33 protein-coding genes, 2 tRNA genes, 1 rRNA gene, 1 other RNA gene and 1 pseudogene are annotated in these 44,195 nt (G+C 74.0%); 20 read left to right on the top strand and 18 right to left on the bottom strand.

Annotated elements, in window-relative coordinates:
• Window positions 1–49: 49 nt before the first annotated feature.
• The 3 genes from RM555_RS28410 to RM555_RS28400 form a co-directional block, all read right to left on the bottom strand.
• Window positions 50–1,714 carry an ABC transporter substrate-binding protein gene (locus RM555_RS28410; RefSeq protein ID WP_151453560.1) on the bottom strand — a complete coding sequence of 555 codons (1,665 nt, stop codon included), beginning with the start codon at window positions 1,712–1,714 and terminating at the stop codon, window positions 50–52.
• 320 nt (window positions 1,715–2,034) lie between these two features.
• The gene (gene recR, locus RM555_RS28405; protein ID WP_089003014.1) at window positions 2,035–2,628 is read right to left on the bottom strand and encodes a recombination mediator RecR; all 594 of its coding nucleotides are present in this window, start codon (window positions 2,626–2,628) and stop codon (window positions 2,035–2,037) included.
• A gap of 7 nt (window positions 2,629–2,635) precedes the next feature.
• The gene (locus RM555_RS28400) at window positions 2,636–2,944 is read right to left on the bottom strand and encodes a YbaB/EbfC family nucleoid-associated protein (RefSeq protein WP_311414598.1); all 309 of its coding nucleotides are present in this window, start codon (window positions 2,942–2,944) and stop codon (window positions 2,636–2,638) included.
• 159 nt (window positions 2,945–3,103) lie between these two features.
• On the opposite strand from RM555_RS28400, the gene RM555_RS28395 reads away from it, so the two are divergent.
• On the top strand, window positions 3,104–4,177 hold the full coding sequence (locus RM555_RS28395) for a DUF2332 domain-containing protein (RefSeq protein WP_311414596.1): 1,074 nt from the start codon (window positions 3,104–3,106) through the stop codon (window positions 4,175–4,177).
• A gap of 126 nt (window positions 4,178–4,303) precedes the next feature.
• On the opposite strand, the gene RM555_RS28390 is transcribed toward RM555_RS28395, so the two are convergent.
• Both RM555_RS28390 and ffs read right to left on the bottom strand, forming a co-directional pair.
• A complete protein-coding gene (locus RM555_RS28390; RefSeq protein ID WP_311414595.1) occupies window positions 4,304–7,174 on the bottom strand; it encodes a DNA polymerase III subunit gamma and tau in 2,871 nt (956 codons plus the stop codon).
• A gap of 107 nt (window positions 7,175–7,281) precedes the next feature.
• Window positions 7,282–7,371: signal recognition particle sRNA small type (ffs, locus tag RM555_RS28385), an RNA gene on the bottom strand.
• 82 nt (window positions 7,372–7,453) lie between these two features.
• Between ffs and RM555_RS28380 the strand changes: the two genes are divergently transcribed.
• The 7 genes from RM555_RS28380 to RM555_RS28350 all read left to right on the top strand — a co-directional run bounded on the left by RM555_RS28380 (window position 7,454) and on the right by RM555_RS28350 (window position 11,481).
• Window positions 7,454–7,538: transfer RNA gene (locus tag RM555_RS28380), tRNA-Ser, on the top strand.
• Between the two features lie 180 nt (window positions 7,539–7,718).
• A complete protein-coding gene (locus RM555_RS28375; protein WP_311414594.1) occupies window positions 7,719–7,919 on the top strand; it encodes a hypothetical protein in 201 nt (66 codons plus the stop codon).
• On the top strand, window positions 7,916–8,347 hold the full coding sequence (locus RM555_RS28370; RefSeq protein WP_311414593.1) for a hypothetical protein: 432 nt from the start codon (window positions 7,916–7,918) through the stop codon (window positions 8,345–8,347). Before RM555_RS28375 ends, RM555_RS28370 begins: the two co-directional genes overlap by 4 nt.
• A 157-nt stretch (window positions 8,348–8,504) precedes the next feature.
• Window positions 8,505–9,305: a sulfite exporter TauE/SafE family protein gene (locus tag RM555_RS28365; protein WP_311414592.1), complete on the top strand. Its 801-nt coding sequence runs from the start codon at window positions 8,505–8,507 to the stop codon at window positions 9,303–9,305.
• A 343-nt stretch (window positions 9,306–9,648) separates the two neighbouring features.
• A complete protein-coding gene (locus RM555_RS28360) occupies window positions 9,649–10,263 on the top strand; it encodes a hypothetical protein (RefSeq protein WP_311414591.1) in 615 nt (204 codons plus the stop codon).
• On the top strand, window positions 10,260–10,790 hold the full coding sequence (locus RM555_RS28355; RefSeq protein WP_311414590.1) for a polysaccharide deacetylase family protein: 531 nt from the start codon (window positions 10,260–10,262) through the stop codon (window positions 10,788–10,790). The genes RM555_RS28360 and RM555_RS28355 overlap by 4 nt, the downstream gene beginning before the upstream one ends.
• 139 nt (window positions 10,791–10,929) lie before the next feature.
• On the top strand, window positions 10,930–11,481 hold the full coding sequence (locus RM555_RS28350) for a DUF5872 domain-containing protein (protein ID WP_311414589.1): 552 nt from the start codon (window positions 10,930–10,932) through the stop codon (window positions 11,479–11,481).
• Between the two features lie 204 nt (window positions 11,482–11,685).
• Here the strand turns inward: RM555_RS28350 and RM555_RS28345 are convergent.
• Window positions 11,686–11,772 (bottom strand) — tRNA-Ser (locus RM555_RS28345).
• A 75-nt stretch (window positions 11,773–11,847) separates the two neighbouring features.
• On the opposite strand from RM555_RS28345, the gene deoD reads away from it, so the two are divergent.
• From deoD to RM555_RS28330, 3 genes are all read left to right on the top strand, one after another.
• Complete coding sequence (gene deoD, locus RM555_RS28340) at window positions 11,848–12,555, top strand: purine-nucleoside phosphorylase (protein ID WP_311414588.1); 708 nt, start codon at window positions 11,848–11,850, stop codon at window positions 12,553–12,555.
• Between the two features lie 123 nt (window positions 12,556–12,678).
• Entirely contained in the window at window positions 12,679–13,317 is a 639-nt protein-coding gene (locus RM555_RS28335; RefSeq protein ID WP_311414587.1) for a TetR/AcrR family transcriptional regulator, read from the top strand.
• Complete coding sequence (locus RM555_RS28330; protein ID WP_311414586.1) at window positions 13,314–13,781, top strand: acyl-CoA thioesterase; 468 nt, start codon at window positions 13,314–13,316, stop codon at window positions 13,779–13,781. Before RM555_RS28335 ends, RM555_RS28330 begins: the two co-directional genes overlap by 4 nt.
• Before the next feature lie 96 nt (window positions 13,782–13,877).
• Here RM555_RS28330 and RM555_RS28325 read toward each other — a convergent pair whose 3' ends face one another.
• The 4 genes from RM555_RS28325 to RM555_RS28310 form a co-directional block, all read right to left on the bottom strand.
• On the bottom strand, window positions 13,878–14,330 hold the full coding sequence (locus RM555_RS28325; RefSeq protein WP_311414597.1) for a nucleoside deaminase: 453 nt from the start codon (window positions 14,328–14,330) through the stop codon (window positions 13,878–13,880).
• A gap of 184 nt (window positions 14,331–14,514) precedes the next feature.
• The gene (locus tag RM555_RS28320; protein ID WP_311414585.1) at window positions 14,515–15,042 is read right to left on the bottom strand and encodes a tRNA adenosine deaminase-associated protein; all 528 of its coding nucleotides are present in this window, start codon (window positions 15,040–15,042) and stop codon (window positions 14,515–14,517) included.
• Between the two features lie 122 nt (window positions 15,043–15,164).
• The gene (locus tag RM555_RS28315) at window positions 15,165–15,332 is read right to left on the bottom strand and encodes a hypothetical protein (protein WP_165947875.1); all 168 of its coding nucleotides are present in this window, start codon (window positions 15,330–15,332) and stop codon (window positions 15,165–15,167) included.
• 142 nt (window positions 15,333–15,474) lie between these two features.
• Window positions 15,475–15,867: a hypothetical protein gene (locus RM555_RS28310; RefSeq protein ID WP_311414584.1), complete on the bottom strand. Its 393-nt coding sequence runs from the start codon at window positions 15,865–15,867 to the stop codon at window positions 15,475–15,477.
• A gap of 60 nt (window positions 15,868–15,927) precedes the next feature.
• Between RM555_RS28310 and RM555_RS28305 the strand changes: the two genes are divergently transcribed.
• The 3 genes from RM555_RS28305 (at window position 15,928) to RM555_RS28295 (ending at window position 20,959) form a co-directional block, all read left to right on the top strand.
• Window positions 15,928–16,707: a M23 family metallopeptidase gene (locus RM555_RS28305; protein WP_311414583.1), complete on the top strand. Its 780-nt coding sequence runs from the start codon at window positions 15,928–15,930 to the stop codon at window positions 16,705–16,707.
• 172 nt (window positions 16,708–16,879) lie between these two features.
• Complete coding sequence (locus RM555_RS28300) at window positions 16,880–19,804, top strand: glycosyl hydrolase (protein WP_311414582.1); 2,925 nt, start codon at window positions 16,880–16,882, stop codon at window positions 19,802–19,804.
• Window positions 19,805–19,888: 84 nt separating this feature from the next.
• Entirely contained in the window at window positions 19,889–20,959 is a 1,071-nt protein-coding gene (locus RM555_RS28295; RefSeq protein ID WP_311414581.1) for a PHP domain-containing protein, read from the top strand.
• 742 nt (window positions 20,960–21,701) lie between these two features.
• On the opposite strand, the gene RM555_RS28290 is transcribed toward RM555_RS28295, so the two are convergent.
• Complete coding sequence (locus RM555_RS28290) at window positions 21,702–22,793, bottom strand: DMT family transporter (protein WP_311414580.1); 1,092 nt, start codon at window positions 22,791–22,793, stop codon at window positions 21,702–21,704.
• 254 nt (window positions 22,794–23,047) lie between these two features.
• Here RM555_RS28290 and RM555_RS28285 point away from each other — a divergent pair, with 254 nt between their 5' ends.
• The gene (locus RM555_RS28285) at window positions 23,048–24,718 is read left to right on the top strand and encodes a DUF885 domain-containing protein (RefSeq protein ID WP_311414579.1); all 1,671 of its coding nucleotides are present in this window, start codon (window positions 23,048–23,050) and stop codon (window positions 24,716–24,718) included.
• Window positions 24,719–24,778: 60 nt separating this feature from the next.
• Here the strand turns inward: RM555_RS28285 and RM555_RS28280 are convergent, their stop codons facing one another.
• Both RM555_RS28280 and RM555_RS28275 read right to left on the bottom strand, forming a co-directional pair.
• Window positions 24,779–26,188 (bottom strand): hypothetical protein, encoded by a 1,410-nt coding sequence (locus RM555_RS28280; RefSeq protein WP_311414578.1) that lies wholly within the window; start codon window positions 26,186–26,188, stop codon window positions 24,779–24,781.
• A gap of 611 nt (window positions 26,189–26,799) precedes the next feature.
• Window positions 26,800–27,921 carry a DUF3068 domain-containing protein gene (locus tag RM555_RS28275; protein ID WP_311414577.1) on the bottom strand — a complete coding sequence of 374 codons (1,122 nt, stop codon included), beginning with the start codon at window positions 27,919–27,921 and terminating at the stop codon, window positions 26,800–26,802.
• Window positions 27,922–28,031: 110 nt separating this feature from the next.
• Here RM555_RS28275 and RM555_RS28270 point away from each other — a divergent pair, with 110 nt between their 5' ends.
• A complete protein-coding gene (locus tag RM555_RS28270) occupies window positions 28,032–29,231 on the top strand; it encodes an acyltransferase family protein (RefSeq protein WP_311414576.1) in 1,200 nt (399 codons plus the stop codon).
• On the opposite strand, the gene RM555_RS28265 is transcribed toward RM555_RS28270, so the two are convergent.
• Window positions 29,123–33,448 carry an alpha-(1->3)-arabinofuranosyltransferase gene (locus tag RM555_RS28265; protein ID WP_311414575.1) on the bottom strand — a complete coding sequence of 1,442 codons (4,326 nt, stop codon included), beginning with the start codon at window positions 33,446–33,448 and terminating at the stop codon, window positions 29,123–29,125. The genes RM555_RS28270 and RM555_RS28265 overlap by 109 nt on opposite strands.
• A gap of 85 nt (window positions 33,449–33,533) precedes the next feature.
• Here RM555_RS28265 and RM555_RS28260 point away from each other — a divergent pair, with 85 nt between their 5' ends.
• Window positions 33,534–34,745 (top strand): glycosyltransferase family 4 protein, encoded by a 1,212-nt coding sequence (locus tag RM555_RS28260; protein ID WP_311414574.1) that lies wholly within the window; start codon window positions 33,534–33,536, stop codon window positions 34,743–34,745.
• On the opposite strand, the gene RM555_RS28255 is transcribed toward RM555_RS28260, so the two are convergent.
• Together RM555_RS28255 and RM555_RS28250 are read right to left on the bottom strand one after the other, a co-directional pair.
• Window positions 34,730–34,924: a hypothetical protein gene (locus tag RM555_RS28255; RefSeq protein WP_132238409.1), complete on the bottom strand. Its 195-nt coding sequence runs from the start codon at window positions 34,922–34,924 to the stop codon at window positions 34,730–34,732. The genes RM555_RS28260 and RM555_RS28255 overlap by 16 nt on opposite strands.
• 139 nt (window positions 34,925–35,063) lie before the next feature.
• Window positions 35,064–36,629 (bottom strand): annotated as a pseudogene (locus RM555_RS28250) (hypothetical protein); the annotation flags it as partial.
• Window positions 36,630–36,715: 86 nt separating this feature from the next.
• Here RM555_RS28250 and RM555_RS28245 point away from each other — a divergent pair.
• Both RM555_RS28245 and RM555_RS28240 read left to right on the top strand, forming a co-directional pair.
• Window positions 36,716–37,975 carry a polysaccharide biosynthesis protein gene (locus tag RM555_RS28245; protein ID WP_311414573.1) on the top strand — a complete coding sequence of 420 codons (1,260 nt, stop codon included), beginning with the start codon at window positions 36,716–36,718 and terminating at the stop codon, window positions 37,973–37,975.
• 83 nt (window positions 37,976–38,058) lie between these two features.
• Window positions 38,059–40,527 (top strand): fibronectin type III domain-containing protein, encoded by a 2,469-nt coding sequence (locus RM555_RS28240; RefSeq protein WP_311414572.1) that lies wholly within the window; start codon window positions 38,059–38,061, stop codon window positions 40,525–40,527.
• A 42-nt stretch (window positions 40,528–40,569) separates the two neighbouring features.
• On the opposite strand, the gene nudC is transcribed toward RM555_RS28240, so the two are convergent.
• Entirely contained in the window at window positions 40,570–41,490 is a 921-nt protein-coding gene (nudC, locus tag RM555_RS28235; protein ID WP_311414571.1) for an NAD(+) diphosphatase, read from the bottom strand.
• Between the two features lie 178 nt (window positions 41,491–41,668).
• Here nudC and RM555_RS28230 point away from each other — a divergent pair, with 178 nt between their 5' ends.
• Window positions 41,669–43,483: a VanW family protein gene (locus RM555_RS28230; RefSeq protein WP_311414570.1), complete on the top strand. Its 1,815-nt coding sequence runs from the start codon at window positions 41,669–41,671 to the stop codon at window positions 43,481–43,483.
• Window positions 43,484–44,085: 602 nt separating this feature from the next.
• Here RM555_RS28230 and rrf read toward each other — a convergent pair.
• Window positions 44,086–44,195, bottom strand: a 5S ribosomal RNA gene (gene rrf / locus RM555_RS28225); the annotation flags it as partial.

The following is a 44,195-nucleotide window of genomic DNA, read 5'->3' as shown; positions in this document are numbered from 1 at the left end:
CCCCCCCCCCCCCCCCCCCCCCCCCCCCCCCACGACTCGGAGCGTCAGATCAGGACTTGAACTCGGCGGTGGAGAACCGCTCGTCGGTGAGCGGGCTCGCCTTGACCCCGGTCACGTCCTTGCCGAACACGATCGCCGGCGGCGAGTGCGACACCGGGACGCCGGGCAGGAAGTCCATGATGGCCTTGTTCAGGGCCTTGTACTTCTCGGTCCGGGCCGCCACGTCGGCGGTGCTGTCCGCGTCCTTGAACTGGTCGAACAGGGCCTTGTTGGTGAAGCCCCACTCGGCCTTCGTCCGGTCGAACATGGTGCCGATGAAGTTGTAGCCGTCGCCGTAGTCACCGGTCCAGCCGAGGAAGTGCAGGTCGTGCTTGTTGCCCGAGGTGGTGGCGTTCAGGTAGTCCGGGCTCCACTTGAGCGGGATGGCCTGGACGTTGATGCCGACCGCCTTGAGGTCCGCCGAGAGCAGCTCGAAGATGTCCTTCGGGTTCGGCATGTACGGCCGGGTGACCTCGGTCGGGTAGTGGAACCGCAGGGTCAGGTTCGTCGCGCCGGCCTCGGCCAGCAGCGCCTTCGCCTTCGCCGGGTCGTAGTTGTACTTGGTGACGTCGCCGTTCCAACCCTCGACGGTGTCCGGCATGAAGTTGTCGGCGACCTTGGCGCCCGGGGGCAGCTTCGAGTCGACGAGAGCCTGCCGGTTCAGCGCGTGCGCGATGGCCTGGCGGACCTTCACGTCGGCGAGCTTCGGGTTCCCCTTCTGGTTCATGGCCAGGTAGAGGATGTTGAACGCCGGGCGGGTCAGGACGTTGAAGCCCTCACCCTTCAGCGGCTCGACGTCGGCCGGGCCGACCAGGTCGTAGCCCTGGATGTCGCCGGAGCGCAGCGCCTGCTTGCGCGCGTTCTCGTCCGAGATCGTCTTGTAGATGAGGGTCTTCAGCTTCGCCTTGGTGCCGGCGTAGTCCTCGTTGCGCTCGATGGTGAGCGTCTTGTTGGCGACGTCCCAGGACTTGAACTTGAACGGGCCGGTGCCGGTCGGGTGCGCCGTGGCGTAGGCCGGGTACTTGATGTCCTCGGCGGTGCCGCCCACGTTGCTGGCGTCGTACTTCTCCAGCGCGGTCGGGCTGTGCATCGAGAACGAGGGCAGCATCAGCGCGGCCGGGATCTTGCTGGAGACCCGGGTGAAGGCCAGGTCGACGGTCGTGGCGTCCTTGGCGGTGCAGGACTTGAAGAGGCTCGGCGGCAGGTCCGCGCTCTCGTTCTTGGCGAAGCCGCCCATGACGTCCTGCCAGTACGGGGTCACGTCCGGGCTCTGCATGAGGCCCTTGGCGTTGTACCAGCGGTCGAAGTTCTTGCAGACCGCCTCGGCGTTGAATTCGGTGCCGTCGTGGAACTTCACGCCGGAGCGCAGCTTGAAGGTCCACGTGGTGCCGGCGGCGTCCGGGGTCCAGGTCTCGGCCAGACCGGGGGTGACCTTGGTGCCACCCTCCTCCGGACGGACCAGCGTCTCGAAGACCTGACGCGCCACGCGCAGCGACTCACCGTCGCTGGCGAAGCTCGGGTCGAGCACCTTCGGATCTCCGGCTACGCCGAAGACGAGGGTGTCCTTCTTGCTACCGCCGGAACTGTCATCGCGGTTGCTCTCGGCGCAGCCTGCTACCGCGAGGGCCGCGACCGCGACGGCCGCGAGGGCGACCTTCGGCCTGGATGCACGCATGGGTGCTTCACCTCGTCCTTGGGGTTACGGACAATCGTGGTGACAGGGGTCACCGATCGCCGTGACCTTAGCCGCCGTTCGGACCGGCGGGAAACCGTCGCGGAACCGGTTGGTACCGGATCGTGTCTTAACCGATGCGCACCGCCTCGGAGGCTGTTCCGGACCGCCAACAAAGGGGCACTATGTCCGGGTTGGCCGATGCCGATTTGTTACATCGATCGTCGCCCGCATCGCTGTGATGTCAGACCCCACAGTGGATCCGACAGTGCCCGTACGGCGATGGTCGGCACCCGATTCGGGTGCCGACCATCGCGGAAACGTCAGACGGCGCGCCGGCCCTCGAAGGCACGGCCGAGCGTGATCTCGTCGGCGTACTCCAGGTCGCCGCCGACCGGCAGGCCGCTCGCCAACCGGGTCACCGAGATGCCCATCGGCTTGACCATCAACGCCAGGTACGTCGCGGTCGCCTCGCCCTCGGTGTTCGGGTCCGTGGCCAGGATCAGCTCCCGCACGGTGCCGTCGCTGAGCCGGGCCATCAGCTCGCGGATGCGCAGATTGTCCGGCCCGATCCCCTCCAGCGGATTGATCGCCCCGCCGAGCACGTGGTAGCGGCCCCGGAACTCGCCGGTCCGCTCGATCGCGACCACGTCCTTCGGCTCCTCGACCACGCAGAGCACCTCGTCCGTGCGGCGCGGGTCGCGGCAGATCCGGCACCGGTCGGACTCGGCCACGTTGTAGCAACTGGTGCAGAACCGCACCAGTTCCTTGACCTTGCGCAACGCCCCGGCCAGCCGGTTGACGTCGGCCGGGTCGGCGGACAGGACGTGGAAGGCGATCCGCTGTGCGCTCTTCGGGCCCACGCCCGGCAGCCGCCCCAGCTCGTCGATCAGGTCCTGGATGGCGCCCTCGTACATCTGCCGCTCAGAAACCGGGCAGGCCGAGGCCGCCCATGCCGCCGGTGACCGGGCCCATCTTCTTCTCGGTCAGCTCCCGCGCCGCCTCGGCGGCGTTGTGCATGGCCGCGACGACGAGGTCCTCCAGGGTCTCCACGTCCTCCGGGTCCACCGCCTTCGGGTCGATCCTGATCGACTTCAGCTCGCCGCTGCCGGCGACGGTCGCGGTGACCAGGCCCCCGCCGGCGGTGCCGGTCAGCTCCGCCTCGGCAAGCTCGGCCTGCGCCTTGGCGATCTGCTGCTGCATCTTCTGCGCCTGCTTCAGCATCTGCTGCATGTTCGGCTGTCCACCTGGGCGCACGGATGGCTCCTTCTCGCACTCGTCTGCTCGGCCGCCGCTCAGCCTATCGGCTGTGAGCAGCCTCGCCCCGCCCGGTGCTTCCCTCGCGCCGGGTCCGGGCGCACGATCACAGAACCGACCGGACGGAGGTGGCGGATGTCCCGGGAACAGGCCGCGGCGGCCATGGAACGACAGGCCCGCGCCTGCGCCGACATGGACGCCGCCCTCTACGCCCACCTGCTGGCGCGCGCCGCCGGGGACGTGCGGGCCGGCGGCCCGTGCGCCACCGTCATCAAGGGGTACGAGGACAGCGACGCCGACGCCCTCGTGTCGCTACGCCTGCTCGGCGGGGTGCACGCCCTGGTGCTGTCCGGCCGGGCGCCCGAGCTGGCCCGGTTCTACCCCAGCGCGGGCGGGGCGTACCGGGCGACGGACGCCCCCGCCTGCTGGAACGCGTTCCGGGCGGTCGTCGAGGCCGAGCACGACACGCTGCGCGGCTGGCTGCGCCGACCGCCCCAGACCAACGAGGTCGGCCGGGCCAACCTGCTGCTGGCCGGCCTGCTGCACGCCGTCCACGAGGTGGGTGGGCTGCCGGTGCGCCTCGTCGAGCTGGGCGCGAGCGCCGGACTGAACCTGCGCGCCGACCGGTTCCGCGTCGAGGCCGCCGGCTTCGCCTGGGGACCGGCCGACTCCCCGGTACGCCTGCCGGACGCCTGGCGGGGCGGGGCGCCCGACTGGCTGCGGGAAGCCGCCGGGGCGCACCCCGAGCTGACCGTGGTGGAGCGGCTCGGCTGCGACGTCAGCCCGCTCGACCCGGGCGACTCCGACGGCGCGCTCGCGCTGCGGGCGTACCTCTGGCCGGAGCACACCGCGCGCGCGGCCCGGCTGGCCGGCGCGCTGGAGCTGGCCGGGCGACTGCCGGCCCGGGTCGTCGCGGCGGGGGCGGCGGACTTCCTCGCCGGGATCACCCCGCGCCCCGGCACGCTGACCGTGGTGTGGCACTCGGTGATGCGCCAGTACGTCCCGGCCGAGGAGTGGGCGCGGGTCACCGCCGAGCTGGACCGGCTGGCCGCCGCCGGCGGCACCGACGCGCCGGTCGCCCATGTCTCCTTCGAGCCGGACCCGCGGGAGGCCCGCAACGACTTCCAGCTCCGCGCCCGGCTCGGCACCGGGCCGGAACGCCTGCTGGCCGAGGCACACCCCCACGGCCTCCCGGCCTGGCCCGCCTGACCCCACCGCGTCCGCCGCGTCCGCCGCGTCCGCGTCATCGCCAGAGATCTTGGTACCGGAGCGCCCTCAGAGGGGCCGATTCCTGCCAAGATCTGCCGCGGGTTGCCTCGGCGTTGCCGGCGAGGGCTATCGGGCGTCGACCTCGTCGATCTTCTCTGCGCCGAACGCCTCGCGGAGCAGTCGTACCGCCTGTTCCTCGCTGGACTCCCGCGCGGTCTGCTCGTCGATGACCTCGTCCAGCGGCTCGTCACCCGGGTCGAAGCCCTCGAAGTTCGGGGCCGCCGGCCGGGCACCGCCGGGGCGCCCCCCGCCGCCGCGCACCGGACCGTCGAAGTCCGGGTCGTACGGCGGCTCGCCGGCCCAGTCGGCGTCCGCGGTCTTCCGGACCGGCTGGCCGGTACGCGGACCGCGTCCCGCCGCAGCCGCCCGCGCCGCCGCGATCGCGCTGCTCACCGGAGGGCTGGCGGGCGCGGCCTGCTGCGGCGCACCCGAGGGCCCAGCCGGCTTCGGTACGGCGGGCGCGGCGGGCGCCGACGCCGGGGCGGCGCTCGCCGGCCGGGTGGTCGCCGCTGCACCGGGAAGGCCGGTCGTCTCCGGGGCAGCGGCTGCCGTACCGCTGCTCGACGTGACGGCCGACGCGCCACCCGGCCGAGCCGGTTCCGGCCAGTCGTCGCCACCCCCCGCCGCGCCACCCGGGCGGGCGGGCTCGGGCCAGTCGTCGCCGCCTCCGGCCGCGCCACCCGGGCGGGCCGGCTCGGGCCAGTCCTCGGCGACGTCGGCAGCGGCGGGAGCACCGCCGCTCCCCGACGCACCAGCGCCGGAGTCAGGCCGGGTCGCCCCGCCCTGGCCGCCCGCAGCGCCACCCGCGCCGCTCACGCCACCAGGCCCGCCGGCCGCACCACTGAGGCCATTCGGGCCGGCCGGGCCACTCGCGCCGGCTAGGCCGCTCGGACCGCTCGCGCCGGTCAGGCCATTCGGGCCGCCTGGGGCGGCCAGGCCACTCGCACTGCCTGGGCCGGTCAGGCCACTCGGGCCGCCCGGACCGGTCGGGCCACCGGAAACGCCGCCGCCCACACCGCCGGACGCACCGCCGCCGGACGCGCCACCACCGGACGGGCCGCCACCGGACGGGCCGGCGCCGGTCCGGTCCTGGTGGGCGGGGGCGGCCGACGGCGGGGATGCCGGGCGGGCCGCACCGGCGGAACGGGACGAGCCACCGAGTGACGTGCCACCCCGCTCGCCGGCCACCTCGCAGCGGATCTGCCAGCGGCCACCGAACTCCTCGTAGAGCACGTCGGCCAGTACCGACGTGTGGTTGCCCATCATCTGCGCGAGCACCGGCGACTTGACGGTCAGCACCAGGGTGTCGCCATCCACGTCACGGACCACCGCGTCGCGCATCAGCGCGGCGGCCGGCTTCTTGATCCGGTTGACCTTCGCGACGATGTCCGGCCAGACCCGGCGCACCGCGACGGCGTCCAGGGGACCCGCCGCAGCCGCGCCGGGGCGGGGCGGGGCGGGGGTGGCCGGGTCGGGCAGCACCGCCGAGGGGGGCACCTGACGGCGGGCGGAAGCATCAGCGGGCGGCCCACTGGCGGGCACGCCCACCGGCTCCGTGGCGGCCGGGGCTGCCTGCGCCGTACGGGAGCCGGTGGCAGCCAGAGCCGCCGCGCGGGCAGCCGCAGCGCCGGACTGGGCGCCGGCAGCCGCCGGCGGGCCGGCGGGCGACGGGTCGGGCGCGGCGGCAGCCGCGGTCGGGGCGGGAGCTTCGAGGCGTACGGGAGGAGGGGCGGCGACCGGCGCGGGGCCGGCGGCGACCGGCGGCGCGTCGGTTCCGGCGAGGGTGAGCCGCCGCTCCATGCGTTCGAGGCGCTGGAGCAGGCCGCCGGTGCTGTCGTCGGCGCCGGGCAGCAGCATCCGGGCGCAGATCAGCTCCAGCAGCAGCCGGGGCGCGGTCGTGCCGCGCATCTCCACCAGGCCGTTGTGCACGATGTCGGCGCAGCGGGACAGCGTGGCCGGGCCGAGCCGCTGGGCCTGGGCGGCCATCCGCTCGATCTGGTCGGCCGGGCCGTCGATGAGGCCCTTGGCGGCGGCGTCCGGCACCTGCTGGAGCACGATGAGATCGCGCAGCCGCTCCAGCAGGTCGGAGGCGAACCGACGCGCGTCGTGCCCGGCCTCGGCGACCCGGTCGACGGTCGCGTACGCCGTCGCGCCGTCCCCCGCCGCCAGCGCGTCGCACATCTCGTCGATGAGGGCGGCGTCGGTCACGCCGAGCAGGGCGGCGGCCCGGGAGTAGGTGACGCCCTCCGGCCCGGCCCCGGCGATGAGCTGGTCGAGCACGGAGAGGCTGTCCCGGGCGCTGCCGCCGCCGGCGCGCACCACCAGCGGGAAGACCGCCGGCTCGACGGCGACGTTCTCGGCCTCGCAGAGCTGCTCCAGGTAGGGCCGGAGCACCTTCGGCGGGATCAGCCGGAACGGGTAGTGGTGGGTCCGCGACTTGATCGTGCCGAGGACCTTCTCCGGCTCGGTGGTCGCGAAGATGAACTTGACGTACTCCGGCGGCTCCTCGACCAGCTTGAGCAGGGCGTTGAAGCCGGCCGACGAGACCATGTGGGCCTCGTCGATGACATAGATCTTGAAGCGGCTCTTGGCCGGCGCGAAGATCGCCTTCTCGCGCAGTTCGCGGGCGTCGTCGACGCCGCCGTGGCTGGCCGCGTCGATCTCCAGTACGTCGATCGAGCCGCCGTCGGTGGCCAACTCGCGGCAGGAGTCGCACTGCCCGCACGGCTCCGGGGTCGGACCCTGCTCGCAGTTCAGCGAGCGGGCCAGGATCCGGGCGCTGGAGGTCTTGCCGCAGCCGCGTGGGCCGGAGAAGAGGTAGGCGTGGTTGAGCCGCCCGCTGCGCAGCGCCTGCGACAGCGGCTCGGTGACGTGCTCCTGCCCGATGACCTCGGCGAAGGTACGCGGCCGGTACTTGCGGTAGAGCGCCAGTGCCACTCGTCCCGCCTCCTCTCGACCGAGCCATTCTGCGCCGGTCGGGCGCGGGTGACCACCCACCACCCCGTGACCTGACCCGCAGGGACGTTACCGGGACCCGGAGACAAAAAGGCCTCCCGTGCACCCGGCAGAGCCCGCTTATCCTTGCTGCCTTCCGGCCCTGGGGAGGTTCACGAGATACCGCCGCACGGGAGGTACCGCCAACCCTACCCGACGCCGCGTCGATCTTCAGGGGGTGGTGGGGTGGCCCACCCGCCGGGGACCTGTATCCTCGTCTGCGGAGGATTCGCCTAGAGGCCTAGGGCGCACGCTTGGAAAGCGTGTTGGGTTAACACCCTCACGAGTTCGAATCTCGTATCCTCCGCTCGCTGAGCAGCACGTACGCGAGGGCCGACCCCATCGGGGGACGGCCCTCGTACCGTTTCTGCCGCCTGCCACAGCGACCCCCTGGTTACGCTCCTCCGACCTGTGTCGATGCCTCGTCGACGATCGGTCGGTGGCGGTCGCGCCTCTCGACAGGTGACGCCGGAAGGGGCGGTGCGCTTTGGGCAAGATCCCGCGCTGGCTGCTCTGGACGCAACTGGTCGCGATGTCCGGCGTCCTCCTCTCCCAGGTGGGGTCCGGGGTCGACCGACCGTTGGAGATCGTCGCCGGCTGCGGGGCGGCCGGAATGGCGCTGTACTGCGTCGCCGCGCTGATCATCGGCCGCACCAGCGGCAACGCCGAGGAAACCGATGCCGGGTGAGCGAGCGGGCGACCGACCCGAAGTTCGACGAATGCGACTGCCCGGAGAAGGTCGACGCGGCCCTGGCGCGTACGGAGCCCGGGGCCGGGCCGGCGCTTCTCCGGCTGGTGCTGGACGAGTTCCACCCGCCCGCCGTCGTCCTTCCCCGGATCAAGCGGGGGCTCCGGTCGCGGGACGCGCAGACCAGGGCGAACGCGTTGCAGTCGCTGGGTCACTTCGGGCGCCTGCACCGCGACGTCGACGTCGAGTCGCTGGCGCTGCTCCGGGGCGCGCTGCGCGACCGCACCCCGCTCGGCGGCTGCCAGCTACGCGGCTACGCCGACGACGCGGCGGACGACGTCGGCTCGTTCGTGCCCCGGCACCGCCTGCCCCGCTGGCTGCGCCGCCGCCACGCCGGGCCCTGGCGACCGCGCCGGCTGCGAAGGTAACGCCGCCGACGAAGCTACTGGTCACGGCGTGATCCCTGCCGCACGTCGATCAGGAGACACCGCCCACGTCCTACGCTGACAGCCGCATCCGACAGCGAGACAACCGGGCGGCGGCGACCTGCGGGCGTCGACCGGCCCGGGGAGAGCGCGGACACAGGTGAACGCAACGCTGAACGTCGTCGACGGGCTGGCCGTGCTGGCCGCCGGGATCGCGGCGGGAGCCATCAACGCGGTGGTGGGCTCGGGCACGCTGGTGACCTTCCCGGTCCTGCTCTCCCTCGGCTATCCGCCCGTCGTGGCGAACGTGTCCAACACCGTCGGGCTGGTGCCGGGGTCGTTCACCGCGGCGTACGCCTATCGGCAGGAACTGGCCGGGCACGGCCGGCTGCTGGCCCGCCTGGGTCTCGCCGCCGTACTCGGCGGGATCACGGGCGGCGTACTGCTGCTGCTTTTGCCGCCCGGTGCGTTCCGGGCCATCGTGCCGGCGCTGATCGTCCTGGCGTTGGTGCTCGTGGTGGTGCAGCCGCGACTGGCGCGGGCGTTGGCCCAACGACGGCCGGTCGCGGACGACGCGGGCGCGTCGTCGGCGGGCGGTCAGGCGGTACGGCGGGCGGGGCCGCTGCTGCTGCTCGGCGTCTTCGGCACGGGGGTGTACGGCGGCTACTTCGGCGCCGCCCAGGGAGTGTTGCTGCTGGGGCTGCTCGGCGTGCTGCTCTCGGCCGACCTGCGCTGGGTCAACGGGGTGAAGAACGTGCTCGCCGGCCTCGTGAACGGGGTCGCGGCGGTCCTCTTCGTCGTCGTGGGGAACGTGGCGTGGCAGCCGGCGTTGCTGATCGCGGCGGGTTCCGTGGCGGGCGGCCTGATCGGCGGCCGGTGGGGACGCCGGCTCCCGCCGGTGGCGTTGCGCGCCATCATCGTGGTCGTCGGGCTCGCCGCCCTGGTCAACCTGCTGCGCTGACCCCCGCCGGCTGACCAGTCCGCGCGCAGGGGCGGGCCGAGGTGCGAAGCGGCCGGCGAGTGGAACACCACGGGTGTCTCCCGGCGTGGGATGCACCCGTGGTGTTCCACTCGACCTCGCCCGCCCGCTGGGAGCGGCCCCGCCCGCGGAAGGTGGCGCGGACGCCTGCCCGGTCGGCTCCGCCCTTCTGGCGACGGCCGCAGGACGCCTGGGGAGGGGCCGGCAGCGCGGCGTCGCGGGGCGGTGCCGGAAGGGGACGATTGGGTACGGTGCGGAGAACGGCGGAGGCGGGACTCGTCGTACACATGTTCCATCCACAGGCTGTGGACGGCGGAGGGCTCCCATGGGTTACCAGCTCAGCGCGGTCGTCGCGGACGCCGAGCTGCTCCGCGAGCACACCGCCGACCTGGACCACGCCGTCCTCGGCGAGTTGCGCCAGGACTTCGCGCTGCTGCCGGTCACCCCGCAACTGGTCGAGGAGCTGACCGGGGCGCCGCCCGACTACTCGACGGCGGAGCGGTCCCCGGAGGAGCCGTTCCACCTGGCGCTCCCGGCACCCCTCGCCGAGGTCCTCGCCCGCTGGTCACGGTCGGGCCCGGTGGCGTACCTGGAGGCGGAGTTCCTCGGCGGCGCCGGCTACCAGTCGGCGCTGGTGTGGCTCGGTGGCCAGGTGAGCTGGGGGCCGGGGTTCGACCGCCTCTTCGACGGGCCGCGCCCGGAGTGGCCGCTCAACGCGGCGCTCGCCCGGCTCGGAGCGGAGCCCGGCGCGTGGATCGACCCGTTCGCCGAGCTGGGCCTGCACGTCGAGCGGAGCACCGCCGGCTGGCTGGCGCACGGGCGCCGTCGGCTGAGCGCCGACTACTGGGACGAACTGGCCGAGGAATGGGAAAACCGGCAATCTGCGGGCGGGCAGCAACCTGAACGGCCCGGTCCCGTTGGGGACTGGGGGATTCCATGAAATTGCGACAATTTGGCTTTATCGCAGCGCTGACGACGGCTGCCTGGGTCTCGGGCAGCGGCGTGCACCCACCGCTGCGCGAGTGGGACGGCCGGCCCGTCGGGGCCGTCGAGGTGGTCGACCTCAACGGCCTGCGCGACGTCGAGTTCGGCGACACCGAGGACGAGCTGACCCGGCGGGGCATCCTGCGCTCTGACGTCGACGCCTGCGGCCCGGCGCTGGCCGGGTACGACACGACCAGTCCCATCTTCGTCGACGACCGGCTGGTGCTGCTCTGGCTCGGCGAGGCGACGCGCACCCCGCAGGGGGTCACCGCCGGCATGCCGGTCGACGAGGTCCGCACCCGCTACCCGTTCCTGCGGGAGTTGGACGCTCCACAGGGGACGTACCGGCTCGACGGGCTGCTCGCCCGGCAGGGCGACCGGGCGTACCTCTTCCTGCACGACGGGCGGGCGGTGAAGAAGATCATCGCCGGGTACGCCGACTGGGCCCAGCGCCTCTTCGACGAGGGCCACAGCCCCTGCTGAGCGCAGGCGCCCTCTCCAACTCGACACCGCCCGCGACAGGTGGCCGCGCCACGCCCCGGCCACCGCCCGCACCGGGCTCGGCCCGCCGGCGTGCACCTGGCGGAAGCATGAGCCCCGGCGTGCCGGGTAACCGCCGGGCATGGCGCGGTACACGAAGCCCGAACTCAGGGAGCAGGTCAAGGAAGAGATCAAGGCCTCCGACAAGGGCGGCCGGCCGGGGCAGTGGTCGGCACGCAAGTCGCAGCTGGTCACCCAGGAGTACAAGAAGCGCGGCGGGGGCTTCGTCGGCCCGAAGGACGAGCGGCAGAAGTCCCTTCAGCGCTGGGGCGGCGAGCACTGGCAGACCAAGGAGGGCGACACCCGGGCGCGGCACGGCGACGAGACGAGCCGCTACCTGCCCGAACAGGCCTGGAAGGAGCTCTCCGAGAAGGAGAAGCGGGCGACCGACGCCAAGAAGCGGAAGGAATCCAAGAGCGGCAAGCAGTACGTCGCCAACACCGGACCGGCCAAACGCGCCCGCCGCAACGCCACGTCGGCCGAGCAACTGGCGGAGCTGCCGGTCGCCGAGGCGACCAAGCTCGTCCGCGACCTCGACAAGGGCCAACTGAAGTCCGCCCTGCGCCGCGAACGCGACGGCAAGTCCCGCAAGACCCTCATCGACCGCCTGGAAAAGGAACTGACCCGCCGCTGACCGGCCCCTCCGCCCCGCCCCACCCATCTCGGCGTCGATCATGCACTCGTGGTGGGCAACAGCTACCCATACGCCCCTTTCGCGGGACACCACAACTGCATGATCGACGCAGGCAGGGGCGCGGGGGGGGGGCGCGTCGGGGGGGGGATGCGAGAACGCCCGGCCGATCCTCGTGGATCTGCCGGGCGTTTACGGTTTTACGAGCGGTGGCGGCGGGATTTGAACCCGCGGAGGGCGTAAACCCTCACACGCTTTCGAGGCGTGCTCCTTAGGCCACTCGGACACGCCACCGCCGAGAAGGGTACATGACCCCGGGTTCGGACGCCGAACCGGTACGCCCCGGGGCGGCCTGGCAGGATCCTTGCCATGAGTACGCACATCGGCGCGAAGCCGGGAGAGATCGCCGAGCGGGTCCTGATGCCGGGCGACCCGCTGCGGGCCAAGTGGATCGCGGAGACCTACCTCGAGGGCGCGCAGTGCTACTCGACGGTCCGGGGCATGCTGGGCTTCACCGGCCGCCACAACGGCGTCGAGGTCTCCGTCCAGGGCTCCGGCATGGGCATGCCCTCCGCTTCCATCTACGCCCACGAGCTGGTCAACGAGTACGGCGTGAAGAGCCTGATCCGGGTCGGCTCCTGCGGGGCCCTGACCGAGGACCTGCGGCTGCGCGACGTGATCGCCGCCATCGGCTCGTCCACCGACTCGAACATGAACCGGATGCGCTTCGACGGGCTGATCGACTACGCCCCGGTGGCCGACTTCGGGCTGCTGCGTACGTCGGTCGAGGTGGCCGAGCGGCGCGGCATCGCGATGCGGGTCGGGCCGATCCTGGCGGCGGACGCCTTCTACACCGACCGCCCGGACCTCTACGACAGCCTCGCCGACTACGGCGTGCTGGCGGTGGAGATGGAGTCGGCGGCGCTCTACACGATCGCCGCCCGGTTCAAGGCCCGAGCGCTGACGCTGCTGACGGTCAGCGACCACATCAAGACCGGCGAGAAGACCACCTCCGAGGAGCGTGAGCAGACCTTCAGCCAGATGGTCGAGATCGCCCTGGACACGATCATCGCCTGATCCTCGTCGGCCCTGACGCCGCCCGCCGTCCGTCCCCGGATGGCGGGCGGCGTCGCTGTGTCGTGACCACGGTCACGCCGAGAAACTATACGAACGGTCGTGCTTTTTCATTAGCCTCAGCCCATGACAGTCGACGGACGCGTCGCGCGGGGCGACCGGACCCGCACCGCCGCGCTGGACGCCGCCGTGGTCCTCGCCACCGAGGTCGGCCTGCACGGGCTCTCCCTCGCCCAGCTCGCCGACGCGCTCGGCGTCAGCAAGTCCGGCCTCTTCGCGCACTGGGGTTCCAAGGAGGCGCTCCAGCTCGCCACGGTCGACCGGGCGGTCGAGCAGCAGCGCGAACGGGTCATCGAGCCGGCCCTGCGCGCCCCCCGGGGCGTACGGCGGCTCTGGGCGCTGCACCAGGCCCGGATCGACTTCTTCGCCGCCCGGGTGCTCCCCGGCGGCTGCTTCTTCGCCAGCGCCGACTTCGAGTACAACGCGCGTCCCGGCCCGGTCCGGGACCGGCTCGCCGAGGTGTTCGGCCGCTGGACCGCGTTCCTCGAACAGCTCGTCCGCGAGGCGGTCGCCGTCGGCGAGCTGCCCGCCGACGTGGACGTCGCGCAGCTGGCGTACGAGATCGACGCGCTCGGGATCACCGCCGCGATGCGCTCCCGGCTGCTGGACCCCGACACCGCCTACCGGCACGCCCGCCAGGGCCTGCTGAACCGCCTGCGGGCACTGTGCCCCGATCCGACCCTGCTACCGGAAGGCATCTCATGAGCCACGCCATCGTCGACCAGCCCGCCGTCGAATTCGGTCACGTCGCGCACGTCGCGGTGCACTTCGACGACCTCGACGCGTTCGGCCTGCTGCACAACGCCCGGTACGCGGTGCTGCTCGAACGGGCCCTGACCGGGTACTGGGCGGACCACGGTGTCGCGTTCCAGGCCGGCCAGCAGAGCGCACCGGACGTGTTCCACGCCGTACGCGAGTTCACCATCACCTACCGGGCCCCGGTCACCGGGACCGGCCCCGTGGCGGTGCACTTCTGGCTCGACCAGTTCGGCACCAGCAGCGCCCGGTACGCCTACCGGTTCCACTCGGTCGACGGACGCATCGTGCACGCGGAGGGCCAGCGGTCGATCGTCCGGGTCGACCCGGCGACCCTGCGGCCCGCCCCCTGGACCGACACCGCCCGTGCGGTCGCCGCGACCCTGCTCCGGCCCGCCCCGGCCGGCGCCTGAGCCTCGGCACCCCGGCCCGCCCTGGCACGGGCGGCCCGCCCGAGGGGTTAGGAAGGGGCCCTTCCTATACCGCAGACGTTAAGAAGGTGCCCTTCCTTACACCCGGAAGAAGGCGCGCAGGATCGCGGCGCTCTCCGACTCCAGGATGCCGCCGTAGACCTCCGGCCGGTGGTTGAGCCGGCGGTCGCGCAGCACGTCCCACAGCGACCCGCCGGCCCCGGTCTTGGGCTCCCATGCGCCGAAGACCACGGTGGACACCCGGGCCAGCACCAGCGCGCCCGCGCACATCGTGCAGGGTTCCAGGGTGACGACCAGGGTGCAGCCGTCGAGCCGCCAGCGGCCGAGCCGTCCGGCGGCCCGGCGCAGCGCCAGCACCTCGGCGTGCGCGGTCGGGTCGCCGGTCAGCTCCCGCTCGTTGCGCCCGATCGCCAGTTCGGCGCCGTCCGGCCCGTAGAGCACGGCGCCGACCGGGATGTCGTCGGCGGCGTCGGGGCCGGTGTCTGCGGGGCTGTCGGGGCCGGTCACGGCGACCGCCAGGGCCCGCCGCATCCACAGCTCGTGCCGCTGCCGCCGGCCGGCGCCGTCCGGCTCGGCCAGCCCCTCGTGGGCGCCGGGCCCGACCCGGCCCGCCGCGCCCGGGGTCGGCTGACCGGGACGTACGGTGCCCAGCGCCGGATCGGTCGCGTCGGCCGGCTCGGCGCCGCCCGTACCGGCCCGGCCGGGCCCGGACGGCTCAGACCTCACGCAGTTCCTCGACCTCGTCGGCGCAGCCGAGCACCTGGCACACCTCGGCGGTGACGTCGGCCGGCATCATGCCCTCCTGCGCGCAGAGGTTGAGCAGCTTCTGCGCGGGGATGCCCAGGTCGGCCAGGAGGTCCGCCTCGCCGACCGGGTCGGCCTCGGGGTCGACGGCGGGCTGCTCGGTGTCGTCGTCGCCGCGGCCGGACGGGCGCGGTTCGTCGGTGTCGTCGAGCCCGGTCACCGAGGTCTTCAGGTCCCCGACCAGCAGGGCGCCCAGCCGGGACTCCTCCGCGTAGGCCGAGTCGGAGCCGAAGACCCGCAGGTCCTCCCCCTCGTCCAGGCGCATGACCACCAGGTACGTGTCGTCGGCCTCGACGAAGAGCAGCGACAGGTCGGCGTCGGAGTCGACGTCGCGTAGCCGGTCGGCGACGTCCTCGATGTCGGTGACCCCCCGCAGGTTCACCTCGGCGGCCGTCCAACCGCTGTCGTCACGTACGACGGCCGCAGCGAAGTACGACACGGTTCCCCCAAAAGAGCCTCGGCAGGCCGACCCGTTACGCGTGCACGTTAGCCGGTCGGGTCGGCAGGCGACCGGTCAACGCCCCGAAGGGCCGGTCAATCCTGGGGAAAGTCTGCCGGTCGTCAGCCGGCGACCCGGCGGCGGGTGGCGATCAGCTCCCGCAGGCGCTCACTGCGCACCCGCTGCGGCCGTACGCGCTGGCGTACCGCCCGGGCGCCCGCCAACTCGGCGAGGAGCTGCTGGCGACGGCGGCTGCGCTCGGGATCGAGCCGCGGAGTGGTCCAGGCCATAACGCCGAGGGTGCCGAGTTCGGGCGGCCACGTCAAGGCGGGATTCGCTGCGCAGCCGGCCCGCGACGCAGCGCAGCCACGGGCCCGCCGGAACGGGTGCCGCCGGCGGGTCGCGGCCCGGGCGGGACGGGCCGGACCGGGCTCACCAGAGCGGCCAGTCCCCGCTCGACACCCACCGCACCGTCACGATGGCGGCGGCGATGCTCCACCCGCCGGCGGTGACGATCGCGACCCCGGTGGCCACCCCCCGGTCGCCCGCGCGGACCAGCAGCAGCGCAGCCAGCCAGGCCAGGCCGCCGGCCAGCAACGTCCACCAGGCGTACCCGGGCACGCTGCGGCCGAGCAGGCCGAACAGGAGCAGCCAGACGGTCGCCACGGCGGCGCCGGACGCGACGCCCGCGCCGGTGACCGGGTGCGGTTCGCGGTAGGTGGGCTGGGACGGCGGCGCGGACGGGAAGAGCCCCGAGGGGACCCGTGGCGCCGGCCGGAACCCGGCGTCCGGCTCGGGCGGGAAGGCGTACCGTCCGGTCGTCATCGACCCCTCCCCTTCTGCCGCGCGCCTCCACCACCGTACCGACTCTGCGAGGATGACCGGATGCCCTCGCCGACGATCGGACGCCGCGCGCGTCCGGCGTACCCGCTCCTGCTGGTGCTGGTGCCGGTGCTGGCCGCCGGCTGCGCGACGACGCGGCCCGGGACGACGCCCGGCGCGCCCCGGCCGAGCCTGCCGGCGACGGCCGGGCAGCCCGCGCCGGCCGTCACCCCGACCGGCGCTCCCACCCCGACCGGCGCCGCCGTCCCGACCGGCCCGTCGACCGCGTCGACCGCGTCGACCGCGTCGACCCGCGCCGGGCTGCCGCACGTCTTTCCGGTACGCGCGGCGAACGTCGCCTACCACCCGACCCACTCGGCCTACCCGGGGACGGACATCTTCGCCGACTGCGGCGAACCGGTCGTGGCGGTGACCGACGGCGTCCTCCTCGAGGTCAGCCGGGTCGACCGGTTCGACAGGCGCGGGCCGCGGGGGCCGCACAACGGCGGGCTGTCGGTGTCGCTGCTCGGCGACGACGGGGTGCGCTACTACGGCTCGCACCTGCGCCGCGTCGCCGACGGCATCGACGCCGGGGTGCGGGTGCGCGCCGGGCAGCGGCTCGGCGAGGTGGGCCGGACCGGGAACGCCAACAACGTGTGCCACCTGCACTTCGGCATCTCCCCGCCGTGCACGGGCCGGGACGGCTGGTGGATCCGCCGGGGCGTGGTCTGGCCGGGGCCGTACCTGAACTCGTGGCGGCGCAAGGGCAACAAGGAGCCGGCCGCCGAGGTGGCCGCCTGGCACCGCCGGCACGGCTGCCCGAAGGCGCCGCCGACCGCCTGACGACCCGTTCCGGTTTGTCGTCATCAGCGCTTCATCCCTGGGAAACATTGACGGAAGTCTCGGCCCTGAGCTAGCGTCCCGCAGCAAGAGAGCGCTCTCTGAGACCACTTTCCACACAATTCGCTCGCAGAACGCGCCCGTCCCCGACCGGCGCTCCCTGACCGGAGGCACAGTGACACCTCCTGCGACACGCCGCACCTGGGCCGTGGCGGCCACCTCCGCCCTGGCCCTCGCCCTCGGCGGCCTCGCCGTCGTGACCACCACCCCCGCCCAGGCCGCCACCGTCGGCGCCGGCAGCTACACCACCGACCGCGTGGGCCCCCTGCCCACCGGCTGCGGAGACATGACCACCAACCCCCGGCAGTTCGCCACCGCCGACGCGCCCGCCGGGCCGATCCCCACCAACGACTGGTGGTCGTCGCTGCTGTGGAAGCGGACCAACTGCTCCTACAGCGAGCCGCTGCACGCACACCCGGTCTCCTACCAGCCGTCCGGCGACGGCCTCGGCCTCTCGGCCACCTCCACCCCCACGATCACCGGCACCGCGACCGGCGTCGGCGAGTTCAAGTACACGTACGCCGAGGACATCCGGGTCGGCATCGCGGGGCTGGGTGCCCCGGTCGTCAAGGTCGACGGCTGGACCGACTGGACGGTCACCCCGCACTGGACCGACGGCGCCCGGACCATGCGCGCCACCATCGGCCACGGCCTGCCGTTCGCGTACTTCCGCACCAGCGGCGGCGACGCCCTGGTCAACGCCACCGGCGGCAGCCCCACGGTCTGGTCGAACAGCGGCGCCACGATCGGCTTCACCGTCCGGGGGCACGACTACGTCGCGTACGCGCCCACCGGCGCCACCTGGTCCGTCAACGGTGGACGGATCACCTCCACCCTGGCCGGCAAGGGCTACTTCTCGGTCGCCCTGCTGCCCACCACGCCGGGCACCGACGCCGCGTCCCGCGCCGAACTGGCCACCACCTACGGGCGGTACGCCCACGCCCACGTCACCGGCACCCGGGTCTCGTACGCCTACGACCAGGCGACCAGCACCGTCAACACCACGTACGCCTTCACCACGACCGCCCGGGAGGGCACGGCGAACCGGACGGTCGTCAGCCTCTACCCGCACCAGTGGCGGTCGCTGACCGGCGCCACCCCGCTGGCGCTCACCTACCCGTCGGCGCGCGGCCGGATGAAGGTGCTCACCGGCGTCGACGCGTTCCGCACCTCGATGAAGTTCAACGGCGTACTGCCGGAGGTCCCCGCCGTCGCCACCGGCACCGGGGCGGACCTGACGACGCTGCGCAACCATCTCGCGGCCGTCCGGGGCAACCCGATGGACCAGCGCGGCAGTGACACCTACTGGACGGGCAAGGGCCTGGGCCGGGCCGCCCGGATCGCCGAGATCGCCGACCAGGTCGGGGACGCCGAGACGCGTACCGCCGCGCTGAACGCCATCCGGGGCACCCTCAACGACTGGCTCACCGCCACGCCCGGGGAGACCGAGGGCGTCTTCCACTACGACCGCAACTGGGGAACCCTGATCGGCTACCCGGCCTCCTACGGCTCCGACCAGGAACTCAACGACCACCACTTCCACTACGGCTACTACATCGCCGCCGCCGCCACCCTGGCCAAGTTCGACCCGGCCTGGGCCCGGCAGGACCAGTACGGCGGCATGATCGACCTGCTGATCCGGGACGCGAACAACTACGACCGCACCGACAACCGCTTCCCGTACCTGCGCGACTTCGACATCTACGCCGGGCACGACTGGGCGGCCGGGCACGGCTCGTTCAACGCCGGCAACAACCAGGAGTCCTCGTCCGAGGGGATGAACTTCGCCAACGCCCTCATCCAGTGGGGGCAGGCCACCGGCAACACCGCCGTACGCGACGCCGGCATCTTCATCCACACCACCCAGGCCGCGGCGATCCACGAGTACTGGTTCGACGTGACGAACGAGAACTACCCGGCGGCGTTCGGGCACTCCACGGTCGGCATGGTCTGGGGCGACGGCGGCGCGTACGCCACCTGGTTCAGCGCCGACCCGGAGATGATCCAGGGCATCAACATGCTCCCGGTCACGGGCGGGCACCTCTACCTCGGGCAGTACCCGGCGTCCAACCGCGCCAACTACCAGGAGCTGGTGCGCAACAACGGCGGCGAACCGACGGTGTGGCAGGACATCCTCTGGCAGTTCCTGGCGCTCGGCGACCCGGACGCGGCGCTCGCGAAGCTCCGCGCGAACCCCGGGTACACGCCGGAGGAGGGCGAGAGCCGGGCGCACACCTTCCACTGGATCCGCAACCTCGCGGCCCTCGGGACGGTGCACACCCCGGTCACGGCCAACCACCCGCTGGCGGCGGTGTTCCAGCGCAACGGCGCGCGCACCTACGTGGCGAGCAACATCACCGCCGCGCCGCTGACGGTCACGTTCTCCGACGGCACCCGGCTCGCCGTGCCCGCCGGGAAGACGGCCACCAGCGGGGCGTACACCTGGAGCGGCGGCACCGCGACCGGCGGGGTCAGCGGCACGACGCCGCCCACGACCACCCCGCCGACGACGCCCCCGCCCACCACGGCCCCGCCGACCACCCCGCCGCCCACCACCCCGCCGCCGTCGTCGGACTTCCCCACCCGGTACCTGCTGCCGGGTGGCGGGCTGGCCGCGGCCGGCAGCCCGGCGACCGTCACGGTGGCCGGTGCGGGCGGCGCGAACCGCGACGGCACGCCGACCAACCCGCAGGTGTTCACCGCCACGGGCCTGGATCTGGCGTACGGCGGCGGGCAGACCACGTTCGACCTGTTCCTCGACGCCGGCAACGCGGTCGGCAACGGGGTGCAGGTGCGGGTCTCCTACGACCTGACCGGCAACGGCAGCTGGGAGCGGGTGGAGACGTACCGCTACTTCGCCACCGACCCGGTTCCCGGGTACGAGCGCTACACCCAGCAGAGCGGCCTGCACTCCGCCACCGGCACCCTCGGCAACCTGTCGAACGGCACCGTGCGGGTGGAGGTCTGGTCGGCGATCGGGAACAACCCGACCACCCTCGGCATCGGCGACAGGTCGCTGGTGAAGCTGCCGCACTCCTGATTCCGTGGCCCTCCGCTGATTCCATGGCCCTCCGCGCCGTCGGTCGTCCCGCGACCGGCGGCGCGGAGGCGTATTTTCCATGGCATGAGCGCCCGGGACCCCATCGCCGACCTGCGCCGGATCGCCTTCCTCCTGGAGCGGGCGAACGAGGCGACCTACCGGGTCCGGGCGTTCCGCTCGGCGGCCACGGCCCTCGGCGCGCTGCCGGGGAGGGAACTGGCCGAGCGGGCCCGCACCGGCAAGCTCACCGAGCTGTCCGGGGTCGGCGACGTCACCGCCCGCTGCGTGGCCGAGTCGCTCGCCGGCGAGGAGCCGGTCTACCTGCGTCGACTGCTCGCCACCGAGGGCACGGACCTGGACGAGGCGGCCACCGCGTTGCGTACCGCGCTGCGCGGTGACTGCCACACCCACTCCGACTGGTCCGACGGCGGCTCACCCATCGAGGAGATGGCGCTCGCGGCGGTCGAGCTGGGCCACGAGTACGTGGTGCTGACCGACCACTCGCCCCGACTGAAGGTGGCCCGGGGCCTGACCGCCGACCGGCTGCGCAGGCAACTCGACCACGTGGCGAAGGTCAACGAGGCGCTGCCGGAGGGCTTCCGGATCCTGACCGGCATCGAGGTGGACATCCTCGCCGACGGGTCGCTCGACCAGGACGAGGAGCTGCTGGCCCGCCTCGACGTGGTGGTCGGCTCGGTGCACAGCGGCCTGAACGACGACCGGGCGAAGATGACCCGGCGGATGCTGACCGCCATCGCCAACCCGCACCTGGACATCCTCGGCCACTGCACCGGGCGGATGGTGTCGTCCCGGCCCCCCGGGGTGAAGGGGCCGGGCGACCGGGCGCACCGGCCGCGTACCCGGGCGGAGAGCGACTTCGACGCCGACGCCGTCTTCGCCGCCTGCGCCGAGCACGGGGTGGCCGTCGAGATCAACTCGCGGCCGGAGCGGCAGGACCCGCCGAAGCGGCTGATCCGCCGGGCGCTGGAGGCGGGCTGCGACTTCGCCGTCAACACCGACGCGCACGCCCCCGGGCAGCTCGACTGGCAGCGGTTCGGCTGCGAGCGCGCCGCCCTGTGCGGGGTGCCCGCCGACCGGGTGGTCAACACCTGGGACGCCGACCGGCTGGTCGGCTGGGCCCGCTCCGCCCGCTGAGGTCCTGGCTGCTCGACCGGGCTGCTCGACCTGGCGGGCCGGGCTCTCGCCGGCAACCCGCCGGCGACCAAGGGGATGGCACCACGGACGCTGTCGAGCTGCCCCGTCCATGAGACCGCATCACTCCGGTGGTCGCCGGGTGCGGCCATCACAAGCGGCCCGGCCGTCCCCGGCGGCCCGACCCCACACGGGCCTCGCCTTCACACGCGTCCCGGCCCTCACAAGCGACCCGGCCCTCACAGCGCCCCGGCCCCACACGCGCCCCAGCCCTCACAGGCGGCCCGGCCTTTCACACGCGCACCCGGCCGTCACACGAGCCCCGGCCCCACACGCGCCCCGGCCCCACGCGCGCCCCAGCCCCACGCGCGCGCCCCCGGCCGTCACTGACGGGCGGCGGAGCGGTGACCGCGCCCGGTCAGGTGCGAAGCGGCGGCGCGTGCGGCGACGGGCCGCGCCGCTTCTGAAGGTCGCCGGCCCACGGCATGTCCCGCCACGTTCACGGGTGGAACACCATGGCTGTCAAAGGCGGGCGTTGACACCCATGGTGTTCCACCCGTCCGCCGAGGCGCCGGGCGGCAGGCGGCGACGGGCGACGGGCGGCCGGGCGACGGCCGGGCGACGGGCGAAGGCCGGGCGACGGGCGGGCGACGGGCGGGCGACGGGCGGGCGGGCGACGGCCGGGCGACGAGCGACGGGCGGGCGACGGGCGGGCGACGGGCGGGCGGGCGACGGGCGGGATCGCTCAGCGGCGGGCAGCCGGCACGGACGGCGCGGCCTGCGCGGCGACGCCGGCCTGCGCGACGGCAGCGGCCTGCGCGGCGACGGCAGCGGCCTGCGCGACGGCTGCGGCGTCGGCCGTGGTCGACTCGATCACGCCGGCGGGCGCGGACGGCTCGGTGAGGCCAGCGGGCGCGGGCCGGCGGCGGCCGATCAGGCCCTGCGAGACGGCGACGCCGGACAGCACGATGAGCGCGCCCACCGGCTGGTGCCAGGTGAGCCGCTCGTCGAGGGCCAGGGCACCGATCAGCACCGCGAACACCGGCACCAGGTAGGTCACGGTGGAGGCGGTGCTCGCCCCGGCGACCCGGATGTTGCGCAGGTTGATGACGAAGGCGAGGCCGGTGCCGAGCGCACCGAGCGCGAGCACGCTGGCGAGCACCTCGGCCGAGAGACCGGCCGGGGCGGGCGGCGCTCCGGCAACCAACGGCGCGACGACCGCGAGCTGGGCGGTCGCGACCAGGAGCTGCGCCGCCGAGAGCGAGAGCCCGGAGTGCGCGCTGCCCGCGACGAACTTCTTCTGGTACGGGATGGCGACCCCGTAGCAGGCGGCCGCGCCCAGGCACATGAGCTGCCCGGTGAAGTGCGCCCCGCCCACCCCCTGCCAGACCCCGAGCACCACCAGCACCCCGGCGAAGCCCAGCGCCATCCCGACCGCCCGGCGCGTGGTGAGCCGCTCGGTGCGGAACACCAGTACGGCCAGCGGCAGCACGATGAGCGGGGTGGTGGCGTTCCAGATGCCCGCGAGCATCGACTCGACGCGCTGCTCGCCGTAGCCGAAGAGGGTGAACGGCACGGCGACGCCGAACGCGGCGGCCACGGTCAGGTGCGCCCACACCCGGGGCTCGGCGGGCAGGCGGTCGCGGAGCACGGCGAGCACCAGCAGCAGGGTCACCGCGCCGGCGGCGACCCGGTAGAGGGTGAGGTGCAGTGGATGCAGCTCCCCGATGCCGATCTTGATGAACAGGAAGCTGGAGCCCCAGATGGCGGCCAGCGCCAGGAACCCGGGCAGCCAGCTCCGCAGCGCCGCCCGGTCAGGAGTGGAATCCACTGTCACCCCTGACACTCTGCCGCAGCCGTACGACGAAGTCCCGCGACTTTCGGACGCCGTGTCGACCACCACAGGAACCGCCCGACGAGTTCTTCACCCTCGGCAGGTACGGCGTTACGACACCGTCGCCAGGGCGGTCGGCGGTGGTCGGCTCTCGGCCGACCTGCCGTTCCCGATCGACGTCGACCCTGCGGACCTGCTGCCCTGAACACGCAGAACGCGTTCGACAACTTGACGGTGCCCTCACGTAGGGTCGCAGCGTGGGACGAATCGATGACCTCGCGAACCGCTACGTGGCCGAGTGGGCGCCGCTGAGCCCGATCGGCGCCACCTACGTCGGCATCGCCGGCTACGACGACCAGCTCGACGACCTGTCGCCCGACGGGTACACGGCCCGCGCGGAGCTGATCCGGCGGACGCTGGCCGACCTGGAGGTGACCGAGCCGGAGTCGGAGGCGGAGCGGACCGCCAAGGATGCCATGCAGGAGCGGCTCGGCCTCGACCTCGCCCGCTACGACGCCGGCGAGGCGAGCAGCGAGGTCAACGTGATCTCCAGCGGCCTGCACGAGGTCCGCATGGTCTTCGACCTGATGCCGACCGAGGGCGACGACGCCAAGGCCCACGTGGCGGCCCGGCTCAACCGCTTCGCGAGCACCCTGGAGGGCTACAAGGCGACGCTGCGCGAGGCGGCCGCCGCCGGCCACGTCAGCGCCCGGGTCCAGCTCGTCGAGGTCGCCAAGCAGTGCGACATCTGGGTCGACCCGGACGGCGACAACTTCTTCCACGGGCTGGTCGAGCGGCTGGGCGCCGACGGCACCCTCGGCGCCGAGCTGCGTCGGGGCGCGGCGGCGGCCACCGCGGCGACGGCCGAGTTCGGCCAGTTCCTCCGCACCGAGCTGGCCCCGCTCGGTCGGGAGAAGCAGGCCGCGGGTCGCGAGCGCTACGAGCTGGCCTCGCAGTACTTCCTCGGCGCCAGGGTCGACCTCGACGAGACGTACGCCTGGGGGTTCGAGGAACTGGCCCGGTTGGAGGCCGACATGCGCGCGGTGGCCGGCCGGATCGTCGGCCCCGGCGCCACCATCGACGAGGCGGTCGAGGCGCTGGACGCCGACCCGGCCCGGACGATCCGGGGCAAGGAGGCGTTCCGGGACTGGATGCAGGCGCTCGCCGACAAGGCCATCGGCGACCTGCACGGCACCCACTTCGACATCCCGGAGCAGGTACGCCGCATCGAGTGCTGCCTCGCCCCGACCAGCGACGGCGCGATCTACTACACCGGCCCGAGCGAGGACTTCTCCCGCCCGGGGCGGATGTGGTGGGCGGTGCCGCAGGGCGTCACCGACTTCTCCACCTGGCGCGAGGTGACCACCGTCTTCCACGAGGGCGTGCCGGGTCACCACCTCCAGGTCGCCCAGACCGCCGTCCGGGCCGAGCTGCTCAACCGGTGGCAGCGGCTGCTCTGCTGGGTCTCCGGGCACGGCGAGGGCTGGGCGCTCTACGCGGAGCGGCTGATGGACGAGCTGGGTTACCTGGAGGACCCGGGCGACAAGCTCGGCATGCTCGACGGCCAGGCGTTCCGGGCCGCCCGGGTGATCGTCGACATCGGCATGCACCTGGAGTTGGAGATCCCGAAGGGCAACCCGTTCGGCTTCCACCCCGGCGAGCGCTGGACGCCGGAGCTGGGCTGGGAGTTCATGCGGGCGCACTGCCGGGTGCCGGAGGAGAACCTGCGTTTCGAGCTGAACCGCTACCTCGGCTGGCCGGGGCAGGCCCCCTCCTACAAGGTGGGCGAGCGGATCTGGATCCAGGCCCGTGACGAGGCGAAGGCCCGCAAGGGCGCCGACTTCGACCTGAAGGAGTTCCACCGGCAGGCGCTCGACCTCGGTTCGCTGGGGCTCGACCCGCTGCGCAAGGCGCTCGCCCGCCTCTGAGGTCGGCGGTGCGGGGCCGGCGGACACCGGCCCCGCACCGTCGGTGGTGGTGGAGTGAGGTCAGGAGAGGGTCAGCTTCAACGCCGGCCGGGCGGTCAGCGTGTCGCTGTTGACGAACGCCAGTTCCATGGCCGGCTCGGTGAAGGTGATCGGAACAGGTGACGTGATCGGCAGGCCGTCGGGGAACGGCAGGTCCGGGGTCAGCGTGATCCTGACGCCGACCAGCCGCCCGACGAACCGGGTGGCGTAGAAGGCGACGTCCCCCTGCACCGTCAGCCGGTCCGTGGCGAACCGCATCGTCCGGCCGCCCGGCGCGGGCGCACGGAGCAGGAAATCGTCGGTGACCGCGCGGTCCATGGTGAACTTCAGCGCCTTCAGGCTGCCGTCGGCGGTGGGCAGGTCGACGACGCCCTCGAACCGCAGCCCGTCCATGGTCACCTTGGAACCGGTGAGCTTCGACGGGACCGCCGCCACCACCGGCTGCCCAGGGTCAGCGGCGATCCGGGGCAGCGGTCTGCCCGCCACCACCTGCCCGGGTCGGCTCGGCTTCGGGCTGGCCGGGGCGCACCCCCGGCCGGGAGCCGCCGGCCGACCTGTGGCCGTGGCCGTGGGACGGACGCTCGGCGCGGCCGTGGGACGGACGCTCGGCGCGGCCGTGGGACGGACGCTCGGCGCGGTCGACGGTGTCGCCCGGCGGGCCACCTCCTCGTCGTGCCGGCCGCGATCGACGAGGTCACCGATGCCGTCGAGGATGTCGCGGGCGGCGTCGCGTCCGCCGCCCGTCGACGGGAACGGGCCGGGGGCGGTCGGGGACGGCGTCGCGCCCGGCGTCCCGGCCGGGGCCGGCAACGCGCCCGGCGTGCCGCTCGGCGCGGGTCGCGTTCCGCCCGGTGTGCCGCTCGGGGCCGGCGTCGCGCCCGGCGTCCCGCTCGGCGCGGGTCGCGTTCCGCCCGGTGTGCCGCTCGGGGCCGGCTGCGTTCCGCCCTGTCCGGGAGCTGTGGTGGGGCAGGCGGGAGTCGGCGGCGCCACGGCGCGCACCGGCGTGGGGCCGGTTGCGGCGAGCGCCATGGCGGCGGCAAGGCCGAGCAGCACCGGCAGCACCACGTACGGGCGGAGGTCGCGCGGCCTGGCGTCGCACTGCATCGACTCGGCCGCCGGCATGGCATTGGCAGGCCTCGTGCCGGCCGGCACGGCGACGGTAGGCACGGCGGGGGCGACGGCGGCGGACACGAGTTCGGCGTCCGCCCGCACCGGCTCGACGGGCCCAGCAGCCTCCGCCGACGTTGGCTCGGCGGGCAACGGCACGGCGGACAAGGTGGGGCTGCCGAGCGACCTCTGAGTGGTACCGAAGATCTCCAGAACGGTCAGCAGGCCGCCCCGGAACGGTCGCACCCGCCGCCAGCGGCGCAAGCCGTGCCACGCCTCGCGGAACCGGCCGGGCCACGCGGGCAGCGGATCGTCGGTCGTCACGTACGCCTCCTGGCGGGCCAGAGGGGACGGAACTGGAACGGGCCCGCGGAGCACGACCGCCGCGGTCCCGGAATTCAGGTCAGAAGAGCGTGGCGCTGCGGATGCCCGAGACCGTCACGGAGGTGCGTCGTACGCCGGACAGCAGCGCGGCGAAGCGCCGCCACCGGTGGCGGCCCTGGTCGTCGAACCGGTCCTGCACGGTTCCTCCCCTCAGGGATGTCGCGCGGGTCGCCGGTCGACCGGCGACGGCCCCGCACGGGTCGTCACAGTTACCGGCGAGTAGGAACTGGGACGATGATGCCGCGCGAAGGAGCAGGCCACAAGGCCCGGGTCGCCGACCGCCGCAGCCAGGGTCACGTGGAGTAGCGAGCCAGCGCGCCCGAACCCCTGACTCCATCAACATTGATCAATGATTATCCCGCAAACCGGGCGCGTCACCCTTGGGACGCAACCGTGCGTGACGAGCAGGGAAGCAGGTTACGGTTCAGTAACGACGAGGCCCCGCCTGCGCGACAGGCCGCCACGGTCGCCCCCGGACGGGGACGACGGTGGCGGCCTGTCAACTGCTGCCGGTGATCGACGCCCACACCTGGACGCCGGCCGACCATCCGCTACCGGTGCCCGGCCTCGCCGTCGCGCACGGACGCCCCGGAGGTCACCTGCTCGGACGATGTCCGCGGCGCGGGCGCCGTGGCGGCGTCGGCGTCGTCGGCGGCGCGGTGCCGCGCGGCGGCGGTGGCCCGACGTCCGGCCAGCACCAGCCAGAGCCCGATGATCAGCGCAAGAGCGCCGACGACCGTCAGCACGAGCGGAATGGTCCGCCCGATCAGCTGCAACTTGTCCCGGTTCTTCCCGGCCGACTCGACGCTGTTCGCGATGGTCTGGTCGGTGTAGACGAAGTCCGCGTCCAGCAGCGCGACGGGCGAGCCCTGGTCCGGTACCAGCGTCTTCTTCTGCTGCTCACGGACCTTGACGAAGTTGCCGCTGACCGGCTCGACCCAGATGGTGCGGGTGTTGCTGTACATGACCTTGCCGCTGGTCGCTCCCGGCGCGAGCGGCCCGAGCAGGGCGCCGACCCGGTCGGCCGCCATGCCCAGGTCGGTCTCCTCGATGACCTGCTGGAACCGGTACGCCTCCGTGCCGTTGATCTTCTCGGTGCCGTCGAACCGGATCGGCAGCGCCTTGCGCAGGTCACGATCGAAGTACTCGTAGTCCTTGCGCTCGGTGTGGAACGGGAACTTGTAGGTCTGCCCGCCGAAGGTGACCTCGCTCGGCCCCTCCGGGCCGTCGGCCTGGAGGAACTGCTTGTCCCAGCCGACCGCCGCGGCGGTGCGCCGGTCCAGGGCCAGCTCCGCGGAGTACTGGCTGATCACCTCGCCGGTCTGGACCCACTTGACCGTGCCGTACGCGCCCCAGACGACCGCCTTGCCCTCCAGGTCGCCGGTCATCGCCGACTCGGTGGTGCCCGCCTGCGGCGCCACCTCGGTGGTGGCCTCCAGCGTGCCGGTCCGCAGCGTCGGCGGAATACCCTTCTTGAGCTGCACGAACTTGGCGTTCTCCGCCACCGCGACGCTCGACTTCAAGCATCCCTCCGGCTTGTTCTCCGCGTTGCACAGCTTGAGGTCGTACGGCAGTTTCGTCACCGTCGGTGCCACGAAGAACGCCGCCCCCGCGGCGAGCACAAGACACAAGACGCCTATCCCGAACAGCACGGCGCCCAGACGAGCCTTCACTGATCCTCCTAACAAAGACAGTCAGCCGGTGTCCGGCGAGCGGTCCTGTCCCTAAACTTGGCCGCAGGTTACTCCCGGGTTACATATTCACGCGACCCTCTGGACGGTTGATGTCTGCCCCAACTCCGGATCACGACCTCCGCCGACTGCCCGCGCTGGACGCCGTACGGGTGATCGGCGCGCTGGCCGTCGTCGGGCACCACGTCGGGTTCGCCACCGGTGCCAACACCGGCGACTCGGGGCTGGGCAGCTGGTTGTCCCGCCTCGACGTGGGCGTCGCCGTCTTCTTCGTGCTCTCCGGCTTCCTGCTCTTCCGCCCGTACGCCCACTCGTCTGCCACCGGGCAGCGGTCCCCCTCCGCCCGGCGCTACCTGTGGCGCCGCGCCACCCGCATCCTGCCCGCCTACTGGCTGACCGTGGTGGTCTGCCTGCTGGTGCTGCCGCAGAATCAGCCGGCCTCCGCCGGCGACTGGTGGCGGCACCTGACGCTGACCCAGATCTACGAGCCCCGGCAGTTGCGCCACGGCCTGAGCCAGACCTGGAGCCTCGCCACCGAGGCGACCTTCTACCTGCTGCTGCCGCTGCTCGCCGTGCTGCTGATGCGGCGGCGCTGGCGGCCCGGCCGGTCCACCGTCCTCATCGTGGCGGCGGGGCTGGCGATCACCGCCGGCTGGGTGGCCCTGATGGGATCAGGCCTGCTCGACCTGGGCCTGCACACCATGTGGCTGCCCTCGTACGCCGGCTGGTTCGGTGCCGGCATGGCGCTGGCGACCGTCCACGTGTCGCTGCGCACCGGCACCGGTCACCGCTGGCGGTGGCTGGACGACCTGGGCGCCGCGCCGCTGGCCTGCTGGTCGGTCGCGCTGGCCGCCCTGGCCGTGGCCACCACGCCGATCGTGGGTCCCCGCGACCTGGCCGAGCCCACCGCCGCCGAGTTCGGGCTGAAGATGGCGCTGTACGCCCTGGTGGCGGTCATGGTGGTGCTGCCGGTGGCGTTCGGGCCGGCCACCCGCACCAAGGCCGTCCTCGGCGGCGCCGTCGGCCGGTGGCTCGGCCGGGTGTCCTACGGGCTGTTCCTCTGGCACCCGTTCGTGCTGGAGGGGGTCTACATCGTGGGCGACCGCCCGAACTTCAGCGGCGACACGGGCGAGATCTTCGTGCTCACCGTCGCCGGTGGGCTGGTCCTCGCCGCCATCAGCTACTACGCCGTCGAGCGCCCCTTCCAACGCTGGAACGCCCCCCGGCCGCGGCGGCGCGGGAGCACGAGGGAGAACCAGAGCACCGTCACGGCGGCGACCGCCGCCAACTGAGGCGCCGCGTCGGTGTGCCCACCCCGGGTCACCGCGTACCAGCCGGCCAGCGCGAAGCAGGCCACCGGCAGCCAGCGCCCGGCCGCCCGGTACAGCCGGCGCAGCCCGCGCCGGTCCGGTGGGTGCAGGTGCGGCGTCAGCGCGTGGCCGGCCACCACGCCGGCCGCCGCCAGCAGCGCCACCGCGACCGCGGCCAGGCCGCCGACCAGCAGCAGCGCAGTCCCGCCGAACAGCAGGGCGAGCAGGCGGTGCCGGCGTCGACGCGGCGGCCCCGCCGCCGGCACGGGCACGCCCCGGCTCGGGAGCAGGGCGGCCAGCGCGACCCCGCCCAGCGCGACCGCGCCGGCGCCCAGCGCCAGGGCGTACCCGTCGTCCGGGGCGAACCGCAGCAGCACCTCGCCGGAGAACCCGGCCGGCACCAGCCAGCCCTGCTGCCAGCCGTCCACCACGAACGGGGTGAGTCGCTCGCCGCCCGCGGTGGCCTCCCACCCGGCGTTCGCGTTCTCCCGCAGGGCCAGCACCCGCTGGCCCGGGTACCCGTCCAGGTGCAGCGACCGCCGGGTGGCCGACCAGCCGTCCACCCGGACCGGGGTCTGCACGGCATCCGCCACCCGCGCCGAGCCGGCGACGCCCGCCGAGCCGGCCGCGCTGCCGTCGGTGGGCCCCGGGACCACGGCGTGCGGCGTCAGGACGAGCCGGGTGGGCGTAGCCAGGCGGCTCGCCGCCGCCACCACCCGCATCTCTCCGCCGGCCAGCGGCAGCGGATCCTTCGCTCCGGCGCCGCACAGGAGCGCGTCCACCTCGCGCAGCTCCGCCAGCTCCCGCCGGCTGGCCACCAGCGCCGTCCGGCGCCGTACCGCACCGACCTCGACGGTGGGCCCGCTGCCGCAGGGGAACGTGACGCGCGCCTCCGGGTCGTTGCGGGGCACCGGTCCGTCCGGCAGCACGGTCAGCTCGCCCACGCCGACCGGCAGGCTCTGTGACAGCCGCCGGTACGGGTCGAAGGTGTTGGCCGGCACCACGTCGGAGATCAGCACGGTGATCTCGTCCGTCTTCAGCGGCCGGTCGAAGACCAGGCTGCCGCCCTCGTCGAAGACGCCGCCGCGCATGCCGCCGTCTCCGATCACGGTCGCCTGCCACGGGCGGGCCGCCGCCGCGGTGGGCGGCAGGGTCACCTTCAGCCCGGCGATCTGGCGGGCCTTCGGCCAGGTCAGGCGCAGCCACGGCTGCCGGTCGGAGGCGGCGGCGTACCAGGTCGTCGCGGGGTCGCCGTCGACCACCGCGCCCGGCCGGGCCGCGGGGTGGGAGACGCCGACGCTGGAGGCGGCGACCACCGGGGTGACCCCGCGCGCGACAGCCGCCGCCCCGCCGCCGTCGAGCAGCGCGTTCAGCGCGCCGCCCGCACGCGGGCGCACCCGCAGCGCGACGTCGTAGCCGGCGGCGACCGGCAGGCTCAGCGTCCGGTCGATCCGGTCGCCGTCCTCGGACTCCCGGACGAGCCCGCCGTCGCAGATCGGCCGGCCCTCGTCGAAGACGCAGGGCGCGGCGCCAGCGGCGGCGGTGAGCACCACGGTCGCCGGGGCGGCGGTCGCCGGGGCGGCGGTCGCCGGGGGCGCCGGCACGGCCAGGGTGCGCTCGGCCCGCACGCCCGGGATGGTGATCTCGGCGATGCCGACGCCGCCGAAGCCGGCCCGGATGTCGAAGACCTCGTTGATGGAGATCCGCACCCGCCGGGTCGGGTAGCCGGCGGGCACGGTGACCTGCACGCTCTGGCCCGGGTTCTCCACCACCGCCTGCTGATTGCCGGCGCTGACGGTGATCTTCGTGGGCAGGGAGTCGGCGCCGGTGTCGAAGACGATGCCCACCTCGCGGACCACCTGCGGCTCGGTCAGCTCCACCTCCAGCCACTGCCCGGTGGTGACCGTCCCGGGCGCCGAGCGCCAGGCGGTGGCGAGGCTGCCGTCGAGCGCCGCGTACGGCTGGTGCGCCGGCCGGCCGCCGACCAGCGGCTGTGCGTCGGACCAGGAACTCGACGCGGTGACCGACCCGATGCCCAGGTAGCGCACGGTGGTCGCCTGGCCCTCGCCCCACGGCGGCAGGTAGTCCCGGGCGGGCGCGCCGAGCCTCGCCTCGTCGGCGGACGTCATGGTCGCTGAGGCGTTGTCGTGCGGCTGCCCGAACGCGACCTCGCGCCGGCGCATCCCGTCGGTGAGCACCACCGGGCCGTCAGCCAGCCCCGCCGGCCGATCCCCGGCGAGCACCGTCGGGGCGTCGGAGAGCCGGCCGGCCGCCGCGATCTGGAGCAGCGACTCAGGCCCGCCCACCACGGTGGTCAGGCCCTTCGCGTCGTACGCGACGACGGGGCTGACCGGCTGGGCGACCTCGTACACCTCCAGGGCCCGGACCTTCACGTCCAGCCCGTGGTCGACGAAGTTGCCGGGCAGCTGGCCGCCGCCGACCTCCGGTCCGAAGGCCCGCACCGGGCGGATGCCGGGCGAGCGTTGCAGTGCCTGCCGGACCACCACCGGTTGGGTGGCGCCCGAGCGTCCGTAGTCGAGGTCGGAGCGGAGCAGCAGGTACCGCACGCCGGAGCGGGCGAGCAGGTCGGCCAGCCCGGCGGAACCCTCGCCGTTGGCCAGCGCCGACTCGACGGCGTCGAGCAGCCGGATCGTGCCCGGCGGGGTGAGCGGCACCGAACTGCGTACCGCCCACGGGCTCTCCAACAGAGGTTGGGTGACCTCGTCGCTCGGGCTGCCCCACAGGTAGCGGGGGAAGCGGGCGGCGGGCACCACCAGCACCCGGTCGTCGCCGAGGTTGCTGTCCAGCCAGGAGGTCGCCTGGTGCCAGTAGCCGGGCACCTCCCGGAAGCTGCCCTGCGCGGGCAGTCCGGCGGCCAGCGCCGGGGCGGCCACCCCGGCGACCGCGACGAGGGCGGTGCCGGTGACCAGCGTGGCGCGCAGCCGCACCGGCTGGAGCAGGCGTGGCAGGCCCGGGTTCACGTCGGGCCGGTCGCCCGCGCGGGCCGCCCGTGCCACCAGCCCCAGCAGGTGGGCGAGCCCGAGGATGAGCGGCAGCCGCAGCACCACGTCGAACTTGTGCACGTTGCGCAGCGGCGCGCCGGCCGCGTCGAGGAAGTCCCGCTGCGTCTGGGCGCCGAACCCGTCGACCCCGCCGACGTGGCCGAGCCCGACCAGGGCCAGCCCGACCAGCAGGCCGGTGACCAGGAAGCGCCGGTGCGGCATCCCGCGCCGGGCCAGGCCGGCGAGGCCGAGGCCGGCCACCACCAGGGTGGCGACCACCAGCGGCTGCTCGGTGGCCAGCCGCCAGCCGGCCGACCAGGGCGGTCCGTACGCGCCGTTGAGGTACGCGTGCCAGTGCGAGGCGCCGCGCAGCACGGTGGTCATGTCGGTGGGGGCCGTGGTGACCGGTGCCGTCTCGATGTAGTCCAGGAACGGCGGACTGTACCGGCCCAGCAGCAGCAGGGGCACCAGCCACCAGGCGGTGGCGGCACCCACCGCCAGCCCCCAGGCGACGAGCGCCCGGATCCGCAGCCGGAACGGGTGCAGGCCGACCAGCCACAGACCGGCGAGCGGCACGACGGCCAGCACCGCCGTCGCGTTGACGCCGCCGGCGCACGCCACGACCAGTGCGGACAGGGTCACCGCCCGGCGTACGGAGCCGCCTCGGGCCAGCCCCACCAGGGGCACCAGCACCCAGGGTGCGAGGGCGCTCGGCCAGGCCTCCACCGAGATCGGGCCCAGCTCGGTGACCAGCCGGGGGGAGAGCGCGAAGGCCACCCCGGCGAGCAGGCGGGCGGCCGGCGTGCCGATGTGCAGCCGCTCGGCCAGCCGGACCACGCCGGTGCAGGCCACCGTCATGACCAGCGCCCACCAGAGCCGTTGCACCACCCAGGCCGGGATGTCGAGCACCTCGCCGAGCAGGAAGAACGGGCCCATCGGCCAGAGGTAGCCGTACGCCTGATTCTGAAGCTGGCCGAAGGTTCCGTCCGGGTCCCAGACGTGCAGGGCGCGGCTCAGCCATCCGGCTGGATCGACCGCCAGGTCCACCTTGGTGTCGATGGCGATCATGCCCGGATCCTGGAGGAACGCCAGGGCCGACAAACCGAGACAGACCGCGACCAAGCGTAGACGCCACACCCTTCTCGATGTGGCGTCCGGTCGGTCGGTCAGCTCCGGGCGGGCCGGCGCCTGCTGCATTTCGCCTCCGATCGGGCATTGCGGGGGCCGTGACGAAGCCCATAGTGTGACGCGACGCGAAGACTACTCGGCAGTAGGAGTAAGTGTGGAAGCACCGCCTGCCGCCACCCGGCACGTACTTTTCCTCAACTGGCGCGACACCCGGAACCCGGAGGGCGGCGGTTCTGAGGTGTACGTCGAGCGGATCGCCGGTGAACTCGTACGCCGGGGCCACCGGGCCACCCTGCTCTGCGCCACCCACTCCGCCGGCCCCGCCGAGGAGATCACCGCCGCCGGCGTACGCGTGCTGCGGCGCGGCGGGCGGCACACCGTCTACCTGCGCGCCGCGCTCGTCTACCTGGCCGGCGCCCTGGGCCTCGGGCCGCTGACCCGGCGCCGGGGCGGTCGCCCCGATCTGATCGTGGACGTCGGCAACGGCCTGCCCTTCCTGTCCGCCCTGTACGCCCGCCGGCCGGTCATCGCACTGGTGCACCACGTGCACCGTGAGCAGTGGCCGGTGGTGCTGGGCCGCTGGCTGGCCGGCTTCGGCTGGTGGGTCGAGTCCTGGCTCGCCCCCCGCGTCTACCGCCACTGCCAGTACGTGACCGTCTCGGCGGCCACCCGGCGGGAACTGGCCACCCTCGGCATCGACCCGTCCCGGATCGCCATCGTGCACAACGGCACCCCCGACATGACGGTGGGGCCGGTGCCGCGCACCCCGCAGCCGTCCCTGGTGGTGCTCGGCCGGCTGGTGCCGCACAAGCAGGTCGAGCTGGCCCTGCACGCGGTTGCCGGGCTCACCGGCGAGCTGCCCGGGCTCACCCTCGTGGTCGCCGGCCAGGGCTGGTGGGAGCCGCAGCTGCGCCAGCTCGCCGAGGAGCTGGGCGTCACCGACCGGGTCCGGTTCACCGGCTTCATCAGTGACGCCGAGAAGCGGGAGCTGCTGGCCACCGCCTGGGTCGCGCTCACCCCCTCGCTCAAGGAGGGCTGGGGGCTGACCATCGTGGAGGCCGGGGCGGTCGGTACGCCGACGGTGGCGTTCCGCGGTGCCGGCGGAGTCGAGGAGGCGCTCGTCGACGGCGAGACCGGCCTGCTCGCCGACGGTGTCGACGACTTCGTCGCCAAGGTGCGGCTGCTGCTGACCGACGACGCTCGGCGCACCGCGATGGGCACGGCGGCGCGGGCGCACGCTGCCCGCTTCACCTGGCCGATCTCGGGCGAAAAATTCGCGGCCCTCGTGACGAGGGCCGCGAACGTTCGGAGCGTGGTGCCGGCGGAGCAGATGGAACCGGTGGAGCCGTCCTACCTCGTGCCGTAGACCAGCGGCTTGTTGGCGCCGCCGCCACCGCCGTCCGAGCTGGTCCGCGCGGCCTGCTCGGCCTTGGCGGCCTCGGACGACGAGGTGCCGGTGAGGGTGGTGGCCAGCGCCACCGACCCGAAGACGCCGAGAGCGACCGCGATCACTCCGGCGAGAACCAACGAGAGAGCACTGCGCATGGTGCTGACTTCCTCCTCGTGAGCTGCGTGCGCGGGACGTTACCACCAAGTAGCGTCGGTGGGGAGGGCCGCGAGGACGATCGATTCCGGCCTGGCAGGGGGAATCCTCGGCAGCTCACCGCGTGCCGGGGCCGCGTGCGGCCGGGTTCTCGTACAGGGTCAGGTCCTCGCCCGCGTACACCTCGCGGAGCCCGACCAGCGTCGCCGGGTCCGTCCGCTGCCCGCCGGCCACCCGTTGCACCACCACCCAGCGCACCCCGGTGGCCCGCACCGGGGCACCGGAGTCGAGCACCCGCCGCACGTGCGCGACGCGCCGGTTCTCCCCGCTCACCTCGCTCGTGCCCACCCAGAGCGTGTCGTCGACGAGGACCTCGGCGTCGACGTAGCGGGGCAGCGGGTCGAGCGCCGTCCGGCCGCCGTTCCAGGGATACGCCCGGTAGGAGCCCAGCGGCAACGAGAGCACCTCGCCCGGCTGGCCGTCGAGGCGGGCGGCGACGGCGTCCCAGTCCGCCGGATAGGCCACCGGCCGCAGCCGGCCGGCCGCGCCGAACGCCAGGTCCGGCAGGACCACCACCGGCAGCGCCAGCGCCCCGGCCAGCACCGCGCCCGCGCCGGCCCGCCCGACCCGGCCAGCCGCCCCGGCCAGCCGTTCCGCGCCGAGCGCGAACCCCACGGCCACCAGCAGGGCGTACGGGACGAGGAACTTCTGCCCGTCGCGCAGCACCCCGGCTCCCGGCACCGTGGCCACCAGCCACTCCAGCGACGCGCCCAGGCCGGGCAGCACGCCCAGGGCGGCGAGCAGGAACCCGCCGGCCGCCAGCACGGCCAGCCGGTCGCAGAACCCGTCCGGCCACCGGTGGCGCAGCGCCCGGTAGCCGAGGACCGCCAGGGCCAGCACGACGGCGGTGGCCAGCGGCGCCAGCGGGGACGACCGGCTCACCGGCGTGGTCTGCGCGTTCCAGATCCCACCCGTGCCGGCCAGGGCTCCGAGCGCTCCGCTCCAGTTCTCCGCCCGCGCCGCGAACGCCGCCACCCCGTCGGGGTCGCTCCGGGCGTCCGCCCTGGTCAGGGCGGCAGCCACCAGCCAGGGGGCGTTCAGCAGCAGCACCACCGCGATCGCGATCGCGCCGACCCGGCCCCCGCCGCGCCGCGGCACCAGCACGACGGTGGCCGCCAGGGCGATGAGGCCGCCGGTCGGGGTCACCGCGGCGAGGGCGGCCGCCAGCACCAGCAGCGGCAGCGCCCGCCGTCCACCGGCCCGCAGCCGGATCACCGCCAGCACCAGCCAGGGCAGCGACGCGTACGCCAGGAGCAGGCCCCAGTGCCCGATCAGCAGCCGCTCCGCCAGGTAGGGCGTCCACGCGTATCCGACGGCGGCCACCAGCCGGGTGACCGGGTGCCGGGCCGGCACGAGCAACCCGGCGCCGACGGTGGCGAGCAGCAGCACCGCGACCAGCGCCAGCCGCTGCACCAGCCACCCGGGCACCGCCTGGCTCGCCAGCGACACCAGGGCGTCCAGCGGCACCGCCCGTGGCAGCGAGTCGGACGGGGCGACGAGTTCGGCGCGCCACGGCTGGTGCGGCACGAAGACCATGTCGTAGCTGAGCACGTAACCGGGTGCCGCCAGCGGAGCCAGCACCAGCAGGGTGACGGCCAGCCCGAGCCCGACGAGCATCGACCTCTCCCGCAGGGTTGACCTCCTCATTACGCTGACCGGGCGTGGCACCGGCGTGGCGCCACTGTACGCGCGCCCGTTGCACAGCCGGGAGTGCCGGCGACACGGGACGGTTGATGGGTACGGATTCGGAAAAGCCCGGCCGGGCGACCGGGCTCGGCACCGCTGGCGTCGCGGTGACGCTCGCCGGCGTGTTCGTCAACGGGCTGGCCTACGTGGTGCCCGTCCTCGGCGCGCGGCACCTCGGTCCGGCGGAGCTGAGCGCGCTGGCCACGCTCCTGGCGCTGGGTGCGATCGGTGGCGTGGCCAGCACCGGGCTCCAGATCGCGGTCGCCGTGCACCGGGCCCGGCACGGTCGCGCCGCCACCGCCCGACCGACCCTGCTCACGGTGCTCGTCACCGCCGCGCTGCTCGCCCTGACGCTGCCGGTGGCCGCCGTCCAGCTGCGGCTGACCGCCCCGGCGGTGCTGCTGCTCGGCGTGCTGACCGTGGCGGTCGTGGCAGCCGGCCGCTGGCTCGGCGAGTTGCAGGGCGACCAGCGGTTCCTGCGGCTCGCCGGCGGCATGGCGCTGCTCGGCGCCGGCCGCTACGGGGGCATGGTCGCCGGGCTCTCGCTCGGCGGCGGGCTCACCGGGTCGCTGCTGGCCGGCGCGCTCACCTCGGTCCTGGTGCTGGCCCTGCTGGTACGCCTCAACCGGGACGCCGGCATCGACCCGGCCGTGCCTTCCCTCGCCACCCGGACCGTGCTCACCGCCAGCGGCGCCACCCTGGCGATGCTGGTGGTCTCCTACGCCGACATCCTGCTCGCCCGCCGCTTCCTGCCGCCGGACGTCTCCGGCACCTACGCCGTCGGCACCGTGCTGACCAAGGGGGCGCTGTGGGCGCCGCAGGTGGTGACCGTGATCGTGCTGCCCCGCCTGGCCAAGGGGGACCGGCGGGCCCTGTTCGCGGCGCTGGCCCTGGTCGCCGGTGCCGGGGCGGTGCTGGTGCTCGGTTCGGCGCTCGCGGGCGGGCTGGCCTTCCGCCTGGCCGGCGGCCCCGACTACGCCGCGGCCGGCCGTTACGCCCCGGTCTTCGCCGCCACCGGCGCCCTGTACGCGGTCGTGTTCATCCTGGTCAACGCCCGGGTCGCGGCGTCGGTCCGGTGGCCCGCCGCTCCGCTGTGGGCGTCCACGGTGATCTTCGTGGTCGCCGTCGCAACCGTCGTGCCACGGACCGTCGCCGGGATCGCCGGGGCGGCCCTGGCGACGGCGGCGGTCACGGCCGTCGTCACCGGATTCCTGACATTGGCCCAGGAACGGGGCAGCAGGCCGAAACGCACCCGTACGGCCACTACCACCCAAGCGGAAGGACATGTCACAGTGCGGGACGGATAACCAGGAGACGGGGGTTTCTGGTGAGCGTCAGCACGGCCACGACCGGGTCCGGTCCAGGGAAGGCCCGCACCCATGCCCGCTGGTTGCTCGTTCTGTACGCCACCGCGCTGGTGCTCTCCCTGACGGCCGGCGTACCGGGCCGGGCGCGGGCCGAGGGCGGCATGTCGGCCGACCGGCTCACCGCCCTCTTCGAGCGTTACGGCGACACCTCCGGCCGGTGGAACGGCGCCGACCGGACGGCCTCGGTCCGGCTCCCCGACGGCCGGCTCCTCTGGCTCTTCTCCGACACGTTCCTCGGCCCCGTGGGCCCGGACGGTTCCCGCCCCCGTACCGCGTCGTTCATCAACAACTCCGCCGTGGTGCAGCAGGGCGACGAACTGCGCGAGACGGTGCACGGCGGCACCGCCGAGGACCCCGCCTCGCTCGTGCCGCCGCCGGCCGCCGACCAGTTCTACTGGATCGGCGACGCCCAGGTCGTCGGCGAGACCCTCCAGATGCTGGTCAACCGCTACCGCCGGACGGGCGACGGCCCGCTGGACCACGTCCTGCTGGGCACCTCGCTGGCGACCTTCGCGCTGCCCGGCATGACACCCGTCGCGGTCCGGCCGCTGCCGCTGGGAGAGCGCATCTCGTGGGGCTCCAGCCTGCTCCGCGATGGCGGACACACCCTGATCTACGGCACCGAGGCGAGCGGCGAGACGAAGTTCGCGCATCTCGCCCGGGTCGCCGGGACCGACCTGAACGGCCCGTGGGAGTTCTGGACGGGCACCGGCTGGGCGCCCACGGCGGACCGGTCCGCCCGCATCCTCAGCGGGGTCGGCACGTCGTACGGGGTGCAGCGGGTCGGCGACCGGTACGTGCTCGTGACCCACGAGAACAACCTGGTGTTCAGCGCCGACGTGGTGGCGTACACGGCGGGTGGGCCGACGGGTCCGTTCGAAGGGCCGGACTACCTGCACCGCGCGCCCGAGACCGACGCCGGGCATCTCGTCTACGACGCCGACCTGCACCCCGACCTGGCCCGTCCGGGCAAACTGCTGATCTCCTACAACGTCAACAACGTCGACGACGCCGTGACGTACGCCGACGCCGGCCTCTACCGGCCGCGCTTCGTCGAGGTCGACTGGCCCCGCCCCCGGCCGGACCGGGCCGACGTGCCGCCGGCGCCGGCGGCACTCACGGCCGAAGCGCGGGGCGCGGGCAACGCCGAGCTGCGGTGGCGGCCCGTCCCGGTCGATGACGAGCTGCGCTACCTGGTGCACCGCCGGAACGTGACCGCCGGGCAGACCCACTTCGTGCGGATCGGCGAGCCGTCCGCCGAGCCCCGCTCCTCGGCCGACTTCCTGGTCAACGGCCACGAGTACGAGTTCCGGGTGACCGCCGTCGGTCGGCGGGGCGAGGGCCCTCCCTCGCCGGTGGCGCGGATGACCGCCACCGTGCCGCCGCCACCGCCGCCGAGCGGGGTGCGGGCCGAGGCCGGCCGCACCGGGGACGTCGCGGTGCACTGGGAGCCGATCCCGTTCGTCCAGGTGTTCCGGCTCTACCGGCGCGACGTCACGGCGGGGCAGCGGGAACCGGCCCTCGTCGGCACGTTCACCGGCACCAGCGCCACCGTCGGCTCGCTGTGGCACGCCCGGACGTACGAGTTCACCCTCGTGGCGGTCGGCGGCGGCGGGGACAGCCCGCCCTCGACGCCCGTCCGGGCCACCGCGTCGGTCAGCCCGCCGGCCGCGCCGGCCCGGCTGACCGCACAGGCCCAGCCGGACGGCGACATCCGGCTGGACTGGGCCAACCTCGGTCCCGGCGTCTCCTACCGGGTCTACCGGCGCGACCTGACGGCGGGCCAGAGCCGACCCGGCCCACCCGCACTCGAGAGCCGGCCGAGCCACCTCGCCCGCCACCTTGAGCACGGCCACGAGTACGAGTTCACCGTCAGCGCGGTGGACCGCGACCGCGAGGGACCGCTCTCCCCGCCGGTGCGGGCCAGGGCGACCTTCAGCGCGCCGAAGGTGGTGCCGACCGACCTGCGGGTGACGGAGGTCGGCACGGGCGAGGTGGAGCTGACCTGGCGGTCGGCCAGTCCCGGCGGGTGGCACCGCGTCTACCGGCGGGACCTCACCGCCGGGGAGCGGGAGTTCACCGAGGAGGAGGTGCCCGTGCAGGGCACCAGGGCCACCATCCGCCAACTGCGCAACGGACACGAGTACGAGTTCGTGGTCGCCGCGGCCAACCAGGCCGGTGCCGGGCGGCAGAGCAGGCCGGTCCGGGCCGTCCCTCGGCTGCCCACGCCGGCCGGGCTGGCGGCGACGTCGGCCGGCAACGGCGAGGCCCGACTGAGCTGGCGTCCGGCGGGGCCGGGCCTCGCCTACCGCGTCCAGGTCCGCGACGTCACGGCCGGCGGGGAATGGCGGACGGACCCGGTGCCGGTGGGCGGGACGGACTTCACCGCCGTGCTGCTGGTCCGCGGGCACCGCTACGAGTTCCGGGTCGCCGCCACCGACGGCATCGACACCGGCACGCCGTCCGCGCCGATCGCCGTGCTCGTCCGCTGAAACACCGGCGGTGACCACGGCGCGCTGGAGGAGCTGGCCCGGTCAGGCCCCGGCCGCCAGCCAGGAGTGCAGCAGGTGGTGGTCGATGGAGTCGGCGCGGCCCAGCGGCCGTCCGGCGGCCGCCCGCCGGCGCAGCTCGTCCCGGGTGAACCAGCGCGCCTCCAGCAGCTCCTCGCCGTCCACCCGCACCTCCTCGGACGCGGCGGTGGCCCGGAAGCCGACCATCAGGCCGGCCGGGAACGGCCACGCCTGCGATCCCACGTACGCCAGGTCGGTCACCGTCACCCCGGCCTCCTCCGCCATCTCCCGCCGGACGGCGTCCTCCAGGCTCTCGCCCACCTCGACGAAGCCGGCGAGCGTCGAGTACGCGCCCTCGGGCGCGCCCGCGTGCCGGGCCAGCAGGCAACGGTCGGGGGCGCCGGGCGCCTCGATCAGCACGATGACGGCCGGCTCGATCCGGGGGAAGAGGAGCCGGCCGCAGTCCGCCCGCGCGCACGACCGGACGTGTCCGCCGCCCCGGGCGACGGTCGACGCCCCGCACGTGCCGCAGAAGCGCTGCTGCCGGTGCCAGTGCAGCAGCCCCCGCGCGTACGCCTGGACGGCCGCCCCGGCCGGGTCGAGCCGGCCGACCAGCGCCCGGACGTCCACGGCGGCGCCCGCCTCCGCCACCTCGACGGCGGCGGCCTCGGGCAGCCCGGAGAGGTCGACGGCGAAGACGGCCGCGCCCTCGTCCATGCCCAGGAAGACGGTCTCGTCGGCGACGGTGAGCGCCTTGGCCGCCCGTTCCCCGGTCAGCCGCACCGGCACGTCCCCCGCGACCAGGCAGCGGTCCCGCCAGAGCGGCAGCAGGGTGCTCGCCGGGTCCGCCAGCAGGGCGGCGAGCCGCTCCGGGTCGGTACGCAGTTCCCCCGCCCGGTCCAGCCAACCGCCCCCGTACGCCAGGACCGCCTCGTCCGCTCCCATGTTCCCTACCGTGCCATGCCGGCCGCCCGGCCCGACGACCGGCCGGTGCCTCCGACACGCCGGGCGACACGCCGCGACGCGAAGGGTGGGGCGCTGGCTCCCGGCCCGCCGGGGCGCCGGTTACCGTAGGTGCTTCCGGGCGGAGGCGCGCTCCCCCGTTGTGGTACGTCCGATCGAGGTGACCGTGACGCTGTACGGCGAGAAGACTCCACCCGCCGACGACCGGCCCACCGTGCAGGTCAAGGCTGTGACCTGGCCCGGTGACGAGCCGGAGCCGGTCGCGCCGGCAGGCAGGCCGGGCGGGTCACGGTCCCGCCGGATCCGCCTGCTGCTGGCCGCCGGGGCCGCCACGGCGGTGCTGGCCTCCGTGGCGGGGGCGGGCGCCTACGCGTACGCCGGTGACGTGCCGCGCGGGACGACGGTGCTCGGCGCGGAGCTGGGCGGCCGGAGCCGCGCGGACGCCGCCCGGGAGCTGCGGACGGAGCTCGAACGCCGCGCCGCCGCGCTCAACGCCCCGCTGTCGGTACGCGTCGGCGAGCGGACCGCCACGATCGACCCGGCCACCGTCGGCCTAGCGGTCGACGTCGACGCCACCGTGGCGGCGGCGGCCGAGGCCGACGCGCACGCCGTCGACCGGCTCGTGGGGTCCCGGGCGGTGCAGCCGGTGGTGACCGTGGACGCCGCCCGGCTCGACGCCGCCCTCGAGAAGGTCGTGGGCGACCAGGGCCGGAAGATGACCATGCCGGCGATCACCTGGAAGGGCACCACGCCGAAGGCGGTGCACCCGAAGCCGAGCCTCGCCCTCGATCCGGAACGCTCCGCGCAGGTGGTGCGGGAGGGCTGGCTCGCCGGCCAGCCGGTGACCGTGCCACTGGTCGAGACCCACCCGGCGACCACCGCCGAGGAGGTGGACCGGCTGGTCGCCGAACTGGCGAAGCCGGCCGTCGCCGCCCCGGTCACGCTGACCACCGGCAAGGGCTCGGTGCAGATCCCGCCGAAGGCGATCGCGAGGAGCCTCCGGTTCACGGCCGACAAGGCCGGCAAGCTGACCCCGCAGGTCGACGTGAAGCGGCTGCGGGCCGCGCTCGGCGACGACCTGGCCACGATCGAGGTGCCGCCGAGGGACGCCCGGATGACCATCTCCGGCGGCAAGCCGAAGGTCGTCGACGGCAAGCCCGGGCAGCAGCTCGACAGCGCGGCCCTGGGCCGCGACCTGCTCGCCGTCCTGCCGGAGGCGGACGACCGGAAGGTCACCGGCGAGCTGAAGCCGGCGGAGCCGGAGCTGACCGCGGCGAAGCTGGCCGGGTTGGGCATCAAGGAGCGGGTCTCCACCTTCACCACGCGGTTCACCGGCGGGCTCTCCTCGCCGCGCAGCCAGAACATCGTCACGATCGCGAAGGACGTGGACGGCACGGTGGTGCTGCCCGGCGAGACGTTCTCGCTCAACGGGCACACCGGCGAGCGCGGCTACGCCCAGGGCTACCGGGACGCCCCGGTCATCCTCGACGGCAAGCTGGTCCCGGGGGTGGGCGGCGGCACCTCGCAGTTCACCACGACGCTGTTCAACGCGACGTACTACGCCGGGCTGGAGGACGTCGAGCACAAGCCGCACTCGTACTGGTTCAGCCGCTACCCGGCGGTCATCGAGTCGACCATCTTCTGGCCGGACCTGGACTTCAGGTTCCGCAACAACACCGAGCACGGCGTGCTCATCGACACCTCCTACACGTCGAGTTCGATCACCGTGTCGATCTGGAGCACCAAGATCTGGGACAGCGTGAAGACCGAGTACACCCCGCGCCGCAACATCACCCAGCCGAAGACGGTCTACCTGGAGCCCGGTCCCACCTGCATCCCGGCCGGCGGCAGCCAGGGCTTCACCCAGGACGCCTACCGGGTGTTCAAGAAGGACGGCAAGGTCGTGAAGCGGGAGAAGTTCTCCTGGCGCTACTCCGCCGAGCCGCGCTTCATCTGCGGTCGCGAGCCGTCCTGACGGCCGCCTGACTCCCGCTCGGAGAAGCCCCGCCGGCCACGTCGCCGGCGGGGCTTCTCTGTGGTACGCGCACCGCGTCACGGCCCTCGTAGGTGCCGAACATCGTCCCTACGCCTGCGCCCGCGCCCCGCCCGCGCCAGCGGTGCCGACGCGAGGCCGTGCCGGGCCGAGTCAGCCGCCGCCGCTGGCGCTGGCTCTGGTGCTGGCGCTGGCTCTGGTGCTGGCTCTGGTGCCGACGCTAGCCGTTCCCACTGCTCCCACCCCAGCGACGACCGCGGCCATCGCGCGCCGATCGGCCAGCGACCGCCAAAGGCCGTGAGCAGGTCACCGGTCAGCCCTCAGGCCGCGCGGTCAGGGCGAAATGGGTCGGGGCGAACCTGGACGGCCGCCACCGGGTGCCGGGGCTCTCACCGTGGGTCGTGTCTCGCTGAGAGCGTGCCGCCGTGAGTCGGGTGCACCCCTCGGGGAGCTGCTCTGATAAATGGGGCGTTGGCGGGCTTCCCGGCGGCGGAGCGCGACTGCTCCGCTGCTCGTGAGCCGCGAAAAGGTCCGGAAAGCAGTTCAGGGCCACCCCATACGGGGTGGCCCTGAACTGAACGATTGTCCGGCGGTGTCCTACTCTCCCACACCCTCCCGAGTGCAGTACCATCGGCGCTGGAGGGCTTAGCTTCCGGGTTCGGAATGTAACCGGGCGTTTCCCCTCCGCCATGAC

The organism is Micromonospora reichwaldensis (assembly GCF_031845925.1).
In the GTDB taxonomy this organism is placed as follows: domain Bacteria; phylum Actinomycetota; class Actinomycetes; order Mycobacteriales; family Micromonosporaceae; genus Micromonospora; species Micromonospora reichwaldensis.
This window is presented reverse-complemented; position numbering and strand designations above follow the sequence as displayed.

Coding starts and splice junctions, on each gene's coding strand:
- RM555_RS28410 (WP_151453560.1), bottom strand. CDS start 1,714: ATGCGTGCATCCAGGCCGAAGGTCGCCCTCGCGGCCGTCGCGGTCGCG.
- recR (WP_089003014.1), bottom strand. CDS start 2,628: ATGTACGAGGGCGCCATCCAGGACCTGATCGACGAGCTGGGGCGGCTG.
- RM555_RS28400 (WP_311414598.1), bottom strand. CDS start 2,944: ATGCAGCAGATGCTGAAGCAGGCGCAGAAGATGCAGCAGCAGATCGCC.
- RM555_RS28395 (WP_311414596.1), top strand. CDS start 3,104: ATGTCCCGGGAACAGGCCGCGGCGGCCATGGAACGACAGGCCCGCGCC.
- RM555_RS28360 (WP_311414591.1), top strand. CDS start 9,649: ATGGGTTACCAGCTCAGCGCGGTCGTCGCGGACGCCGAGCTGCTCCGC.
- RM555_RS28355 (WP_311414590.1), top strand. CDS start 10,260: ATGAAATTGCGACAATTTGGCTTTATCGCAGCGCTGACGACGGCTGCC.
- RM555_RS28350 (WP_311414589.1), top strand. CDS start 10,930: ATGGCGCGGTACACGAAGCCCGAACTCAGGGAGCAGGTCAAGGAAGAG.
- deoD (WP_311414588.1), top strand. CDS start 11,848: ATGAGTACGCACATCGGCGCGAAGCCGGGAGAGATCGCCGAGCGGGTC.
- RM555_RS28335 (WP_311414587.1), top strand. CDS start 12,679: ATGACAGTCGACGGACGCGTCGCGCGGGGCGACCGGACCCGCACCGCC.
- RM555_RS28330 (WP_311414586.1), top strand. CDS start 13,314: ATGAGCCACGCCATCGTCGACCAGCCCGCCGTCGAATTCGGTCACGTC.
- RM555_RS28325 (WP_311414597.1), bottom strand. CDS start 14,330: ATGCGGCGGGCCCTGGCGGTCGCCGTGACCGGCCCCGACAGCCCCGCA.
- RM555_RS28315 (WP_165947875.1), bottom strand. CDS start 15,332: ATGGCCTGGACCACTCCGCGGCTCGATCCCGAGCGCAGCCGCCGTCGC.
- RM555_RS28310 (WP_311414584.1), bottom strand. CDS start 15,867: ATGACGACCGGACGGTACGCCTTCCCGCCCGAGCCGGACGCCGGGTTC.
- RM555_RS28305 (WP_311414583.1), top strand. CDS start 15,928: ATGCCCTCGCCGACGATCGGACGCCGCGCGCGTCCGGCGTACCCGCTC.
- RM555_RS28295 (WP_311414581.1), top strand. CDS start 19,889: ATGAGCGCCCGGGACCCCATCGCCGACCTGCGCCGGATCGCCTTCCTC.
- RM555_RS28270 (WP_311414576.1), top strand. CDS start 28,032: ATGTCTGCCCCAACTCCGGATCACGACCTCCGCCGACTGCCCGCGCTG.
- RM555_RS28265 (WP_311414575.1), bottom strand. CDS start 33,448: ATGCAGCAGGCGCCGGCCCGCCCGGAGCTGACCGACCGACCGGACGCC.
- RM555_RS28255 (WP_132238409.1), bottom strand. CDS start 34,924: ATGCGCAGTGCTCTCTCGTTGGTTCTCGCCGGAGTGATCGCGGTCGCT.
- RM555_RS28245 (WP_311414573.1), top strand. CDS start 36,716: ATGGGTACGGATTCGGAAAAGCCCGGCCGGGCGACCGGGCTCGGCACC.
- nudC (WP_311414571.1), bottom strand. CDS start 41,490: ATGGGAGCGGACGAGGCGGTCCTGGCGTACGGGGGCGGTTGGCTGGAC.